This window comes from Bacteroides sp. D1 (genome assembly GCF_000157095.2).
Lineage (GTDB): Bacteria > Bacteroidota > Bacteroidia > Bacteroidales > Bacteroidaceae > Bacteroides > Bacteroides xylanisolvens.
Genome location: NZ_JH114339.1, coordinates 404,929 through 462,599, shown reverse-complemented (window position 1 = coordinate 462,599; position 57,671 = coordinate 404,929). Strand labels below are relative to the sequence as shown.

The 57,671-nt window shown below is 40.7% G+C and carries 47 protein-coding genes (1 of these 47 running past the window's edge); 20 read left to right on the top strand and 27 right to left on the bottom strand.

The window, feature by feature from the left end:
* From BSAG_RS12475 to nfo, 10 genes are all read left to right on the top strand, one after another.
* Window positions 1-555, top strand: partial view of a SusC/RagA family TonB-linked outer membrane protein gene (locus BSAG_RS12475; protein ID WP_004316597.1) — the final stretch only. Its footprint begins 2,598 nt before the window's first position; only the last 555 of its 3,153 coding nucleotides appear in the window; the start codon falls outside the window, past its left edge; its stop codon occupies window positions 553-555.
* Window positions 556-571: 16 nt separating this feature from the next.
* Window positions 572-2,245 (top strand): RagB/SusD family nutrient uptake outer membrane protein, encoded by a 1,674-nt coding sequence (locus BSAG_RS12480; protein WP_004316598.1) that lies wholly within the window; start codon window positions 572-574, stop codon window positions 2,243-2,245.
* A gap of 180 nt (window positions 2,246-2,425) precedes the next feature.
* A complete protein-coding gene (locus BSAG_RS12485; protein ID WP_004316600.1) occupies window positions 2,426-3,730 on the top strand; it encodes a DUF4995 domain-containing protein in 1,305 nt (434 codons plus the stop codon).
* Between the two features lie 59 nt (window positions 3,731-3,789).
* Window positions 3,790-5,790, top strand: coding sequence for a heparin-sulfate lyase HepC (gene hepC / locus BSAG_RS12490; RefSeq protein ID WP_004316601.1), 2,001 nt, complete (start codon window positions 3,790-3,792; stop codon window positions 5,788-5,790).
* Window positions 5,791-5,891: 101 nt separating this feature from the next.
* Window positions 5,892-7,508 (top strand): sulfatase, encoded by a 1,617-nt coding sequence (locus BSAG_RS12495; RefSeq protein ID WP_008770823.1) that lies wholly within the window; start codon window positions 5,892-5,894, stop codon window positions 7,506-7,508.
* Between the two features lie 290 nt (window positions 7,509-7,798).
* Window positions 7,799-9,427 (top strand): Tat pathway signal sequence, encoded by a 1,629-nt coding sequence (locus BSAG_RS12500; RefSeq protein ID WP_004312967.1) that lies wholly within the window; start codon window positions 7,799-7,801, stop codon window positions 9,425-9,427.
* A gap of 41 nt (window positions 9,428-9,468) precedes the next feature.
* Window positions 9,469-10,440: an ROK family protein gene (locus BSAG_RS12505; RefSeq protein WP_004312968.1), complete on the top strand. Its 972-nt coding sequence runs from the start codon at window positions 9,469-9,471 to the stop codon at window positions 10,438-10,440.
* Window positions 10,437-11,705: a sugar MFS transporter gene (locus BSAG_RS12510; RefSeq protein ID WP_004312969.1), complete on the top strand. Its 1,269-nt coding sequence runs from the start codon at window positions 10,437-10,439 to the stop codon at window positions 11,703-11,705. Before BSAG_RS12505 ends, BSAG_RS12510 begins: the two co-directional genes overlap by 4 nt.
* A 41-nt stretch (window positions 11,706-11,746) precedes the next feature.
* The gene (locus BSAG_RS12515) at window positions 11,747-14,368 is read left to right on the top strand and encodes a DUF4962 domain-containing protein (RefSeq protein ID WP_008019203.1); all 2,622 of its coding nucleotides are present in this window, start codon (window positions 11,747-11,749) and stop codon (window positions 14,366-14,368) included.
* Between the two features lie 82 nt (window positions 14,369-14,450).
* Window positions 14,451-15,284 (top strand): deoxyribonuclease IV, encoded by an 834-nt coding sequence (nfo, locus tag BSAG_RS12520; protein ID WP_004312971.1) that lies wholly within the window; start codon window positions 14,451-14,453, stop codon window positions 15,282-15,284.
* A 655-nt stretch (window positions 15,285-15,939) separates the two neighbouring features.
* Here nfo and BSAG_RS12525 read toward each other — a convergent pair.
* The 10 genes from BSAG_RS12525 to BSAG_RS12570 form a co-directional block, all read right to left on the bottom strand.
* On the bottom strand, window positions 15,940-17,511 hold the full coding sequence (locus BSAG_RS12525) for a ClC family H(+)/Cl(-) exchange transporter (protein WP_004316884.1): 1,572 nt from the start codon (window positions 17,509-17,511) through the stop codon (window positions 15,940-15,942).
* Window positions 17,512-17,600: 89 nt separating this feature from the next.
* Window positions 17,601-20,354, bottom strand: a complete 2,754-nt coding sequence (locus BSAG_RS12530; protein WP_008019890.1) for a TonB-dependent receptor — start codon at window positions 20,352-20,354, stop codon at window positions 17,601-17,603.
* A gap of 48 nt (window positions 20,355-20,402) precedes the next feature.
* Window positions 20,403-20,966 carry a hypothetical protein gene (locus tag BSAG_RS12535; RefSeq protein WP_008770819.1) on the bottom strand — a complete coding sequence of 188 codons (564 nt, stop codon included), beginning with the start codon at window positions 20,964-20,966 and terminating at the stop codon, window positions 20,403-20,405.
* A gap of 33 nt (window positions 20,967-20,999) precedes the next feature.
* Window positions 21,000-21,344, bottom strand: a complete 345-nt coding sequence (locus BSAG_RS12540) for a hypothetical protein (protein ID WP_004316888.1) — start codon at window positions 21,342-21,344, stop codon at window positions 21,000-21,002.
* Window positions 21,345-21,348: 4 nt separating this feature from the next.
* Window positions 21,349-21,888, bottom strand: coding sequence for an RNA polymerase sigma factor (locus BSAG_RS12545; protein ID WP_004316889.1), 540 nt, complete (start codon window positions 21,886-21,888; stop codon window positions 21,349-21,351).
* A gap of 304 nt (window positions 21,889-22,192) precedes the next feature.
* Window positions 22,193-22,369, bottom strand: coding sequence for a DUF4250 domain-containing protein (locus BSAG_RS12550; protein ID WP_004316890.1), 177 nt, complete (start codon window positions 22,367-22,369; stop codon window positions 22,193-22,195).
* A 61-nt stretch (window positions 22,370-22,430) separates the two neighbouring features.
* Window positions 22,431-23,975: a carboxypeptidase-like regulatory domain-containing protein gene (locus BSAG_RS12555; protein ID WP_008019885.1), complete on the bottom strand. Its 1,545-nt coding sequence runs from the start codon at window positions 23,973-23,975 to the stop codon at window positions 22,431-22,433.
* A 21-nt stretch (window positions 23,976-23,996) separates the two neighbouring features.
* Entirely contained in the window at window positions 23,997-24,851 is an 855-nt protein-coding gene (locus tag BSAG_RS12560) for a FecR family protein (RefSeq protein WP_004316892.1), read from the bottom strand.
* Window positions 24,851-25,402, bottom strand: a complete 552-nt coding sequence (locus tag BSAG_RS12565; RefSeq protein WP_004316893.1) for an RNA polymerase sigma-70 factor — start codon at window positions 25,400-25,402, stop codon at window positions 24,851-24,853. The genes BSAG_RS12560 and BSAG_RS12565 overlap by 1 nt, the downstream gene beginning before the upstream one ends.
* Window positions 25,403-25,452: 50 nt before the next feature.
* Window positions 25,453-26,712 carry a carboxypeptidase-like regulatory domain-containing protein gene (locus tag BSAG_RS12570; RefSeq protein WP_008019882.1) on the bottom strand — a complete coding sequence of 420 codons (1,260 nt, stop codon included), beginning with the start codon at window positions 26,710-26,712 and terminating at the stop codon, window positions 25,453-25,455.
* A gap of 167 nt (window positions 26,713-26,879) precedes the next feature.
* On the opposite strand from BSAG_RS12570, the gene BSAG_RS12575 reads away from it, so the two are divergent.
* The 6 genes from BSAG_RS12575 (at window position 26,880) to BSAG_RS12600 (ending at window position 33,147) form a co-directional block, all read left to right on the top strand.
* Window positions 26,880-27,701 (top strand): GNAT family N-acetyltransferase, encoded by an 822-nt coding sequence (locus BSAG_RS12575; RefSeq protein ID WP_004316896.1) that lies wholly within the window; start codon window positions 26,880-26,882, stop codon window positions 27,699-27,701.
* Between the two features lie 99 nt (window positions 27,702-27,800).
* Window positions 27,801-28,232 carry a hypothetical protein gene (locus tag BSAG_RS12580; protein WP_004316897.1) on the top strand — a complete coding sequence of 144 codons (432 nt, stop codon included), beginning with the start codon at window positions 27,801-27,803 and terminating at the stop codon, window positions 28,230-28,232.
* Window positions 28,233-28,380: 148 nt separating this feature from the next.
* Window positions 28,381-29,016, top strand: coding sequence for a DedA family protein (locus tag BSAG_RS12585; RefSeq protein ID WP_004316898.1), 636 nt, complete (start codon window positions 28,381-28,383; stop codon window positions 29,014-29,016).
* Window positions 29,017-29,093: 77 nt separating this feature from the next.
* A complete protein-coding gene (locus BSAG_RS12590; protein ID WP_004316899.1) occupies window positions 29,094-29,741 on the top strand; it encodes a DUF47 domain-containing protein in 648 nt (215 codons plus the stop codon).
* Between the two features lie 15 nt (window positions 29,742-29,756).
* The gene (locus BSAG_RS12595; protein ID WP_008019880.1) at window positions 29,757-30,773 is read left to right on the top strand and encodes an inorganic phosphate transporter; all 1,017 of its coding nucleotides are present in this window, start codon (window positions 29,757-29,759) and stop codon (window positions 30,771-30,773) included.
* Between the two features lie 127 nt (window positions 30,774-30,900).
* Window positions 30,901-33,147 (top strand): cation:proton antiporter, encoded by a 2,247-nt coding sequence (locus BSAG_RS12600; protein WP_004316793.1) that lies wholly within the window; start codon window positions 30,901-30,903, stop codon window positions 33,145-33,147.
* 208 nt (window positions 33,148-33,355) lie between these two features.
* Here BSAG_RS12600 and BSAG_RS12605 read toward each other — a convergent pair whose 3' ends face one another.
* The 17 genes from BSAG_RS12605 to BSAG_RS12685 all read right to left on the bottom strand — a co-directional run bounded on the left by BSAG_RS12605 (window position 33,356) and on the right by BSAG_RS12685 (window position 53,362).
* On the bottom strand, window positions 33,356-34,606 hold the full coding sequence (locus tag BSAG_RS12605; protein WP_008770817.1) for a YhcG family protein: 1,251 nt from the start codon (window positions 34,604-34,606) through the stop codon (window positions 33,356-33,358).
* A 24-nt stretch (window positions 34,607-34,630) separates the two neighbouring features.
* Window positions 34,631-35,029, bottom strand: coding sequence for a hypothetical protein (locus tag BSAG_RS12610; protein WP_008770816.1), 399 nt, complete (start codon window positions 35,027-35,029; stop codon window positions 34,631-34,633).
* Window positions 35,026-39,033, bottom strand: coding sequence for a DEAD/DEAH box helicase (locus tag BSAG_RS12615; protein WP_232287660.1), 4,008 nt, complete (start codon window positions 39,031-39,033; stop codon window positions 35,026-35,028). The genes BSAG_RS12610 and BSAG_RS12615 overlap by 4 nt, the downstream gene beginning before the upstream one ends.
* Before the next feature lie 107 nt (window positions 39,034-39,140).
* On the bottom strand, window positions 39,141-40,211 hold the full coding sequence (locus tag BSAG_RS12620) for a DUF1848 domain-containing protein (RefSeq protein ID WP_008997498.1): 1,071 nt from the start codon (window positions 40,209-40,211) through the stop codon (window positions 39,141-39,143).
* A 12-nt stretch (window positions 40,212-40,223) separates the two neighbouring features.
* Complete coding sequence (locus BSAG_RS12625) at window positions 40,224-41,444, bottom strand: hypothetical protein (protein WP_008770813.1); 1,221 nt, start codon at window positions 41,442-41,444, stop codon at window positions 40,224-40,226.
* Between the two features lie 382 nt (window positions 41,445-41,826).
* Window positions 41,827-42,774 carry a hypothetical protein gene (locus tag BSAG_RS12630; protein ID WP_232286463.1) on the bottom strand — a complete coding sequence of 316 codons (948 nt, stop codon included), beginning with the start codon at window positions 42,772-42,774 and terminating at the stop codon, window positions 41,827-41,829.
* Complete coding sequence (locus BSAG_RS12635; RefSeq protein WP_008770811.1) at window positions 42,710-43,891, bottom strand: relaxase/mobilization nuclease domain-containing protein; 1,182 nt, start codon at window positions 43,889-43,891, stop codon at window positions 42,710-42,712. Before BSAG_RS12635 ends, BSAG_RS12630 begins: the two co-directional genes overlap by 65 nt.
* Window positions 43,892-43,911: 20 nt before the next feature.
* Window positions 43,912-44,307 (bottom strand): plasmid mobilization protein, encoded by a 396-nt coding sequence (locus BSAG_RS12640; protein WP_008770810.1) that lies wholly within the window; start codon window positions 44,305-44,307, stop codon window positions 43,912-43,914.
* Window positions 44,308-44,515: 208 nt separating this feature from the next.
* Entirely contained in the window at window positions 44,516-45,382 is an 867-nt protein-coding gene (locus BSAG_RS12645; RefSeq protein WP_008997497.1) for a toprim domain-containing protein, read from the bottom strand.
* Window positions 45,383-45,532: 150 nt separating this feature from the next.
* Window positions 45,533-46,735, bottom strand: coding sequence for a primase-helicase family protein (locus BSAG_RS12650; protein ID WP_008770808.1), 1,203 nt, complete (start codon window positions 46,733-46,735; stop codon window positions 45,533-45,535).
* Window positions 46,722-47,081: a helix-turn-helix domain-containing protein gene (locus BSAG_RS12655; RefSeq protein WP_008997496.1), complete on the bottom strand. Its 360-nt coding sequence runs from the start codon at window positions 47,079-47,081 to the stop codon at window positions 46,722-46,724. The genes BSAG_RS12650 and BSAG_RS12655 overlap by 14 nt, the downstream gene beginning before the upstream one ends.
* Window positions 47,082-47,266: 185 nt before the next feature.
* The gene (locus BSAG_RS12660) at window positions 47,267-47,665 is read right to left on the bottom strand and encodes a hypothetical protein (RefSeq protein WP_008997495.1); all 399 of its coding nucleotides are present in this window, start codon (window positions 47,663-47,665) and stop codon (window positions 47,267-47,269) included.
* A gap of 2 nt (window positions 47,666-47,667) precedes the next feature.
* Window positions 47,668-48,294 (bottom strand): hypothetical protein, encoded by a 627-nt coding sequence (locus BSAG_RS12665; protein WP_008770806.1) that lies wholly within the window; start codon window positions 48,292-48,294, stop codon window positions 47,668-47,670.
* A gap of 20 nt (window positions 48,295-48,314) precedes the next feature.
* Window positions 48,315-49,574, bottom strand: a complete 1,260-nt coding sequence (locus tag BSAG_RS12670; RefSeq protein WP_008770805.1) for a site-specific integrase — start codon at window positions 49,572-49,574, stop codon at window positions 48,315-48,317.
* 8 nt (window positions 49,575-49,582) lie between these two features.
* Window positions 49,583-50,134, bottom strand: a complete 552-nt coding sequence (locus tag BSAG_RS12675; protein WP_008770804.1) for a helix-turn-helix domain-containing protein — start codon at window positions 50,132-50,134, stop codon at window positions 49,583-49,585.
* Between the two features lie 199 nt (window positions 50,135-50,333).
* Window positions 50,334-52,247: a molecular chaperone DnaK gene (gene dnaK, locus BSAG_RS12680; RefSeq protein ID WP_004313949.1), complete on the bottom strand. Its 1,914-nt coding sequence runs from the start codon at window positions 52,245-52,247 to the stop codon at window positions 50,334-50,336.
* Window positions 52,248-52,573: 326 nt separating this feature from the next.
* A complete protein-coding gene (locus BSAG_RS12685) occupies window positions 52,574-53,362 on the bottom strand; it encodes an META domain-containing protein (protein WP_004313951.1) in 789 nt (262 codons plus the stop codon).
* Window positions 53,363-53,507: 145 nt separating this feature from the next.
* On the opposite strand from BSAG_RS12685, the gene BSAG_RS12690 reads away from it, so the two are divergent.
* The 4 genes from BSAG_RS12690 (at window position 53,508) to recA (ending at window position 57,620) form a co-directional block, all read left to right on the top strand.
* Entirely contained in the window at window positions 53,508-54,791 is a 1,284-nt protein-coding gene (locus BSAG_RS12690; protein ID WP_004313953.1) for a hypothetical protein, read from the top strand.
* A gap of 90 nt (window positions 54,792-54,881) precedes the next feature.
* A complete protein-coding gene (locus BSAG_RS12695) occupies window positions 54,882-56,075 on the top strand; it encodes a saccharopine dehydrogenase family protein (protein ID WP_004312514.1) in 1,194 nt (397 codons plus the stop codon).
* A gap of 28 nt (window positions 56,076-56,103) precedes the next feature.
* Window positions 56,104-56,559: a thioredoxin-dependent thiol peroxidase gene (gene bcp, locus BSAG_RS12700; protein WP_004312515.1), complete on the top strand. Its 456-nt coding sequence runs from the start codon at window positions 56,104-56,106 to the stop codon at window positions 56,557-56,559.
* A gap of 26 nt (window positions 56,560-56,585) precedes the next feature.
* Entirely contained in the window at window positions 56,586-57,620 is a 1,035-nt protein-coding gene (recA, locus tag BSAG_RS12705; protein ID WP_004312516.1) for a recombinase RecA, read from the top strand.
* Window positions 57,621-57,671: the final 51 nt, after the last annotated feature.

The following is a 57,671-nucleotide window of genomic DNA, read 5'->3' as shown; positions in this document are numbered from 1 at the left end:
GATCAAGACGGAGATGGTAAAATTACAACCAAAGACCGTACTGTCATCGGTTCTGCAATCCCCAAATGGTATGGAGGTATCACCAATACACTAAATTATAAAGGGATTGACTTCAGTTTCATGCTACAATTCAATTACGGCAATGACGTTTATAATGCAACCCGTCTATATTCAACTCAATCAAGAAGCGGACGTAGAAATATGCTGGCTGAAGTAGCGGATCGCTGGAGTCCGACCAATGCATCCAATAAAGTACCTTTATATAATGGATACATTACCAATGATGTCTATTCACGTTTTGTAGAAGACGGTTCATTCCTTCGTTTGAAAAATATAACATTAGGTTATACTTTACCTAAAAAATGGACAAGTAAATTCTATGTATCCAGACTTCGTGTTTATGCTACAGGACAAAACTTATTCTGTGTTACAGGATATAGTGGTTATGATCCGGAAGTAAGTACAGCAGGGAGCAATCCGATGACTCCTGGACTAGATTGGGGTGCATATCCAAAGAGTAAAGTATTTACTTTTGGGCTTGATATTCAATTTTAATAATAAATTAAGTACAATGAAAAAGATTCTATACTATATAGCAATATCAGTAATATGTGCATTACCTTTTAATTCTTGCACATTAGACGAAGAAACCAGCACCGATGTAGAAAAGAAAAACTTTATGCGAGATGCTAAAGAGGCAGAGATTGTATTACAAGGTGTTTATCGTTCAACCATAGAAGATGGACAATATGGCTATCATTTATCTATATTGTTTAATTTAGGAACAGATATGGAGCAGGCAGAAGGAAATAGTACGGAGAACTATCGTATCATACCAGCCAATGCATTTCCTACCACTCAATCGGAAGTACAAACTACTTGGTCATCTTTGTATGCCGGTGTCTATAATGCGAATGATTTTCTAGAAAGAATCTCAAGCAAAATAAATACATACTCAGATACCGACCGTCAATTGGCCACTTTATATATAGCTGAAGCAAGAGCTTTAAGAGCTATGTTTTACTTTGAATTAGTGCGCAGATATGGTAATATTGCTCTTATGACCAATACAGAAATGTCGAAACAAGATCCAAGAACATTTGTTCAAGTAAAACCGGAAAAAGTGTATGAATTCATCGAAGATGACCTGCTTTACGCTAGTAGAATACTGCCCTATGCACAAGATGACCAATACCGCATCGATAACAGCTATCGTTTTTCCAGGGGGGCTGCTCTAGGCTTATTATCAAAAGTTTACGCCACATGGGCAGGATATCCTGTATATGATGAGTCAAAATGGGAAGAAGCCGCTAAAACCGCGCGTACTTTAATAGAATCCGGCAAACATGCTCTTCTATCTGATTACGAACAATTATGGAAAAACACTTGTAACGGGGTTTGGGACCCAACAGAAAGCTTGATCGAAATATCATTTTACTCCCCTACCGTTTCAGGAAACAGTGACCCTGTAGGCCGTATTGGAAAATGGAATGGAGTTAAAACCACATCAATCGCAGGACAGCGTGGAAGTTGCGCAGGAAATGTGAAAGTGGTGCATACTTTCGTAACAGAATGGCGTGAACATCCTCAAGACTTACGCTGCGCTCTTTCCGTTGCCAATTATAAATACGATGATGATAAAGTACTTTGGACAAAAGGAAAAAATGATACCGATTATTCTGCTAAAGAAAAAGACAAAGACCCCACTAAAGGACAAAAAGAAAAACAAAATTATACACCTGCTAAATGGGACATTGAAAAATATGTAACCACCAGTAAATTAATCAATAACGATAAATCAAATGTTAATTGGTATTTCCTACGTTATGCAGATGTACTTTTACTTTACGCAGAGGCTTTGAATGAATGGAAACATGGACCTACTGATGAAGCTTATGAAGCGATCAATATGGTGCGCCGTCGTGGATTTGGTAATCCTAGTAAGACGAGTATTTGTGATTTAAAAGATTTAAATGAAGAAGATTTTCGTAAAGCAGTCTATCAAGAAAGAGCTTATGAGCTGGCTTTTGAAGGACACCGCCGCATGGATTTAATCCGCTGGGGAATATATTATGAAACTATTCAAAAAACATACAATGATTTGCTTAACTGGTGGACTGCGGAAACTGAATTTAATTATGTTGTTTACAGACATACTGTAAAAGGTAAGCATGAACTATTTCCCATTCCACAAAGAGACATGGACTTGATGATTAAATTTAATCAAAATCCGAATTGGGAATAGTCCTCATTCTCTCCAATATGCCTTAATTAGGGCATATTGGAGAAATTTAAAACCTTTTTCAACAAAATCAAAACTTAAAAAGCAGAGTTCAAACACCTTTTGGACAATCCTGCAACGGAAAGTTTTGCCTTTCGGTTACTTTTGTATCAGTTACAAAACTTCTAAAAACAATCACTTAAAATGAATAACATGAAAAAGAAACTTGTTCTCTTTGCTTCGGTTAGTATTGCACTTGCATCGTGCCAGACAACCCCAAAGGAAGACTACAGTTGGATAAAAAAAGGACTGGATGTAGCTTCTGCCCAATTACAACTTTCTGCAGAAGAGGTTAGTGGTACGGGAATGTTGCCACGCTCCATCCGTACCGGTTATGACATGGATTTCCTTTGCCGTCAGTTGGAAAGAGATTCATCAACATTCAAAGATTCACTACGCGCACAACCCACTGCTGACCAACTAGGAAAACGTCGCCTCTGCAACGTTTATGACTGGACGAGTGGTTTCTTCCCCGGCTCATTGTGGTACGCATACGAACTGACAGGAAACGATACACTGAAAACTCAAGCCATCCAATATACAAATCTGCTGAATCCGGTACGCTATTATAAAGGTACGCATGATTTGGGATTCATGGTCAACTGTAGCTATGGCAACGCAGAACGTCTTTCACCCAACGACACCATTGCTGCTGTAATGAGAGAAACTGCCGATAACCTCTGCGGCCGTTTCAACGATTCTATCGGCGCTATACGTTCATGGGATTTCGGAACATGGAATTTCCCGGTTATTATCGACAATATGATGAACCTTGATCTTCTGTTTAATGTAGCAAAAGCGACAGGCGACAATAAATACAAAGACATTGCTATCAAGCATGCTATGACTACCATGCATAATCACTTCCGTCCGGATTATACCTGCTGGCATGTAATAAGCTATAACAACGACGGTACAGTGGAAAGCAAACAAACTTTCCAAGGAAAGAACGATGATTCTTCATGGGCACGCGGACAAGCGTGGGCTATATATGGATATACCGCTTGCTTCCGTGAAACCAATGACAGCATTTTCCTAAACTTTGCAAAGGATATAGCCGATATGATTATGGACCGCGTAAAAACGGAGGATGCCATTCCCTACTGGGATTATGATGCTCCTGTAACTAAAGAAACTCCACGCGATGTATCTGCTGCCTCTGTCACTGCTTCTGCCATGATCGAACTAAGCACCATGGTTCCCGACGGGCAGAAATACCTGGATTATGCGGAAAAGATTCTGAAGAGTTTGTCAAGCGACGCATATCTTGCAAAAGTGGGTGACAATCAAGGTTTCATTCTGATGCACTCTGTCGGTTCACTGCCCAACGGTTCTGAAATCGACACTCCACTAAACTATGCTGACTATTACTATCTGGAAGCATTGAAGAGATTCATGGAGTTGAAGAAGTTGAGAGTTGAGAATGGAGAGTTGAGAGTAATCCAATAATACAAAAGCAAGAGTGTTCTCAATCGTAAATTGTAAATCGTAAAATCGTAAATTATATCATGAATAAAACTTTAAAGTATATCGTTCTGCTGGCAATCGCTTGTTTTGTAGGCAAAGCTAGTGCCCAAGAACTGAAAAGCGAAGTCTTTTCAATTCTTAACCTGGACTATCCGGGATTGGAGAAAGTGAAAGCTTTGCATCAGGAAGGTAAAGATGAGGATGCTGCCAAAGCATTACTAGACTATTACCGTGCACGTACCAACGTAAAAACTCCGGATATCAATCTGAACAAAGTGACTATCAGCAAAGAAGAGCAACAATGGGCAGACGACGGATTGAAACATACATTCTTCGTACATAAAGGTTATCAGCCTTCTTACAACTATGGAGAAGACATCAACTGGCAATACTGGCCGGTGAAAGACAATGAACTCCGTTGGCAGTTGCACCGTCACAAATGGTTCACTCCGATGGGAAAGGCTTATCGCATATCCGGTGACGAGAAATATGCTAAAGAATGGGCACATCAGTATATCGACTGGATTAAAAAGAATCCGTTGGTAAAGATGAACAAGAAAGAATATGAGCTGATAAGTGATGGAAAAATCAAAGGTGAAGTAGAAAATGTACGTTTCGCATGGCGTCCGCTGGAAGTTAGTAATCGTCTGCAGGACCAAACCTCACAATTCCAGCTATTCCTCCCTTCTCCTTCTTTCACTCCGGACTTCCTGACAGAATTCCTGGTGAACTATCACAAACATGCTATACATATCCTTGCTAATTACTCCGATCAAGGTAACCACTTGCTGTTTGAAGCTCAACGTATGATCTACGCCGGTGCTTTCTTCCCTGAATTCAAAGATGCTCCGGCATGGAGAAAAAGCGGTATCGATATTCTGAACCGTGAAATTCATGTACAGGTATACGAAGACGGCGGACAGTTCGAACTCGACCCACATTATCATCTGGCAGCCATCAACATTTTCTGCAAGGCATTAGGTATCGCGGATGCAAACGGATTCCGTAAAGAATTCCCACAGGATTATCTGGATACAATCGAAAGCATGATTATGTTCTACGCAAACATTTCTTTCCCTGATTATACCAATCCATGTTTCAGCGATGCTAAGTTGACAACAAAGAAAGAAATGGTGAAAAACTACAAAGCATGGAGTAAACTGTTCCCGAAAAACCAGGCTATCAAATACTTCGCAACCGAAGGTAAAGAAGGTGCATTGCCGGATTATATGTCTAAAGGATTTTTGAAATCAGGTTTCTTTGTATTCCGTAACTCATGGGGAATGGATGCTACGCAAATGGTAGTAAAAGCAGGTCCGAAAGCATTCTGGCATTGTCAGCCGGATAACGGAACGTTTGAACTTTGGTTTAACGGCAAGAATTTGTTCCCGGATTCTGGTTCGTATGTCTATGCCGGTGAAGGCGAAGTGATGGAACAACGCAACTGGCACCGTCAGACTTGTGTTCACAACACAGTAACGCTGAACAACAAGAACTTGGATACGACAGAATCTGTGACTAAATTGTGGCAACCAGAAGGTGCTATCCAAACTTTAGTGACCGAAAATCCTAGCTACAAGAACCTGAAACACCGTCGTTCTGTTTTCTTTGTTGACAACACTTACTTTGTCATTGTAGACGAAATGACCGGTAGCGCCAAAGGTTCCATCAATCTTCACTATCAAATGCCAAAAGGAGAAATTGCCAACAGCCGCGAAGACATGACGTTCCTGACACAATTTGAAGACGGAAGCAACATGAAACTGCAATGTTTCGGTCCCGACGGTATGTCGATGAAGAAAGAACCAGGATGGTGCTCAACTGCTTATCGCAAACGTTACAAACGTATGAATGTATCTTTCAACGTGAAGAAAGACGGCGAAGAAGCTGTACGTTACATCACAGTTATCTACCCAGTTAAGAAGAGCGCAGATGCCCCTAAATTTGCAGCTAAGTTCAAGAACAAAGCGTTCGATGAAAACGGACTGGAAGTAGAAGTGAAAGTAAACGGAAAGAAACAGTCATTAAAATACAAACTATAATAAAGCTGACTAAAAAGTCGGTCGCATCTCAATTTCTCCTCCTTCCGGAAGGAAGGGAATTGGAGATGCAACCGACTTTTTAGTCACTCCCCTTCATCATTATGGAAAACTATTACACCCCCTCTGCCCTACTCCTCCCACTAGCTGCACTAAGTCTCACTTCCTGCGGCAATCAAAAGAAAGAAGAGACCAGACAACCGAACATCATCTTCATGATGACGGATGACCATACCACTCAAGCAATGTCCTGTTACGGAGGAAATTTGATTCAGACTCCTAACATGGACCGGATTGCCAACGAAGGTATCCGTTTTGACAACTGCTACGCTGTCAACGCTCTTTCAGGACCTTCACGCGCCTGTATCCTCACCGGTAAGTTCAGCCACGAGAATGGTTTTACCGATAACGCAAGTACGTTCAACGGAGATCAGCAGACATTCCCCAAACTGCTTCAACAAGCCGGATATCAGACTGCAATAATTGGTAAATGGCATCTTATCAGTGAACCACAAGGATTCGATCATTGGAGCATCCTTAGCGGCCAACACGAACAAGGTGACTATTATGACCCTGATTTTTGGGAAAACGGGAAGCATATTGTAGAAAAAGGATACGCTACGGATATTATTACTGATAAAGCCATTGAATTCCTCGAAGGTCGCGACAAAAACAAGCCTTTCTGCATGATGTATCATCAGAAAGCTCCGCACCGCAACTGGATGCCTGCTCCCCGTCATCTGGGTATATTCAACAATACCACTTTCCCAGAACCGGCTAATCTGTTCGACGACTATGAAGGCCGCGGAAGAGCAGCCCGTGAACAGGACATGTCTATCGAACATACACTGACAAACGACTGGGACCTCAAATTGCTGACTCGTGAAGAGATGCTGAAAGATACCACCAACCGTCTTTACAGTGTATATAAACGTATGCCTGTTGAAGTTCAGGATAAATGGGACTCTGTATATGCCGGACGCATTGCCGAATACCGCAAAGGTGACCTGAAAGGCAAATCATTAATCAGCTGGAAATATCAGCAATATATGCGTGATTATCTGGCGACAGTTCTGGCAGTAGACGAAAATATCGGCCGACTGCTGAATTATCTCGAAAAAATTGGTGAGCTGGACAATACAATTATTGTCTACACCTCCGACCAAGGTTTCTTCCTTGGCGAACATGGCTGGTTTGACAAACGCTTTATGTATGAAGAATGTCAACGCATGCCGCTTATTATCCGTTATCCGAAAGCAATTAAAGCAGGAAGTACCAGTAATGCCATCAGCATGAATGTGGACTTTGCTCCTACATTCCTCGACTTTGCCGGAATAGAGATCCCATCAGATATCCAAGGAGCCTCCCTGAAACCCGTATTGGTGAATGAAGGCAAAACTCCTGCCGATTGGCGCAAAGCTGCTTATTATCATTACTACGAATACCCTGCAGAACATTCTGTGAAGCGTCATTATGGTATACGCACGCAAGACTTCAAATTGATTCATTTCTACAACGACATCGACGAATGGGAAATGTATGACATGAAAGCCGACCCAAGAGAAATGAACAATGTCTTCGGCAAACCGGAATATGCTGAAAAACAAAAAGAACTGATGCAACTGCTTCAGGAAACTCAAAAACAGTATAAAGATACAGACCCGGATGAAAAGGAAAAGGTTCTTTTCAAAGGTGACAGAAGACTGATGAAAAATCGCTAAATGATAATTTTGCGGAGTGCCCTGAAAGGGCTTAATTATATAGCGTAGGGCAACGCCCTACGTAAAAACGACAATCTGAATTTGCGCCCTGAAAGGGCATAATTGTATACAGTTCCGCCCTTTCAGGGCTTGTGGCTGGTGTGCTTTTTTCGTAGGGCGTTGCCCTACGCTATATAATTAAGCCCTTTCAGGGCACCCCAATAAATATATAATTTAAGAACCGATAAATTCTCATTTAACCGATAAATTCCCATTTATATAAATAAAGATTAACCAAAAACAATTATATCATGGATAGAAGAAAGTTTTTAAAAAACACAGGCTGGTCTTTCCTCGGACTGGCAGCTTCGGGCAGCTTGCTCGGTTCTTGCGCAGCAGGAAGCAAAGAGGCTAAGAAAATTATGCCATCAGCCAGCAACCTCAAAATGTATTGGGGCGACTTACACAACCACTGTAACATCACATACGGACACGGCGACATGCGCGATGCTTTTGAAGCAGCGAAAGGACAATTGGATTTTGTTAGTGTTACTCCTCATGCTATGTGGCCGGATATTCCCGGAGCAGATGATCCCCGCCTGAAATGGGTAATCGATTACCACACGGGAGCTTTCAAGCGTTTGCGTGAAGGCGGTTATGAGAAGTACGTAAAAATGACAAATGAGTATAACAAGGAAGGTGAATTCCTGACTTTTGTAGGATACGAAGCTCATAGTATGGAACATGGAGACCATGTTGCGTTGAACTATGATTTGGACGCACCACTTGTAGAATGTACTTCAATCGAGGACTGGAAAGAAAAAGCAAAAGGACATAAGGTATTCGTTACCCCGCACCACATGGGTTATCAGGGTGGCTATCGCGGTTACAACTGGAAATGCTTTACCGAAGGAGATATTACTCCATTCGTAGAAATGTATTCCCGTCACGGTCTGGCAGAAAGCGATCAGGGAGACTACCCCTATTTGCATGATATGGGACCACGCCAATGGGAAGGAACCATTCAATATGGTCTTGAATTGGGCAATAAGTTTGGTATCATGGCTTCCACCGACCAACATTCCGGTTATCCGGGAAGCTATGGCGACGGCCGTATCGGTGTTTTGGCTCCGTCACTGACTCGCGATGCCATTTGGGAAGCTCTACGTACCCGTCACGTATGTGCTGCAACCGGTGATAAGATTATTATCGACTTCCGCCTCAACGATGCTTTCATGGGTGATGTAGTTCGCGGTAACAGCCGTCGTATCTATCTGAATGTCACAGGTGAAAGCTGTATTGACTACGTAGATATTGTAAAGAACGGGCAGATTTTGGCTCGCATGAACGGTCCGTTGACTCCCGTTGCTCCGGAAGGTGATACGGTACGTTGCAAAGTTAAAGTTGATTTTGGTTGGAATCGTGAAGAGAAATACGTACATTGGCAGGGCAAACTGTCGGTAGACAAAGGCCAGATTCATAGTGTAACTCCTTGTTTCCGTGGCGCAGCATTCACTTCTCCGCAAGAAGGTGAAACTGAATTCCACACACATGTCAACCGTATTGTATCCGTTGGCGACAAGGAAACCGAACTGGATATGTACAGCAGCAAGAATCCGAATACGACTACAGCAGCCATGCAAGCTGTAATCCTTGATGTGGAAATGCCAAAAGACGGTAAGGTCATTGCCGAATTCAATGGCAAGAAGTTTGAACATACGTTGGGCGAGTTGCTCGAAGGTTCACGTTCACACTTCATGATCGGTTGGTTGAGCGAGGCTATTCTCTTCAATCGTGCCATGCCGGAAAGCTGTTTCACTCTGGAACATTACATGGAAGATAAAGAGCCGCAGCGAGATACGGATTACTACTATGTGCGCGTTCGCCAACGTGACGGACAATGGGCTTGGAGTTCACCGATTTGGGCGGAAAGAGTGTAGTTTTTAAGTATTAAGTATCAAGTATTAAGTATTAACGTGGTATGGAGAAAGAATACGCTATAGGAATTGACCTTGGCGGAACTTCTGTAAAATACGCCCTTATTGATAATGAAGGCGTATTTTACTTTCAAGGGAAGTTACCGTCGAAAGCCGATGTATCAGCAGAAGCTGTCATCGGACAGTTGGTTACTGCTATCAATGAAGTGAAAGCCTTTGCACAGGAAAAAGGCTACAAAATTGATGGTATAGGAATTGGAACACCGGGCATTGTGGATGGTACGAACCGTATTGTTTTAGGAGGTGCGGAAAATATCAACGGCTGGGAAAACATTCACTTGGCAGACCGCATTGAAACGGAAACCGGACTTCCTGCTTTATTGGGAAATGATGCCAATCTGATGGGACTGGGAGAAACAATGTACGGAGCCGGTCAGGGAGCCACTCATGTTGTTTTCTTGACGGTAGGAACGGGTATTGGCGGTGCAGTAGTCATCGACGGCAAATTGTTCAACGGTTATGCCAACCGGGGAACGGAGCTGGGACACGTGCCTCTCATTGCCAATGGCGAACCGTGTGCTTGCGGTTCCGTCGGCTGTCTGGAACACTATGCTTCCACTTCTGCTTTGGTACGCCGCTTCAGTCAACGAATAATAGACGCAGGTATCTCCTACCCGAATGAAGAAATTAACGGAGAATTGATTGTCCGTCTTTATAAACAAGGGGATCCGATTGCAAAAATATCACTGGAAGAACACTGTGACTTTTTGGGACACGGAATTGCAGGCTTTATCAATATCTTCAGTCCGCAAAAGATTGTGATTGGTGGAGGGCTCTCCGAAGCAGGAGACTTTTACATTCAGAAAGTAAGCGAAAAAGCGCGTAGTTATGCCATCCCCGACTGTGCTGTGAATACTCAAATCATAGCTGCCGCTCTTGGAAACAAGGCCGGAAGTATTGGAGCTGCGTCACTTGTATTTACTCAATTATCTGCTCCAAACCTGATTAAATTATGAGAAAGAATTTAGGAATGTTGGCGCTGATTATGGCGTTCTGGTTCACCATCTCGTTCATTACTAATATTCTGGGACCACTCATTCCGGATATTATCCACAACTTCAATCTAAGTGACCTGGCGATGGCGGGATTTATCCCGACCTCTTTCTTCCTGGCATACGCCATCATGTCTATCCCTGCCGGATTACTTATTGACCGTTTCGGTGAAAAACCGGTATTATTCGGTGGCTTCCTGATGCCGTTCATCGGCACCATCCTGTTTGCCTGTATGCATACGTATCCGATGTTATTAGCTTCTTCTTTCATCATCGGATTAGGAATGGCCATGTTGCAAACTGTATTGAATCCGCTCCAGCGTACTGTAGGAGGAGAAGAAAACTATGCATTTATAGCCGAACTGGCACAATTCATGTTTGGCATCGCTTCTTTCCTAAGTCCTCTGGTATATACTTATCTGATTCGTGAACTTGACCCGGCAACCTATACAGCCGGGAAAGGTTTCTTTATCGACTTGTTGGCCGATATCACCCCACGGGAAATGCCATGGGTATCTCTTTACTGGGTATTTACCATCCTGTTGTTAGTAATGCTGATTGCTGTCGGTGTCTCCCGCTTTCCCAAGATTGAATTGAAAGAAGATGAGAAAAGCGGGTCTAAAGATTCATATCTGGCTTTATTCAAACAGAAATATGTATGGCTGTTTTTCCTGGGGATTTTCTGCTACGTAAGCACGGAACAGGGAACTTCTATCTTTATGAGTACCTTTCTGGAACAATACCACGGAGTCAATCCGCAAACTGACGGTGCGCAAGCCGTAAGCTATTTCTGGGGATTGATGACAGCCGGCTGTCTCGTAGGTATGATTCTACTCAAGTTGATTGACAGCAAGCGATTGCTGCAAATCTCCGGAATCCTGACCATCATCCTATTATTATCGGCATTGTTCGGAAGCAAGGAAGTATCTATGATCGCTTTTCCTGCTGTCGGATTCAGTATTTCCATGATGTATTCCATCGTATTCTCATTGGCTTTGAACTCTGCTTCACAGCATCACGGTTCATTTGCCGGTATTTTATGTTCGGCAATCGTCGGTGGTGCCGGTGGTCCGATGATTGTGAGTACGCTGGCAGATGCAACATCACTCCGCACAGGTATGCTGTTTATCCTTGTTTTCGTAGGATACATCACCTTTATCGGTTTTTGGGCACGCCCACTGATTAATAACAAGACCGTTCGTCTGAAAGACTTGTTCAAACAACGTTGAACGCTGAACAACAAACGACGAATAAAAAAATGCAAAGTTATATGATGAAACAACGAATATCTATTTTTCTCTTGTTCACCATTCTGCTATCCGCCAACGGGTATGCGCAAAAAGGAATCATGCGCCTGACTCAACAGACTTTGATGCACGAGGTACGCGAAACGCCTTCACCACTGGACGGACAGCATATCACTGTCAATCCTCCTCGTTTCATGTGGCCGGACAAATTTCCTCACTTGGGTGCCGTATTGGACGGAGTGGAAGAAGAAGACTACAAACCGGAAGTAACTTACCGCATCCGGATCGCACGCGACCCAGAATTCAAATCGGAAGTGATAACCGCTGAAAGGAAATGGGCCTTTTTCAACCCATTCAAACTGTTTGAAAAAGGAAAATGGTATTGGCAATATGCCTACGTTGACAAGGATGGAAAAGAAGAATGGTCGCCCGTTTCTCATTTTTATATAGACGAGCATATACGTACATTCAACCCGCCTTCTCTACAAGAGGTGTTAGCTAAATTACCCAAGACGCATCCCCGTATCTTGCTTGATGCCGAAGATTGGGACAATATCATCGAACGGAATAAAAACAATCCGGAAGCACAGGCTTACATCCGGAAAGCCGATAAATGTCTGAATCACCCGCTGAAACATTTGGAAGAAGAAATTGATACGACCCAGGTTGTCAAGCTGACAAACATCGTTCAATATCGTTCCGCTCTGATTCGGGAAAGTCGTAAGATTGTAGACCGTGAAGAAGCGAATATCGAAGCCATGTTACGTGCTTACTTGCTAACGAAAAACAAGGTATACTACAAAGAAGGTATAAAGCGTCTTTCCGAAATTCTTTCATGGAAGAATAGTAAGTACTTTGCGGGAGATTTCAACCGTTCCACCATTCTGTCTATGAGTACTTCCGCGTATGACGCATGGTATAACCTGCTGACTCCGGATGAAAAGAAACTACTCTTAAGAACGATTCGTGAAAATGGAAAGAAATTCTATCATGAATATGTCAATCACTTAGAAAACCGTATTGCTGATAACCATGTTTGGCAAATGACTTTCCGTATCCTGAATATGGCTGCGTTTGCTACGTATGGCGAACTGCCGATGGCTTCCACCTGGGTGGATTATTGCTACAATGAGTGGGTATCCCGTCTGCCGGGCCTCAACACGGATGGAGGATGGCACAATGGCGATTCTTATTTTCAGGTCAATCTCCGCACATTGATTGAAGTTCCTGCTTTTTATTCCCGTATCAGCGGATTCGATTTCTTTGCTGATCCCTGGTATAACAACAATGCGTTTTACGTCATCTATCAACAACCTCCATTCTCAAAATCCGCCGGGCAAGGAAACTCACATGAAAGTAAGCTGAAGCCAAACGGTACACGAGTAGGGTATGCAGATGCCTTGGCACGCGAATGTAACAATCCATGGGCAGCCGCTTATGTACGCACTATTTTGCAGAAAGAACCGGATATTATGGAAAAGACTTTCCTCGGAAAATCCGGAGACCTGACCTGGTATCGCTGTATAACAAAGAAAGCACTTCCCAAAGAAGGCCCTACTCTTGCAGAATTACCGATGGCAAAAGTATTCAATGAAACGGGAATCGGTACGATGAATACTTCTTTGGGAGACATAGATAAGAATGCAATGCTGTCGTTCCGTTCCAGTTCCTACGGTTCCACTTCCCATGCACTAGCCAATCAAAATGCTTTCAATACATTCTACGGAGGTAAAGCCATTTTTTACAGTAGCGGACATCGTACTGGTTTTACAGACGATCATTGTATGTATTCTTACCGTAATACTCGTGCGCACAACAGTATTTTGGTGAATGGAATGACGCAGAAGATCGGGACAGAAGGATATGGCTGGATTCCACGGTGGTATGAAGGAGAGAAAATCGCTTACATGGCAGGAGACGCTTCCAATGCTTATGGTAAAGTGACTTCTCCCCTATGGTTGAAACGTGGCGAATTATCCGGTACGCAATATACGCCCGAAAAAGGATGGGATGAGAACAAGCTGGATATGTTCCGCCGTCATATCATCCAATTGGGAACTACCGGAGTTTTTGTGATTTATGATGAATTGGAAGGAAAAGAAGCCGTAACATGGAGTTATCTTTTACATACCGTAGAACTGCCTATGGAAATACAGGAACTGACGGATGAAGTGAAAGTTATTGGTAAGAATAAAGCCGGAGGTGTTTCTGTTGCCCATCTTTTCAGTTCGGCAAAAACGGAACAAGCGATGGTAGATACTTTCTTCTGTGCGCCAACCAACTGGAAAAATGTGACGAACGCACAAGGGAAAGCGTTGAAATATCCTAATCACTGGCATTTCTCTTCTACAACGGTTCCGTGTAAAACCGCCCGTTTCCTGACAGTGATGGATACACATGGGAAGAACCGCCCGGATATGCAGGTAGTTCGCAAAGGTAATACCATTCAGGTAGGCGACTGGACTATTACTTGTAACCTGACAGAAAAAGGGAAAGCTGCCATCTATGTAAGCAATAAAACGGAAAAGGTTTCTTTAAACTATGATGCCGGTAAAAAGGAAGGTGCAACGATAGTCACAGATCAGGTAAAAGGCAAACAGGTTACTAAAGTCCTGATAGACTATTTACCGGATTTTGAGATTTAATTTCTCCCCGCTTTAGATGAAGAAACATATACTCCTATAAAAACGTTATATTTGCAGAGTAATATTAAATAAAGAAGTAACCATGAAATATATCGGAGCACATGTAAGCGCGTCCGGGGGCGTAGAGTTCGCCCCCGTTAATGCACACGAAATAGGAGCAAATGCTTTTGCGTTATTCACCAAGAATCAACGCCAATGGGTAAGCAAACCTTTAACAGAAGAAAGTATCAGCCTCTTTAAAGAGAGTTGCGAGAAATACGGTTTTCAGCCGGAATATATCCTGCCACATGACAGTTATCTTATCAACCTGGGACACCCGGAAGAAGAGGGACTTCAAAAAAGCCGTGCCGCTTTTCTGGATGAAATGCAACGTTGCGAACTGCTTGGATTGAAACTTTTAAATTTCCATCCAGGCAGTTCTCTCAACAAAATTTCAATAGAAGATTGCTTGTCGCTCATCGCAGAAAGCATTAATATCGCTTTAGAAAAAACAAAAGGCGTAACAGCCGTTATTGAGAACACTGCCGGACAAGGAAGTAATCTAGGTAGCGAATTCTGGCAACTGAAATATATCATCGACCGGGTAAACGACAAGAGCCGGGTGGGTGTTTGCCTCGACACCTGCCATACTTATACGGCTGGTTATGATATTGTCAATGAATACGATAAGGTATTTGATGAGTTTGACAAGGAAGTGGGATTCAATTACCTTCGAGGTATGCACTTGAATGATTCAAAAAAAGCACTAGGCACCCATGTAGACCGTCACGATAGTATTGGTGAAGGATTGATCGGAAAAGCATTTTTTGAAAGATTGATGCAAGATTCGAGATTCGATAATATGCCGTTGATACTCGAAACACCGGATGAAAGTAAATGGAAAGAAGAAATTGCATGGCTAAAGAGCATGGAATAATGTTTTCACCACAGAGGACACGGAGGACACAGAGGTGAATTTAGTTTATGACTTACGCTTGTGACCCTAATTTTGATGCATAATCCTCCTCTATAAAGTTGAAAAAACATGAAAACATCTGCCACCTGCAACCAAACGCGTGTAATGCACTAGTTGATAGATAGTTGGAGCGTGGCAGATACTGTTGCAGATAGGTTGCAGATAAAGTATCTGCAACACAGTATAAGCCTTGCATAAGCCAATTCTCCAGGAGGGCAAAAGTTTATTGTATACATTAACTTCCCGTTTCCAGGCGGGAAACTGTCGTTTCCGGCATTAGAAATTACAGTTTCTACGTAAGGATACTGTCGTTTCCCCGTAGAGACACCACAATTTCTCCATAGAGTGATCCCAATTATCCCATAGCTTTGCATCAAGGAATCAAGGCTTTTTCTTTGATTATATAACGTGTTGCAGATACTTTATCTGCAACCTATCTGCCGCAGGTATCTGCCACGTTCCAACTACTTATTAACTAGTGTATTACACGCGTTTCGTTGCAGGTGGCAGATGTTTTTATGTTTTTCAACTTTATAGTAGGAAAAAATTTCGTTCATTTCTGCACTGTTTCATTCTTTTTTATACTGTTATGAATTTATACTGCCAACACCTATACTCAATAAATATTCGCCATACTCACTAAAGGTTCATACAATTTCTCTATATCCTGTGAGTCCATCTCTATTTGAACTTGATCTCCAGGCATTAATTTCTGTCCTTTGGGAGGCCAATTCTTACGGTCACGATGCACATTTATAATTATGCAACGTTCCGGTAAACGAAGTTCATCCACAATCTTGCCATCTAAATAAGACCCGCTCATTACTTCTACAGACAATGTATAACGGGGCTCTTCCTTAAAGGCAGGTGAATGAATCATATCATCATATAAAATTACATTGAACGGTTTTATCTGAAGCATTTCCGTAAAGTAATAGGTTAATCCACCTACAACAATGGAAGGATAAAAGACTTCCAAATGTCCCGTAATCTCGGTTATTAAGACAATAGCCGTCAGAGGTGTACGAATGACTGCTACAAGAAATGCCGACATACAAATCAACATGATATAACTGATATTCTCATAAGCAATCACACCCTGTTGAACCATAATCAATCCCACTATTTGCCCCAAAAGTCCTCCTGTCACCAGTGTAGGGATAAAACTTCCTCCCGGTAAACCCGAAGAAAAAGAAAAGGTACTAAAAACGAAATGCAACAACATCATGCCAACAATCCAAAGAATATGTGTATCCGGATGCATGGCCTGTGATAGCAAGAACTGTTCACCTCCTCCCGTCAGATTAAACTCGGCCATAGAAATCAGAAAAGCAATAAAAAGCAAATACAGCATTTTCACGTATTCAGGATGCTTAATAGCGGGATAAATACGTTTCATCTGAAGAGTAGTGACAGAAAAGAATTTTCCAAAAACAGAAACTACTGCCGCCAACAAAAGAAACAGTTTCACCTGCCCCCAAAAAGTCATTCCAGGCACAATGGCATCTATATGAAAATAAGGATTGATGGGAAAAATCCAACTGGCAACCCCGCCTGCCACGACTCCTGCCAAAAGCGTGGTAATGGCTGTTTTAGGTGCATCGAACCGCTCGATAGATTCGATAACCAACAATGAGGAAGCTAATGGGGCAGCAAAAGCAGCCGCCAATCCGGCACCTGCACCGGCAGACAATAATTGTTTCCGTTCACCACTAAGCACCCTCCCCCATTTTGATACCAAATATCCGACATACGAACCTATCTGTACGGAAGGTCCTTCACGCCCCAAAGACAATCCGGTACTTAATGCAAGTATCCCACCCACAAACTTCGCAACCAATTCCAGAAAAGGATGCTTATAATCAACCCTCCCATTAATAACTCCACGTGTTTGCGGAATCCCCCCGCCGGTAATAAGCGGCATTTTCTTCACCAGCCAGGATACGAATACAAGTATTCCCCACATCAACAGGAAAAGAGGGATATACCAATACCACTTGGGATGAGAATCAAAGAAATCATGGCGGAGATTAAAGAAGAACTGTAACAGGTAATGATAAGGCACGGCAACAAGCCCCGTCAGTAATCCTACGAAGATACTGACAAAGTAAAGTCGTGCATCAATCAACTTCAGTTTAAAAATGCGCCAACGACCATTATCTTTTATCTTTTTTATCAGTCGAAACATTCAGCCAGCCTTACATTGTTTTATACGTAGGACATACAACAATCAAAACCTAGCTGTGGTTTTCAAACTCATGAAGATTTAATTTCTAATTATCTTCCCATCATATTCAGACGAAGTATAGCGTGTACCATAAAGTAAGACCCCAGTGCATTATAATCCGTGTCACGAATGGCGGTGGCGGTAATTGTGCGTATCAAAGAAATATCCTGATGGAGAATATCATAGATCTTGAAACGGATTAATAACTGTTTCTTTTTTAGAAAGGCTTTTGACAGTTGGCAGTTCCACATGAAATTCTCTTTGGCATAACCTTCATAACCATAACCGGTGCGGAGAGAATAAGTCAGGTCATTATATAGTTCCATCCCCCAAGGCAGATAAAGTTGCAGTTGGGTTCCTGCCTGATAATCAAAAGTTTCAGTACGTTTCTCCCGCACATCATTATAAGAATTGTTATAAGTCAGGCCGACAAGCCCCGTAAGTTCCATTTGACGGGTACGATAAGTAAGCCGTAGACGCTCACGTCCCGTTAAATGCTGTACGGAGGTTTTCACCGGTTCTTCTTTATTCAGAGTTGTATAGCCATTCTGATTCCGGTATTGCAGATAGGAGTAAGTGCGAAATATCCAGCTACGATTCTTAAAAGGAGTATTGAGAGAAAAAGACCCCATGGCGCGCCAATTACCATTCATATTGACCGGAGACGTCGTTCGCACACCGGTTTCGCTGTCATAAGTCACCTGATTGGTTACATTATTAATGGTATTCTCGAACAAAGCGGTAGCTACCATATTTCGCTGATGTTTGGTATTGTAGGAATTAAAATTCAATGTAAACGTATTCGTATATGAAGGCTTCAACGAAGGGTTACCGACACGGATATTTAAAGGATTGGTACGGTCGGTCACAGGTTGGAGGTCGCGTACGCTTGGCTGTTTTCCTTTTCCTCTATACACAATTTGCAAACGGGTACGTTTTGAAAACTTGTAACGGAAATTGACTGTGGGTGAGAAATTCATGACTGATCTTTCCAACTGATCCTCGGGAGCGTCGCTCAACAAAGAATGGCTGACAGACTTTTGTGGTTCAAAATCAACTCCAATATTATAATTATACTTTTTCTGTGAAGTACGTATGGCAAGGTTCACCAAGTGATTACTGTATTGATTTTCAAAACGGTTACTGGAGTCTTCATCAAAGTCGGGAGCAAACTCTTCCAGTTCCTTATCCCAGTCATAGACAAAACGATCCGAATTGTTCACTCTATACTGATAGCTGTAACGGAGTTGCAGGAAATGCCGCCACGGCAACGGTTCTACATATACCAGTTGCACCCGGTAATTATACCCGTCCACATCATCCTCTATTTTCTGATTCTGAATCTTCTTCGTATTATTTTTGAAGTACCGGGTGGTGGAAAGGCTCTTCCGGTCGGTAGCTGAAGCATTAGTACCATAGTCAACTTTCAAAGCGACATTTCTCCCCAAACGACTTAATTTCCGGCTAAGTTGCAACATCATCGTCAGGTTATACCGGGAATTATGGTTGGTGCCGGAGGACTCTCTCTCATTCAACAACACATCATTTCCCCACCCTTCCTGAAAGCCACTATTCTCTCTGTCATTGGCCGAGAAACGATATTGAGGACGGAAAATCAACGTAGTAACAGAATCCATTTTCCATTCAAGAAAAGCATTGGCCACCAGCTCATGATTCTGCAACCGGCTATTGTTCGTGCCCAGATTGATTGACCGATCCTCGCGAAGAAAGTTGTCGACCGTTGTACGGCTGTCTTCCAAACGGTCTGTACCCACGTATTGAAGATTGGAGCGTAATTTAATCCGCTTCCAGTCATGAGTCGCGTTTAGTCCCAATGAACGGGAAGTAGTCAGCCCCATCCGATTACGGATATTACCTGTAGCATTTGAAGATTCATTCTGCAATTCCGAGAATCCCTGATTATTGGTATTATTCAGATTCCCGATAATCGTTAATTGAGAGTTTTCACGAAAGCGGTTCAAGGTATTGGCTAATTCATAACGGTCTTTACTCCCGTATCCTCCCATGAAATTCTCCATCCAACCCAATTTCATGTCCTTTTTCACAGACAGATCCAGAATCATCTCTTCCTCTCCGTCATCTATCCCAGTGAGACGCGCCAAATCTGATTGGCGTTCATAGGCTTTCAACTTCTCCACCATCTCCACGGGAAGGTTTTTAAGGGCGGCTTTCGGGTCATCAGAGAAAAACTCTTTACCGTCTACTAAAATCTTCTTTACCTCCTTACCATGTATCAATAACTTACCGTCCGCATCTATTTCGCTTCCCGGAAGTTGTTTCACCAACTCTTCAAGCATTGAACCTTCGGGAGTACGATAGGCGGAAGCATTGAAGACTGTTGTATCTCCTTCCGTCACCGCCATCGGGGCTTGACCTACTACTACGGCCTCATCCAAAGCATAACTTTCCGGAGTCAGATTGATATTTCCCAATTCATAGGAGGTGCTTTTGCGGGAAATGGAAATGAGATGAAAAACAGGTTTATATCCGATATATGAAACTTGCAATAATAAAGACTTCGCCTTAGTCGCAGTAGGAACGGAAACGGAAAGTTGAAATTTACCGATAGCATCCGTAGCACCGCCGCCCAACAATGTACTATCCGGTAAAGCCAAAAGCCGGACCGTAGCAAACGGTACCGGCTGATTGGTTTCAGTATCAATCACACGACCGGAAAAACGCTCTTTGCCGGACTGAGCAAAAACAGTCAAACTAATCAGTAACAAGACATAACAAGTAATCAAACGGTACTGAAAAGAATAAATATGGCTGCCTATGTTCAAATTGTGTTGATTTAGTAAAATAAAACTATAATAAAATAAACCTAATCTTTATTTCTGGCCTTGACGCGGAGCACGAGGTCTTTGTCCCTGGTGGTGTCCCTGTCCCGGTTTCTGACCTTTTCTGCGGTCAAATTCCTTTCTGAATTTATTAGCATTCATCTTTTCCTGCTGATAAATCTTCAAAATCTGCTTCTGCGAAAGTATCTTGCTGAATTCATTGTAATACTTTTCACGAATATCCAGCATTTTACGGCTTTGAGTAAACTGGTTCCGCAACATGGTTGCAATCTCGTCGTCAGTCATGGACGGACGTTCTTTCTTAGCATTAGCGTCTGTGCCTTGTGCTTTAGTTTTCTCTGTTCTCGCCTTATGAGTCATCATACGACATTCACGCAATTCTTTCAGATACTTCTCGTATACCGGAGTAAACTTAGCTGCCGTTGCATCATCCAACATCAATGTATTTACTATTTGTTTAGCCTGCATCTGCACCATTTGTTCCGGTGTAGGACGCTGTTTTTTTTGTTTGTTATCTGTATTCTGTGCAGACAAAGTCATCTGGCTTCCCATCAGGAGAACGGCCAAAATTACATAAATAAATTTAGTCTTCATAATCTTCACGTTTAAAATAATTAATTGAGTTACTTAATTCAAAAATATATCATTTTCAGAGAAGCTGACGAGCTCTTCCAACTCCTCATCTGATAGTTCTTTAATCCATTTATCTACCGGTTCCGTACCATTGGCTAATACTTTCGAAGAAGATGTTGTCACCTCATCTGCCTGTCGCAAAGACGGAACAAACAGAAATCCGACCCATACGGCTGCTATGGTAATCACCGTAGAAATAATCAGCTTCGTATGAGACTTCCGCTGTTGCTTCACTCCGGCACGTTCCATCACCTTTCGTTGCACGTCCTCGAAGAATCCATCGGGGGTACGGTAAGGTGTCCGTTTTCCAATATCATCAAAATCAAAATCCTTTTTCATCGTTCTATCTGTTTAATATATATTCCTTTATCTTCTCTTTCGCATAGTGGTAATTCACTTTTAGTGTATCCACTTTACTATCCAGTACACGGGCGATCTCTTCATATTCAAGTTCATCATAATAACGCAAGTTGAATACCAGCCGTTGCTTTTCCGGCAGACTTAAAATAGCTTCCTGAAACTTTACTGCCAACTCATTCTCATAATCAATGTAATCGGAAGCCTTCAACTTGCCCATCAACTCTTCCTGAACATCTTCTGCGGAAACAACTCCCTCATCTTTACGTCCGTTAAGCAAGCGTAAACTCTCATTCGTTGCAATCCGGTAAATCCAGGTTGACAGCGAACTTTCTTCGCGAAACTGATCGATATGCCGGAATACCCGGATAAAGACTTCCTGAAGCACATCTTCCGCATCTTCATGAGATACAACCAGTCTACGAATATAATTATATATCGGCATCTGAAAAGAGTCCATCAGCATCTTGAATCCCCGTTCGCGATTCGAGGCACAAGCTTCACGAATTTTATTCTCGTTTATCATCAATTCTTTTTCTGAACTTTATTAGTTAGAACGCGGAAGATTGCCGAAGTTAAATATGGGATTTGGTATTTTGCTTTTATTAACAAGAGAGGGAGAACTGGCGGAAATCATTGTCGGTATATACGATAGGAATAAACGCATGATTCCTGATGACGTTCTGATGAAGGTAGAAAATTATAGTGACGGTATATGCTCGGGATAGTGACGGTATCGTTGTCTCATACCGTCACTATCTTTGCCGGATAGCGTCACTATGTTTTTTTAGTAGAAATACTCTATTTATAAGCTGTAAACAAGGAGATAATTACCAGAACTTATTGTGTTCCGCACTATATTCAAAGCCTGCGGCTTTCAACTGATTCACTAATTCATCCTTGTTCACATTCATATCTTCACAAAGTTCGTCAAGTGAAGAATAGCAATCGCGCAACTTCATATTGATGACGCTGAACAACATCATCGGATCTTTCGGTAATTCCATAACATACAATCTTTTAAACCGGGTGCAAAGGTACAGCAATCCCGTTGAATGGCAAAACAAATCAATCACCTATTTCTTCTATCTTCAAAGAGATTTTTTCTATTAGTTTGCTGATTTCTTCTTCCAATGGGATCACATTGAAGTCTTTCCAAAAGTTCTCATCGTATTTGAAATATGTGTCGGAGAAGATTGTACGAGTAGGCAATCTTTCTGTACGGGGAAACGCGACTACCTGTCCGGTTTCCACCTTGCAAGTAATCATCTCAAACCAGATATGAAGATCACGACTGCCAAACAGCATTTTTGTACGTTTCACTTTGAAATGAAGATCGCCCCGGATATGATGTATGTAATAAGTTCCTTGCCACGGTTTATAAGAAATGGTATATACCACTTTTTGAGGAATCATGCGTATGTTGCGTGCGCGCCTTTCGACGAACATACCCGCCGCATTTTTCACATATACAGGATGAACTTCCAGACGGGCTTGCAATAAGGCGCTCGTTTCAGAATCAAGGAATAGTTCTCCGCAAAAAAGAGGTTCACTGATTCCTTTTTTCTGTTCAAAATGCACCACATTTACAAACCGGTCTTCTAAAAATGTCACGCCCTCCGAAGTATAGGTATAAATGCTATTCTCTATATTGGGAATCAGGAATTCGGGCATATCTTTTATAATATCCATCTGGATACAAGCCTGAATACCCGACTTTACTTTTACCAATAAGCTATCTTTCGCTTCCACATTGCTTAGTCGACTCATTTTCAACAGCTTCACTTGATCTGGCACTGCTGAATGTGAGGATGTCTTATAAACCTTGAACACTGCTTCCGACAAGTTTTGAAATTTGTTTTTCAACTGAACTCCTTCACGATAAAAGGTAGTCAGATACACGGGAGTATGCGAATAGTTCTGTTCCCTCCGTTCAATCATTTCGCGCAAAAGTTTCTTTGGTTCACTTCGACGAATCACTACTTCCTGCAAAGAAACCACTTTAGGTTCGAGACTAAGTATATTGTGCCGTCCAATCAACAAAGCAAACTCTATATCTTGTGAAAGATAACCTATATGAGAAAAGGTAATCGAATCGTTTTTTAAAGAATCGGGTAAGGACAATTTAAAATCTCCATTCTGATTTGTTATGCTGCCGATAGATGCCCCCCTTACTCCAACAGTAGCTGAAGAGATGGGCACACCCGTCTCCTTATCCAGCAAAGTGCCGGTAATAGAAAAATTCATAGGCTGCTTCGGAATGGAATCCTGTTGTATATAAATCTTTTTCTCCGAAGGGAGAGTAATCAGAATATGAGTACCAATCACCTGAAACTCCAAACCGGTATCTCCCACTATATCATACACCGCTTGGCGAATAGACCGTTCTCCTCCCTTTATCTTCACAACAACATCATTATCAATAACTTTACTGTCATAAATAAACATATATCCCGACTGTTGGGAGACATTACCTAATAATGAATAAACAGTGCCTTTTGTCTTGGGAAGCCGAACTATCCGTTCCAATACATCGCCCCCATCCGCTCTCATCGTATCGACTACGAAAAAGAGTGTGAATAGAATGGATAGATAGCGATAAGCCTGTTTCATTTTCTCAAGTTTAAATGAGTTTTATTCTGATAACAAAAGAATATCCCCTTGCCGGACACATTGCAGACCGAGTGCGCTAGCTATCAGAGTAGCTACGACTTCAGAAGACTCGTCAGAAAATTCAACCGTCAGCCTGCGTTCCTCCAATGCAGGTGAAGCTACTTGAATCTGCAAACTATCCGAATTCAGATTCATCACTTTCAGAATGTTCGCCAAAGATTCATCTTTAAAACGTATGTGTTTAAAGAAGCTCCCCCACTCTTCATTCTCTTTATCCGCATCAAGAACGACTAATCGTTGCGATTGTACCACTACTGCCTCTCCCGCTTTTACATAACATTCCTGATTTCCTTTTTTTAGAGTAACTTTCACAATCCCTCTTTGTACAGATAAACGGAACGGAGCATGTTCATCGCTCTGTACACTGAAAGCGGTTCCCAAAACTTCAATTTTAGCTTGTTCCGTATCAATCCAAAAGGGTTGTCCCTGCTTCTTTGCTACGTCGAAGAAAGCATTTCCCTGCAAACTCACTTCCCGTTTATCAGCAATAAAATGCTTCGGATATAATAAGGAGGTTTCCTTTGCCAAAAGTATCACAGAACCGTCTTCAAGAGTCGTTGCCAAAGTGGAAATGCCTTGATTTTCCTGTGTAAGAAAATTCTGTGCCGGTTCTCTTTCAGAACCGGTCATCCAATACAAAGCTCCCCAGACGACGCCTATCAAAACGGCGGCAACTGCTCCGTATCTGATCCATTGTGAATGTTTGCGTATAGAACGGCCTTCATCAACTTTCGCAAGTAAACGGTCATTGTCCAGGCGATTATACAATCGGTTCCATGCCTGATCTGTCTTTATTTTATAAATTTCTGTTTTCATCACTTCATGTGAATATAAGTTTCAACTTCTTCTCGTAATGTCCGGAGGGCTTTTGTCATTTCAGCTTCTACTGTTTTTACTGAAAGAGAAAGCTGTGTCGCTATCTCCACATATTTCCGCCCCTCCAAACGGTGCATCTCAAAAATCTGTCGTCTGCGGACTGGCAGCTTTTCAAGAGTGTTATTTATGAATTTCTGTAATTCCTCATACTCCATCTGTTGATGAGGATCTGTCGACTGCTCCGGATTGGAAGTGTTCAATACTGCTTCACGGTATCTATTCCTAACTTCTTCGTGTTCACAATACTGCAAAGATTGATTGCGAGTCGCCCTGTACAGATAGCTCTTAACGGACTGGAAAATCTGTAAGCGCTCCCTTTCTTTCCAAAGTACATAGAAAAGCTCTTCTACAATCTCTTCCGCTACCGCCATCTGCCCGGTAATGCCTGCCGCATAACAACAAAGAGGAAAATAGTAACGGCGAAAGAGTTCCTCAAACGCTTTTATGTCACCTTCCTTTATCTTTTTTAGTATGAGCAGTTCATCCAGCATACTTGCTTTTCTTTATGATTGACCTCAAATATAAGAAAACTATCCCTGTTTCAATTCGATTGCTTTTTCAATTTATCCACTGCGTGCTCTAAAGATTCCGTAGGTTCGATGATATTGTAGTTTCCCCAAAAATCCGGATTCCAGTATTCGTCTACCTTATCATAAAATATTTGATTCAGGCTGAAAGCTTCTTTGTTGGGTATATTCTCCAATACTCCTTCTTTTCTATCGGTCACTACCATTTCGGAAGCTACCGTATAGCTTGTGGAAAATAACTTCCGCTTCCAGTCACATTTAAAACGGATCGTATTACGAATATAGTTCAGATACGTTTTTCCATCTACATCTTTATAAGTGACCAGGTAAGAGAGTTCTTGCGGTTTGAATCTTAAACCGAGAGGTTTCTTATACAGAATTGCGGTGGTCGCCTTCGATTTATTCTGCATATCCAGACTCATTTCTATACGGGTGAATGACAACCGTTCACGATCGATATACAATTTACCGTATAATAAAGCGTACATAAGAATGACTTTCGGACGGAAATTAATAACATACTGCATACGATTATCTATAAGCATGGATTCTGCCATCCAGAATTCGTAATTATTCAATTCTTCAAAATCGAGTAACGCTCCCTTGTTCTTCACGACATCCAAAGTGACGCCCAGATTAGGACCACCCACAACTTTGACAGCTAATGTGTCACTCGCTTTCTGACTAAGCAGGCGACGTCCCTTCTCCACCCGCACTTTGTCATAGTTTATATTTCTATTGGTATAGGCTGTTTTGGATACATCGAGCACTGCCTCCGATATACCGATATATCGACGCCCTTTCTGTACGGTTTCCCGGTAAAATCCTGTCAGCATATCACGCTTATCACTATAATTTAAAGGGATCTTATTGATTGCTTTCTCTACAATTATACGTGGATTTTCGGCAAATACCACCACTTCATTCAACAGATTGGAATGAGGCGTCAGCCAAACTGTCAACATAGCGGCTGTTTCTTTCTCCAAAGAGATATGAGTATTTACATAACCGATATGTGAAATGTCCAGTTCACGCGGGGTTTCCGTTTTTTTAATCTTCAAAGCAAATTCTCCTTCCGCATTGGTCACAGTACCGATATTGCTACCATGCACCGATACATTTACGTTCTCCAGAGCTTTTTTATTTTGCTTGTCTTTCACCATACCAACAATCGTAAGATAATCTCCGGCATCTCCTTGCGCCCACACTGGAAAGCTACAAAGCAGTAACCAAACTGATAGCCATCCAACCAAGTGTTTTTCTACATTCTTCATACTGATGCTTTTTAAAGGTAAATAAATTGCGTTTCTACTAATAAGAGCGCTCAAACCGGAAATACCCTACAGCTTTTACAAAAAAAAGAAAAAGAAATCAGATTTCAATACCATATCCGGAAATTAATAGTAATTTTCCCGGCAAATTAATGATAAAAGCAATCACTATGATACGCAAATTAGACAAGACCGAATACGCCCTGGCTGCATCGTTAGCATTGGAGGTATATATACAATGCGGAGCGGAAGACTTCGATGAAGAAGGTTTGAATTCATTCAAAAGCTTTATCTCCAGCGAGCAACTGATGAATGAATTAGTGATTTACGGTGCTTTTGAGGATAAGAATCTGGTTGGCATCATGGGGACAAAGCATGAAGGGAAACATCTTTCTTTATTCTTTATCCGAAAAAAGTACCAATGCAAAGGTATCGGCAAACAGTTATTCTGTTTCGCTATCAATGATTGTCCGGTAGATGAAATGACTGTTAATTCATCCACGTACGCTATCCGTTTTTATCAAAGTCTAGGATTTGAAAAGACTAAAGAGAAGCTATGTACTAACGGGATAACTTATACGCCAATGATATTCAAGAGGACAGTCAGAATCAGTTCCATCGCACCTTGTGGAATGGACTGCGCATTATGTTATGCTTTTCAAGATGTAAAAAAGCCTTGCCCCGGTTGTAGAACCCAAACAGGAAAAATTCGGGAAAGTTGCCAAAACTGTATCATTTTCTCATGTGATAAGAAAAAGTATTATTGTTTTGAATGCACAAATTTCCCTTGTAAACGATTAAAAGCACTAGATGCAAGATACCAAAACAAATACAAAATGAGTATGATTATGAATCTTACATTCATAAAAGAACAGGGAGAAGAAAACTTCTTAATATGGCAAAATCATAAATACACCTGCCCCAAGTGCGGAAAACTGCGAACTGTGCATTACGACTACTGTATTCACTGTAAACAACAGAAGTTAACATAACTATAATGAATCCCTCCCGATAGAGCTACAATTATATTTGTTAATTATGCTTGTGAATATGTATTTCATATAAAAATAGTTTCTACCTTTGCGACCGTTATGATGAAGTACATATTCTGTATACTATTAGGCGTATTTCTGAATTGGGGATTCCATCTGATTTCCGATGAAGCACAGGAGGCATACCGGTTAGAAACCGGTAGTACCAGTATACAAACCTATACCAATTCATACACCTCCAAAACCAGCATCATACAACTGGATAAAGAACAGAAACTAGTCAAAACAAAAGAATACACCGGAAAGCAAGATTACAATAACGATAATGGTGTTTTAAATCCATTTTCTTTCCGACACCTCTCTCCTTTAAAGATACTACGATTCAATATTCCTTCTGTCACTATCCGTATACTAAGCTCTCTGAAGATTCAGCTTCCTCAAAACCAATGGACAGGTTTTTCATATTATACCAATCTTTTTAAATATTCTGATAGATATCATATCTATTCATTAGGTCACATACTCATTTAGCCATTTTATATTTTTTCCGGCATAAGACTATTCCAGTCTTTGATGCCTCACTTTCTGTTTGCGTCCTCCATTTAAGTGAAAAGAGTATTCACTATGGTCCGGAAGCCAATAACATTCTTTTTTTACCATAACAACCAAAGTATATAAAATGGACTTTTTATTGGATTTCATCCTTCATATCGATCAATATATGGTTATGATTGTGCGTGATTATCATGCCTGGACGTATGCCATTTTGTTTTTTATAATCTTCTGTGAAACCGGATTAGTGGTCACTCCTTTTCTTCCCGGTGATTCTCTACTCTTCGTTGCAGGAGCTATTTCTGCCTTACCTGACATGCCTATCAGTGTGCATATACTCGTTATCATTTTATTTGCCGCTGCCGTATTAGGCGATTCCTGCAATTACATGATCGGACATTTCTTCGGTCGAAAGCTTTTTAATAATCCCAATTCCAAGATATTCAAACAAAGCCATCTGGAGAAGACACACGAGTTTTATAAGAAATATGGTGGGAAAACAATTATTCTTGCCAGATTCGTCCCGATAGTACGCACGTTTGCCCCCTTCGTAGCAGGAATGGGAAAGATGAACTATTACTATTTTATGATGTATAATTTAGCGGGTGGTGCGGCTTGGGTTGGCATATTCTGCTACGCCGGTTATTTCTTCGGAGACCTTCCGTTTGTACAAGAGAACTTGAAACTGCTGATCGTTGCCATCATATTCATCTCTATATTGCCTGCAATCATAGAGGTAGTACGAGCCAAACTAAAGTCTTAAAACACCAAACTATAATCTGTATTCATTTGTTACTAATATAAATAGAGAAGAAAAAACAATTTAAAGTTTTTACACTTATGAAAAATTCTTTTTTTAGCCGGTTTACTCCAAAGGAGCCCAAATTTTTCCCATTGCTGAAACAACTTTCAGAAGTGCTTTGTGAAGCATCCGTTGTTTTAACAGAAAGCTTGCAACATGACTCACCAACAGAACGTGCAGACTACTACAAGAAAATCAAAGAGCTGGAACGTGAAGGGGACAAACTGACGCATCGGATTTTTGATGAATTGGGCACTACATTCATCACTCCTTTCGACCGTGAAGATATTCATGACTTAGCTTCCTGCATGGATGATGTCATCGATGGAATAAATAGTTGTGCCAAACGAATCTCTATTTACAATCCCCGTCCTATCTCGGAGAACGGCAAAGAATTGAGCCGTTTGATTCAGGAAGAAGCGACCTACATCTGTAAAGCCATGGACGAACTTGAAATATTCCGTAAGAAACCGACTCTTCTCCGGGAATATTGCTCAAGATTACATGAAATCGAGAATCAGGCAGATGACGTATATGAATTCTTTATCACCAGGCTATTTGAAGAAGAAAAGGATTGCATTGAACTTATCAAAATTAAAGAAATCATGCATGAACTGGAGAAAACGACCGATGCCGCAGAGCACGTAGGCAAGATTCTGAAAAACCTGATTGTAAAATACGCATAAAGTAAGCCGGAACACATGGAATTATTAGTGACTATCATTATTCTGGCTCTGATATTCGATTATATCAACGGCTTTCACGATGCAGCAAACTCAATAGCTACAATCGTATCTACCAGGGTGCTTACACCCTTTCAAGCTGTACTATGGGCTGCTTTCTTCAATTTCGTTGCTTTTTTCATTGCCAAATACATCATAGGCGGATTCGGTATTGCCAATACAGTATCCAAAACGGTGGTAGAACAATATATCACTTTACCTATTATATTGGCAGGAGTCATAGCAGCCATCACCTGGAACCTGGTAACATGGTGGAAAGGCATCCCGTCTTCATCCTCACATACGCTTATCGGAGGATTTGCAGGAGCTGCCATTATGGCAAACGGTTTTGAAGCAATTCAACTTAATATCATTCTTAAAATTGCAGCTTTCATCTTTCTGGCTCCTTTTATCGGAATGGTGATTGCTTTCGTTTTCACTCTGTTTGTGCTTTATATCTGCCGGCGCGCACATCCTCATACAGCTGAAGTCTGGTTTAAGAGGTTGCAGCTCGTTTCTTCCGCCCTCTTCAGTGTCGGACATGGATTGAATGATTCACAAAAAGTAATGGGTATTATTGCCGCTGCCATGATAGCCGCTCATTCTATGGGATTGGGCATGGGTATCAACAGCATCAATGACCTTCCCGACTGGGTTGCTTTTTCGTGCTTCACCGCTATCTCACTCGGCACCATGTCCGGAGGTTGGAAAATAGTAAAGACAATGGGAACCAAAATCACCAAAGTAACCCCATTGGAAGGAGTAATTGCCGAAACAGCCGGTGCTTTCACTCTCTACATTACGGAAATGCTGAAAATCCCCGTTAGTACAACACATACTATCACAGGTGCAATCATCGGAGTAGGTGCAACCAAACGACTATCTGCCGTTCGCTGGGGAATAACAAAAAGCCTCATGACTGCCTGGATTCTTACAATTCCGGTCAGTGGACTCTTGGCAGCAGCTATCTATTATATTGTTTCCCTCTTTTTGTAGAGGAAAACAATATAATGAATAATTGACTGCCGCCACTCTCGAAAAAGAAAAGAGCTAAACATCCATGTTCCCTGGCTCTTTTCTGTCTAACTATCAGGAATATAAAAATGAATAAATCCATCACTAAATGTCACATTTGCCAACTTTGATTGCCGACCTTGCGCTGATATTAATATCGGCCAGTGTAATAACCTTGCTGTTCAAATGGATGAAACAACCTTTAGTCTTAGGTTACATCATTGCCGGATTACTAGCAGGGCCTTATATAAATATTTTCCCCACAGTGGGAGATATCGAAAATATCAATATATGGGCGGAAATAGGTGTTATATTCCTGCTCTTTGCACTTGGACTGGAGTTTAGTTTTAAAAAGCTCATGAATGTAGGTTCCACAGCTTTTATTACGGCCACCACCGAAGTCGTCAGTATGTTGCTCATAGGTTTTCTGGTAGGACAATTGTTAGGATGGGGCACAATGAATTCCATCTTTCTTGGGGGAATGTTGTCTATGTCGTCTACCACAATTATCATCAAGGCCTTTGATGATTTGGGGTTACGCAACCAGCGTTTCACGGGCATCGTATTCGGTACTCTGGTAGTGGAAGACCTGATTGCCATTTTAATGATGGTACTTCTTTCTACAATGGCGGTAAGTCAGGACTTTGTGGGTGAAGACTTATTGATTAGTGTTCTCAAAGTCGTTTTCTTTTTAATCCTGTGGTTTCTCATCGGTATTTTCGTTATTCCGGCTTTTCTTAAAAAAGCAAAGAAGCTGATGAATAATGAGACGCTTTTGATTGTTTCAATCGGTCTTTGTCTGGGAATGGTGGTATTGGCCACCTATACAGGCTTTTCAACGGCGTTAGGTGCATTTATCATGGGATCTATTCTTGCCGAAACCATCGAAGCCGAGCACATCGAACATATCATACAACCGGTAAAAGACCTCTTCGGAGCTATTTTTTTCGTATCAGTCGGTATGCTGGTGAATCCGGCGGTATTGGTAGAATATGCCTGGCCTGTTATCATCATTACTCTGGTTACCATTATCGGTAAAGCCATTTTCTCTTCATTTGGCGTACTCTTATCCGGAGAGCCACTGAACACTTCTATCAAATCCGGATTCAGCCTGGCACAAATTGGAGAGTTTGCTTTCATCATTGCCGGACTGGGTGTTTCGCTCAAAGTGCTCGATCCGTTTATTTCACCTATTATTGTGGCTGTATCTGTTATCACCACTTTCACGACTCCTTATTTTATCCGTTTAGCCAACCCTTTTGCCGAATGGCTTTACAAAATATTGCCTACTAAAGTACAGGAGACATTAGATCGTTATGCTTCCGGCAAGAAAACCATGAACCACGATAGTGACTGGAAGAAATTACTAAAAAACATGATTGGCAGGGTTATTATTTATAGCGTATTGCTCACTGCTATCTGGCTGCTGTCTATACAAATCATTTATCCCGCCATCAGTGAAATGTTTGCTCCTGTTACCCTATGGATTAATCTGGTGATGTGTCTGGGTACCCTTTTGCTTATGACTCCTTTTTTGTGGGCACTCATCTCCAACAAATACAACTCTTCCGAATTATTCCTGAAGCTATGGAGAGATGAGAATTACAATCACGGACGACTGGTTTCTCTCGTTCTAGGCCGGGTATCTGTTGCTCTTTTCTTTATCACTAGCGTAGTTATCAGCTATTTCAAGCTGAACTGGGGAATAAGTGTGATTATTGCCATAGCTGTTGTGGCATTGATTCTTATTCTTAGGGAAGACCTCACGCAATATTCACGATTGGAAACGAGATTCCTAGCCAATCTTAACCGACGGGAAGAGGCTGCTAAAAAACGACACCCGCTAAAAACAAGTTTCAATAGCGAGTTCAATGACAAGGACCTTGATTTGACGTCTGTCGTAGTATCGCCTTATTCCGATTACATCGGCAAGTCTTTAGGAGAACTTTCATTCAGCCAAAATTTTGGAGTGAATGTGGTTGCAATCACGCGTGGTGATTTGAATATATACATTCCGAAAAGTTCTGAACCTATTTATCCGCAGGATAAACTGATTGTAGTCGGTACGGATATGCAATTGCAGGAGTTCAGAAATAGAATAGAAGATGTAAAAAATACAAAAGATACGGACGCAGTAGATAAAAAGATGACTCTCCACTCTTTCACTGTAGATGACGAATTCCGTTTCTTAAATAAAACCATTGCACAGTCTCATTTGGGAGAAAAGTACGACGGTATCGTTGTGGCTATTGAACGGAATAATGAATTGATCCCTCTGGATAAAGATACGGCTTTCCAATTAGGAGATCTCGTTTGGATTGTGGGTAACCGCGAGAAGATTAGAGAAATACTGTAATAAAGTCCGGGTTCAAATAAATCACATTACATATAAAACAAAAGAGAGCTGTAAACATTTAATCTACAGCTCTCTTATTTTGATTTATTGTATATTCAGCGATCTTTACTTCACTTCCTCGAAAATAAACCGTGCTGATAATCAGTAGCTTATAACACTTTGGTACAAATATGAGTTATCTAAAGCATAGAAATACAAGATAACACAGCTATTTTGTTTCTTGATTGGATGTGTAATTTCCGTCCTTTGCAGAAGCCTCCTCATTTTCTTTATATTCTCTGAGCTCCTGCTCCACCATGTCAAGGCGTTTTTTCAGATCTTCTACTGAAGGTAGTTTGTCTTTTATTTTAATTCCTTCGTAAGTAGCCACACCCATAGGATTCTGTATGCTATCAAAAGCCCATTCAACTTTAGTTTGATCTCTTGACTTACAAAGCAGAAGGCCTATGGTAGGGTTATCTTCTGGTTGACGAAGAAGTTTGTTGCATGCCGTCACATAGAAATTCAACTTGCCAGCAAACTCGGGTTTAAAATCAACAACCTTTAATTCAATAACCACATAGCAACGAAGCCGAATATGGTAAAACAGCAAGTCTGGGAAATAGCCCTCGTTGCCAACGACAAATTCAGGCTGTCTTCCGACATAAGTAAACCCACTTCCAAGTTCAAGCAGGAATCGTGTAATGTCTTTTGCAATGGCTGATTCCAAATCATGCTCGTCGTATCCTCTCTCTAATGTAACGAAATCAAGGCGATATGGATCCTTCAACACATTCATAGCCAACAGACTTTGGCTTGTTGATAGCTGTGATGAAAAGTTGGTTAAAGCATTCCCATACTTGGAAAAGTCATCATTATCTATAACATCTTCCAATTCTCGTTTGCTAAGTCCCTCATCAATAACACGCGCCATATAATAGAATGCTTCTTTGATGGATTTGCATTTAGAAATCAGCGTTAAATGGTGCTTCCATGGCACAATTCCAAACACTGGCAGCATTCCTCCTTCTGCTAAGATGGCGGAAATTTTGTCTGCCGAAACAATTTCTGCACCTAGTTGGTGCAATTTTATAGGATTCTGATTTTCAGCCTCTTGTAATTTTGCACCTACCTGGTGCAAAATTTCCTTATGCTCTTCATCAGCCATATAAAACTCATACCACTCCTTCATGTAGTAGAGGTTTCTCACAGAGAATCCTTTCACGTCAGGGTAAGCAGCTTTAAGGTCAAGGCACAGTTGGTTTACGGTGCCAGAACCCCATCTCGACTCCGCCCTTTTCTGTACGATGTCACGTCCTAAAAGCCAGTTGAATTCCAAAGCTCCATAATTGCTTTGCATCACTACACGATTGCGGATAGCTTGATAGCGACTCTTTATCTCTTTCAGCCATTCCACATAATCGTTGTCACCATGAAAATTTTTGGAGGTGACGAAATATGGTTTGTTGTTATCTGCCATATCGTTTCTTTATTATGCCTTATTTTAATTGGAAGTCAGAAATACTATTATTCCCAAAATAACAAAAAGGGTAATATTTACGATTAAACTATACTTCAATTTATTCTCAACATTGTTTAAAGAATTTTTGAAGGTTTCTGTTGAATTGGAAAGTTCATGTATTGCAGAATTTGCCGAATCAACAATTACCTTTCGATCTTTATCGAAAGCTGTAGCTTTCTGATTGTAATCTGTTCCTATAGCTGTAACAAGTTCTTTGACTTTTGTAGTCAAGTTTCCCAGTTGAGCCACATATTCGGATGTTGAAATGTGTAATCCATCATACGAATTTATAGTCATTTCTACTTGCTTTCGAGCTGAGTCGATATTTTTAAGACCTTGCTCCAACTCCTTCAGGGAGTCATTGATTCTTTGGTCAATCATTTTTCTGTATATTTATTTTTGATGTTACTAAATGCTTTTACATGTTCTTCCAATTGGATTGCCAACTGGATTTTGTTTATGTATTCTTCATCTTTTAGAGCAGCATGCTTGATAAGAAGTTGCGTAAATTCATCTATCAGGGCAGACTTACCTTCATCCATATACTGTTCATACACAGCTTTATAATCATTGTAGAGTTCATCTTCCAGCATTTCGTTTGCCTCTTGTCCAAGATATAGGATGCAGAATACATTGAGAAGGTTTAATACAGGATTCATTTCCGCAATGGCACGACGTATCAATCGAACAGCACCTTGAAGATGTTTTATATTATCCATTTGCGAGTCGTTGTTTACGATTTCTGCATCCACGACTCTCATATACTTTCTCACAAGTTCAAAACTTGTAATCTTATCTTCTGAATAAATATCGTGGCTTGTGTCATCTTTCAATGAGAAAGGCACATCCTGTTGTAAGTTGGAATCGTATGTAACAAATCCCTCACGCGCATATTTAGAATTGAAGTAATAATAAATGAAGTCTTTGAGCTCCTCATTTGTTTCCTTCCAATCCTTTTTTGAGCTAATGGCCATATTGCAGAACTGCTCCATATCAAGGATTCCTCGTGCTCGCTTATCGGCAATACTCTTATAAATAAAAGAAGTAAGGTGCTTCAAGCAAGCCATGATTACTCCTTCGGTATTGGCAAGCTTCCTAACCTCTCCCATCATACTTTCAACCCTTTCGGTAGAATAGTATTTACGATAGTATAACCTGAGATGTTCGAAATATTCTGATTCATCTTGGCAAATCGTCGTGATACGGAAAGTTCGTTTTGAATAGTCTTCTGTGAAATCATCAATTAGGCCTATAACGCACATTCTATAAATAGCTTTCTGTATGGCATCCTTATAAACAGCAGAACCATAATCACGGATATAGCTATATCCACGACTATTTTTTAAATTTCTGGCATTATATGTATTGAATACAGGCATATTCTTTGTAGAAAGATACTGATTATATCCATCAAGGACTTTCTCATCTTCTTCGTATGATATATAATAAGTTAATATATGCCCCTTTTCATATCGCTTTATAAACTTGACAATGCCTTGTGAATTTGCAATACACGGCTTGTCTACGTCATAAAACTCCTCATTACTAATCTTTACTTGTAGGTTATTCATAAGTAGTTCCATGACAAACAATTCAAACTCTTCACCAAGAAAGTTGCTATCATAGAAGAATTTGTTATTCGTGTAATCTGCAGAAAATTCTTGCCATTTATCAGTCTTTACATTTTTCACCCAAAATTTCTTCGGAGAATACATTATTGTAGCTAATGCCATCTTCTTGTCACGCCCTGCACGTCCAGCCTCCTGCACAAAAGACTCCAAAGACCCTGGGTAGTTCAAGTGGAATGTCATTCGCACATTAGACTTGTCGATACCCATACCAAAAGCCTTTGTCGCAACCATTATGTTAGTCCTACCTTTAAGAAAAGAATCTTGACAGGCTGTATCATCACCACCTTTATATGTTGAAATGCTTCTTAACCCATGATTACGAAGACTAGCTTCTACTGTTGGAACGCTAAGATTTGCTCTATCTGATGCTCGTGTACAAAATACGATACCAGCAGTGTTGGTATTAGTATGGTTGTACCACTCATTCTCTACATCAACACCAAGGTTTGTATGGTGTATTTTATCTATAATTGTAGAATCTATCAAATTCTCACGTTCGACAAATCGCTCTTTGATGTATTTTACAGCACTATTATTTTGTATATCGACTATCTTTTGCGTAGCATCACTTATCACTTCGAGAAGTTTTTCTTCCTTTATATCTCCAACAGCCCACGCATTCGGTGCATCTTTTGCATCAACCTCATATACATTATATTGAAGCTCAAGACGATTTGTATTTTCATACCTAACAGTTGCATCATCCTCTAAAGAATATGCATTCGGACCAGACAATTCACGTTCTACATCGGCAAGGACATCGAATGATGCCGTTGCTGTAAGACCAAACAATGATATATGATTATCTTCTCCTTCCACTTCTTTTGGAAGTACATAATTGAATAAGTTTCTGCCAAGATGAAGATATGCAAGACGGAAATCATGTCCCCACTCAGATACACAATGAACCTCGTCTATTACACCATAAGAGAAATATACACTTGATTCACGCATAGAGCGTAAAACATCACGAAATCTGTGAATACTTAAACGTTCTGGTGATAAGAACATTATTTGAACTTGCGAACCCGTCAATGCAAGTTCACGTTTTCTGCCTTCCTCATAATTCTTAGTGATGTCACTGTTGATGTATGATATACAGTCTATACCAATATTTAACAACCCATCATATTGGTCTTTCATCAAACCTTTCAATGGGTCCACAACAAGTGTAACCGATGGTTGTAACATAGCCGCAAGCTGATAAGTCAAAGACTTACCACCTCCTGTTGGAAGCAAACCAATTACGCTTTTTAATTGGAGGGCTCTATTTAATATAGGTAACTGTCCTGGTCTGAAATCTTCTTTTCTAAAGATGAGATTTAAGAAATACCTGAGTCTTGAGCAATTATCTTCAATCTTATGATATATTCCGTAACTGTCTTTTTCTACAAATGGCTTATAGTTAATACGCTCAGTTGTATAAAGAATTCGGTCTTCATACACTTTTTCTGATGAACGCACAATGAAATAGCAATCATTTAAAACCTTAAATCTAGAGAAAGTAACCTCTTTTGCATTGCATAGTTGATCTATTGAAATGTCAATAATTGCATCATATTCTATTCCCGAAGAAGCATTATCTTTGATGCAAACAGACAATTTGGGCAATACCATATCATCATAATCTTTAGTCATAGCTATGAGATTATGGTAAGTCTCTGAAAAATCCTCTAAAGAAATCTTTGCTACAGAAGTGTTGTCCTCTATGATGAGAATTTTCCATTCCAGCTTGTTTGTATCCAGTCGTTCAGAAATTATTGCTTCAATAAATGTCTTCTGGATACGTGCAATGGCGTTAAGACTCTTTGCTTTTTGAGTATCAGGCATATTAGACACATAATCCAGTATTTTTTTACTTGCCAAAGTTGGACAACCTCGTGAAATCAGATTGCTCATTAATGCATAGACTGGACATAAATTCTTATGAGCAGTTATATCAAAAGGAGCTAATATTTCAAACGCACTCTCTTTAAGGGACGATTTTGTTATCGTGTCTGTAAAGGATGCAAAATACTGAATAGGTGCAAAATATTTGTATTCATGCAGAATCTCAGACGTTTGTGAAAGACTATAACTGAAACTATTAATCAAGCAACCATATGCTTTACGGTTAGGATGGAGACCGAAATTAGTCTCTCTAAATTTAGTAAAGATATGAATATGATTTTCTACGAAATAGTTGCGAAAAGATAATATTCGGCTTTCGTTAAGATTGGCAGGTCCAATACAAAGTACAATATGCTTTTGACCTGAAGAGGTTATCATTTTTGAAACGCCCTTCAAGCTCACTGCTTCAATATCAAGTATGTTAGAAAATATGTGGATAGCGGTTGGCTGTTCTACATTTATAGAAGTGATACAATTGCTATTGTCTCCATTGTCCGATGGTAGATACTTTGAGACTGCAATAACATCAGCATTATAATCTTCCAATGCTTTTTTTACATGTATGACAGCTCTATCTCTTGCAACATTAGAAGGCTCTTCAAGGACAACTTTACAGAGTTTTCTGAGCATATTGTGTTGACGGAGCTTTTCTATTACAGTCATTGTTCCTATACCCTGACCACATCCCCAATCGTAAATTTCAATGCCGCCAGTTAAATCTGAATAAGGAAACTCCTTTTCATCCAAAGCACGCATAAGCTTATGACGATGCATAGGTCCATATGCAGACATGTAAGCACAACACTGCTCTTCTGTTTCTAAGACTGCAGTGCCATGCTCCAACGTACGTCCTTGACCATCCATGTACCTCCATGGTTCTAATTTATATCGATTAGGTACGTACTTGTTGGAAATCCGAATAATCTCATTGATTGTCAGATTGTCTATTCTATGAATGTCGTCTATATAGCTCATTTTCCAGTAATTGTTTCACTCCAAGGATTTTCTTTGTGACATTTATAATTCATTACCGCAGCCTGCTTGCTCGCATTTGCATAGCAATATTCGCAACCATGCACACAAGTATTGTATTCACCTATGTCCTTGCTTTTTATACAACCACAAAATGCTCTTTGGCCTTTGTCCTTGTTGTCTCCATGAAGTGCATACATTCCATTAGGAAGTATGATAGCACTATCTGGTAAAGGCTCAGAGTCTCCAAATAGGCTTTTTTGTGGCATGGGATAGAATTTGACTTTTAGATAATCCATTAATTTTTTGTCATCATAGGCTAACTTAATGATAAGTTCATCATCAACACAATGATTCTTTTTAACTCCAAACTCTGTCAGGTCTATTTTTTCTCCACATGTTGCCAGCTCATATCCCCATTTTTGGTTAAGTACAGATAATCGACGAGCGAACTCTCGCATTTGATTTTCTTGCCAATCTATATAATTTATATTGGCTTTTTGAAGATTGGCTTGCACCTTGCGATAGGAAAGTATATCGGCAAAACTAAACACAAGTTTCTCCGTATATCCCAGTAGCTGGTTACCAATATTTTCAACTTTATCAAGCAACTTATCGATATTTATGTTATCTGTAAGAACTAAAGGGTCAAAACGCCAAATCACATGCCCCTTACCAAGAGCATTGGTAAGTTGTTTGAATGTTTCTATACGTTGTTCTATAGGTGGTACATTCTTTTCCACCCCCTCTTCCTCATAATCATTCAATGAGTATTGAATATAACACCCGATTCCACGTTGTTTGAGGATTGGCAGATGACGCAACAATGGCTTAGGGTTCTTCGACCAAAACACAATAAACCGTGTGTCCTTGTAAGACACATAACTTTTCACCCCATTAAAAGGGTTTGTCCATGCAGAATAGCCAGCTTTATCAAGACGGTAAAAGAACCAATCTGCATAGAAAGCAGGTATGTCCGTGCTTCTACTTGCAGAAACAAGAATAGGAACTTGCATATCTACAAGTTCCCCATTCTCACGTGGAAGTTTTTGTTTAGCCCATGTTGCCATATTCGATATTTGCTAAAAATCTATATCACCTTCATCTAGTACTTTGTGTTCCAGGTAGGTAAGAACTTGTTCATGCAAACTTTTGCCTGATGATATTATAGATTCATTTGTACTCTCTTTTCCAAAAAATCCAGAATTAATCTTAGTTTGCAAATCTTGGTATTTTGAAGCCAATATATCTATGCTCAATAATGCTCTGTTAAAAGACAAGTCTGCATATTCCATTTTAAACATTGCATCTCTTGCCTGAAAAGGCATCAAATTCATAGAAAAGAAATCCTGATCTTTATTAACAACAGACGATACAGTATATTCAAAAGCCTCATGATTTGTTATCATAAGAAGTAAACGATTTTTGAACAAATTAGCATTGGCACTATTTTGCTTAATCGCTTTACTAATAAACAAATATGCAAGACTTGCTAGTTGTTGTCTATCATCAATATCAGAAATTGTTCCATAAGAAAGGAATATCATTAATCCCATTCCGTAATGTCCAAAATCTTTTATATTTTTTAATTGTTCTGGATTATCCTTATATGAACGCCATGATTTATAAAGGGGATGATATGTTTCATCGCCATTATTTCCAATAGAAAGTTGTTTTAGTGCTTCAACGACCAAACTTTCTGTTTCTACCATTCTACAGGCAGTATTATTTGCGGAATTTTCCGTAGTTTTACTTCCTACCATATATTCAAGTTTAACATTTCTGTCATACAAGAAGAGGATACACTTTTTTACAACATTCTTCTCAAGGATAATCGAAAAACCATAATCCGACAAATCAATCTCTTGCCATCCAAAAGGTGTTTGTGCAGAGACACAATATCCCTTAAGCAAAATCTCAGAATCCGAGAATTTTACTACACGCATTGGTTTGGGGGCGAACTGTGGTTGTCCTGTATCTCCATTTGTTGCAGTCAAGATATACCCATCTCCAGGTGTAAGCTGATACCCAGAACATCCATTGATGTTCTTTTTGATTTTTATATATCTCGGACAGACTTGTAATCCTCTTACAGGTTGACCATTTTCATAACGCTGATGACAGGTAGAATCAAATTCGAAATTAGACAAGAACGATTCTTCACGCCTTTGTTGCTCTTCTTGCTTACGACGCTCTGCCAATCGTCGTTGTTCTTCTGCACGACGCTTTTCTTCTTGAAGACGCAATTGTTCTTGTCGTGCTTTCTCTTTCTTTTTATTGTTTAAAAAATCGAATATTCCCATATCAAAAAGTTAGTCCATCAGTAGCCTATAGGACATATTAGTTAAACGAAAAGCGTGGCACTGCTATAACCACGTCTTAAAGTGCAGGCCCTGAGAAAACCTTAATCAACAGATATGGTAAAGCAGCCCACGCTATAACGTGGGAACTGCCATGCCAATTCTTGTTGATTTTGTGTTTCAGTTTCTCAGGCTTTGCACTTACAAGAGTAGCATAACGCTCCTAATATTTCTTAATGTCTGGAAATGGTTGTACCAAATCCAATAGCAAAAATACAGAAAATATCTGTAAGTCATGAAGAATATTCTGAAAATCAACGAAAACATTACGTAATACTTCATTTTTAGATTTTAAAACAGAATATTATGGGTGAACGCTCGTACTTTAATTATTCAATCCCCAGTATGTTTTGAAGAATGAATCGGAATGGATAAGTGAATCCAACTCTTGATAATTCCTCTTTCTCTTTTCATCCATGATAACCTTCTTGTAGAAAATGCGGTTGGTCCTGTCAAGATCCATAACCCTACTTTGATAGAGAGATGAAAAGAGAACATAGGCGATAATGCCGAGAATGACAAGATACCATTGGAGTAATCCCCATTTGTCAGTCCTTTGTTTGAAACTGTTCCATCTGTAGAGCCACCACGATTTCAATGTAGGTGGAGGAGATGACTTGGGACTTGTTATGGTTTGCAGGGCATCGCCCCATATCTTCAAAATCGCATGTGCTTTTTCTACAGATTCATTCTCATCAATGATTTTCATGCCGATGTAACGGATTGTCCGTTGAATCTCAAGAGAATATTGTGGCGCCCATTCTGCTACTTGCTCAATGGTCATTAAGCCTTGCGCTTTTCGCTTTTGCAGATACACGTTGCGTTTGCACTCTATTTCTTTTTCGTCTTTTTCCAAGTATTTTTCTATTTCTTCAACATACAGTTCAATGAAGATAGTCCCCAGGCGTTTGAGGGTCTTATCCGATAGAAGTTCTGCAGAATCAGACATAGCGTTAAAGTAACTATCCATTTCTTCATGAACAGCATTTTTTATCTCGTCATACGGAATAGAAGTTGCTGAGGTGCTTGCAACAGGCGTTATTGGTACGTCTTCCTCTTTCGTTGCTAACTTCGCCAATAGATTTTCGATATTACTAAGTCTTTGTTCTGTTGCGGCATTATTGTTTTTGATGACAGACAAGCCATCAAGTATATCCTCTAACTGCTCGTTTGATTTAGCCATATTATAGTGATATTTTAAATTTTTATTATCTTCTGCCTCTTCCGAAGCTGCGACTTCTACTGCTATATTTTTTCTTGTATTTATCATCATCACCCCAACCAAGTTTGGAAGACGAATTTCCACCACCAGCAGATATGGCAGGTTGATATGGAGGAAAGAGAATGGCTCCGAGAGAAGCAAGTCCTACTTGAATTACTCCTTTACCTATATCAGAAACATCATCTGCTGCTTGGTACAATTCAATAAAGAAGTCTTGTCCCAAAGTCTGTTCGTTGCCACACATCTGCGGGGCATCATACATTCTTGCTTGGGCTTGCCAGGGGAAACGTAAATCGAAATCAGGGAACACTCTGTCTATATCTCTTACCTCGTAGGCATTATGGGTGTCGTACCATTCTTGCCGAGCATCATCATACATGTCTCTTGCCTGTTCATGTACGATAGCTATAGGGTTGCCAAGCTTCTTGCAGATACATGCAAGAGTGAGCGATGAATCCAATTGCTTGCCACTATAAGAGATGTCATGTTTCATCTTGCTGCTGATATTTTCCTTGGCAAGAGTGAACGATATTCCTTCTATACCGTTTGTCTTAGTATTATATCGGAAGCGCAAACGGATTCCAGCTTTTGACAATTCATTTTCAAATTCTTTCCAATTTCGAGAGACTTGCAACGATTCGCTTACTCGATGCAACATCTGATAACGGATGGCATCCATTGAGCGAAGTCTTCTTTCTTTGATAGCCTCTTTTCCTCTTGCGATATATAAGCCATATTGCTCAGTCAATTCTTTACACACTTTTATGTTCTTGTCTTTCTCATGTGAGTCTTTGGTGCATTTGCCTTTAAAGTTTACTCGATTTACCATGATATGAACATGTGGGTGCTCTTTGTCGAAATGACGGAATGCGACAAATTGATTGTCGTCATATCCCATGTGTTTCAAGTAATCGTTGACTATTTGCTCTAACATCCTGTCATTGATGCGTAGCTCATCATGGGGTGAAAACGATAAGATAAAGTGTCCTACAGGTTTCTTGGTTCGAGCACTCAAACCTGCCTGCATCACGAAACTATCTGTTATAGTTTGGTTATTCGTGAGATTGACTCCGTCGCTTGAAGCAACCAGTGTCGCATTTTTGCGTGGGTCGTTGATATAGTTGATGAGCCCACCGAATGATGCTCCATGAAGAATTTTACCATACATATGCTGTCGTGTTTTGTAGTTTAACTTTGATTTTCTGATTCGTCATTGTCTTCTTTCTCTTTGATTTTGAGACGAGCTTGATGGAGAATCGCATTGACTCCATCAAGGGCTTCGTTGGCTTTGTCTGCAATGGTCATAAGCCCTGCTTGGTGAGCAAGCTTAACCAAGGTATTGATATTCGTTCCAAGATTATTCAAGTCTCTTATCTCTTTCATCAACTCCTTCGAAACAGGTTGGCGCACAATGGCATGAAGTGCGCCTTCACGAATGTAGGTACTTATGGGCATCTCTCCAGCCTTGCGTTTGATACGGACAAACTGTTTTGGTGTGAAACGAACTGGTATAGGCTTGCCATACTTTTCCTCTTCAGGGAGAGGCTTGCGCCCTCCTGGATTGTTGATAACATGTTTTGCCATTTATCTCTTATTCTTTTTGATTTCAGTTCTTGAGGGGGACAATTTTCTCAATAGGTATTGACCTTTGCCATATGCTTGATAGGCAAAGACAATAGCACAATCGGATATACCGATTGCTACTGTTTTCGTATATCGAAAACACAAACTTGCTCCAGAAAGAACTTCCCTAAATGATTACACTTGTTTTTGACTATTGTAGGAACCTAATTTACCGCTTGAAACCACAACTCAGAACCTGCCCTTGACTATTCATCCTTTTACAAAGGAACTCGTTCAAGTCTTTAGCTTCTCCATATTCCTCAGAAGCATCTATCACATTGCCCTTGCACAAAATTCTGATTTGTTCTGTGGCATCGTGTCCAGCTTTGTCGTTGTCCAAATGACAATAGACGGTGTCATATCTGTTCAAGTAGTCTATTGACTTGGGAACATTGATAACTGAATTAAGGACAATGGCATCGCAGTCTCCATGTAAAACCACATAGGATAAGAAGTCGATGAATCCTTCAAACACATGACAATCTTTGTTGCCTTTGGATATGACCGAAATGTCTTTTGGTGAGATGCACCCCTTGAAGTAAGCATTGCGAATCTCGTAACCTCCAGAGCGGTTAGGAAAACCTACGGCAAAGTAGCTCTTATCGCGGTTTTGGTAATGCACCTCTTTGCAATATTGGCTTGCCACTTGCTGAGCAATACCACGTTTTCCGAGGTATTTTAACAGGGCAGAATTAGCCAAACTCTTTACTTCAACATTGCTGAAAGTTTCAGAGCCTTCCCTTGTCGTTTTGGGAGTTGAGGGAAACGAAGTCCTAATACCGCTAAGATGATGAAGATAATCCTGAAAGTTATTTGGATGGTACAGTAAATTGACCAAAGTAGCAAGTCCACCACCTTTACCCAAACCAAAATCATACCACACATTTTTATCCACATTGACCTTGAAGGATGCTGTATTCTCATTATGCAATGGTGACAGATACCACCAATTAGCCCCTTTCTTTGAAATCGGCAGATAACCTTTTTCTGCAAGGAAATCTGCTATCTGTATATTCTTATTGTCGAGTGAATTCATTATTTTTATATTGTTGAACTGTTGAATTGTTGAGAATATATAATGAAAAGAGAAAGACGTTGAGCCTTTGTTGAACTTTTGTTGAAGCATAAGTGTCTATGCCTCTGTACCTAACTTTTTCTTTTCATCATTTCAACAAATCAACAGAGATTATATGTTTAATGATTCTATGAACTCCTTAGTCACAGTATAATAACGTCCCACCCGACTCACTGCACCAAATTTTGTTGGCTTAGAGTAGTCGTATTGGTATGTCGTATATGAAAGTGCATTTGGAGCCGGCTTCAAACGCCATAACTCCTTCACTACTTTGCGAATATGCCACAATTCCACCTTTACCCCATTAATCGAAAGCAATGGCAGCAGGTCTTGCGGAATAAATGACACCTTGTCCACTTTCTGACATTCCATAATGCTGCGCAATAACTCTACGAGATCAATCTCCGTATGGTTGCGGTTGCATTGCATGATGCGTTCCAAGGCATCCGTATGAATAAGCGTAGGATTGAACCACATACGACTCTCTTTAGTGCTATATAGCACCCGATGTTGCAAGTAATACAAGAAAGCTGGAATTTGCGCTTTCAACTTCTGCAAGAAGTTCGTGTCATCGCTTTCCAACGGCATTATCTTGCGCACCCAATAACGTGTCTCTCCGGTATCAATGATAACTGGGAAAAGCTCATTATTGGAGCACAAGACGAACTTAGCAAAGAAATTCACTTCTTGTCTGTCCTTTCCTTTTGCTTCCACCTTATATGTTTGGGCTGTGCTAAGATTCTTCAATCTTTCAGAGTCTTCTCGTCTGCATAGCAACACCTCATCTACGACAATGAGCAGTTTGCCTGCCCAATCTGCATTGAACTGACTTCGGAAGTCCTCATTAGTATTGAAAGTTACATTGTCTTCAAACACCGCCTTGAGAAAATTCAAGAAAGTAGTCTTGCCAGTATTGCGCTCTTCTGATACCAATAGTAATATTGGTAACTTCTGCGTAGGTTTGGCATAGAGCAACTGCATGTAATCCATCCCCAATTCATACTGTTCACCAAAGATATGGTGTATCAGCTTCATAATGTCTGGAAACTCTCCTTCTGATGGTATGTGGTCAATGGGCTCATACAAATTGTAGAAACCGCCAATCTCCTTATGATAATTGGTATGGCTGGGAACAGTACAAAAACCGTCATATTTCCGAATAGGTGGCGTATTGTTCTTACCATAATCCTGTCGGATAGTGCCAAAACTCCATGGGATGCGACGCAATGTGCAAGTACCATTAGCTAAAGGTTGTTGGGCAATCTTGTACAGACAAGTACCCACTCTGATATATTCTTCCTTATTTCCTTCCATAACGCTTGTTATTTATAAAAGCCATGGCTTCGTTCTCCAAATCTGCTTCCGATTTTCGATAAGTACCGCTTTTCAGCCATTCTTCTATTTCAGCCTTGTTAAAAATGATATTCTTTCCTTTCTTATGGAATGGTATTTTTCTTGCACTCGTCCAACCATAAATGGTCTGCTCTGCCGGGTGAGTAGGCAAAAACTCTATTAGATCAGCTACATTGAACCATTGCTGTTCTTCACTCTTCTTTGGTGGTATCAGTTTGTCCACCTTATCGCCCAACTCATTAAGTTTGGCATACATGACAGCCAACATCTGAGGCATGTCATTAAACGTGATGTTTTCTTGTTGCATATTTATCAATATTTGTTTCTGTGTGCAAAGGTACATCTACGTTTGTGTGGCAATACGTGGGGCTTTGTGGGGATATAAAAATGACATATGCGCTATTCGCTTGATTATAAGCGAATAACGCATCTGCCAATAGTTAAACAATGTAAGTTTTGTGGAAAAGCGTGGAATGGTGGGGATATCCACACTTAGTAACTCCTTTTTATGGATTCATCTATTATTTCTTTGTATTCTTTGTTCTTTTCCGAAACTCCAACACTAAGGAAATCTTTATGATGCTTGTCGTAATATTCCATAGAAATATCGCATAGTTCCAACATACTTTCAATCCAATGTTTTGGGGAATCTGACAAAGCTATGGTGTGTGAAACAGCAAACAACATATAGCAAATACGTTGTTTTTGTCGAGGCAGTGGATGGACTTTGGCTTTATCTAATTTGAGATTCAAAAAATTGATGAAGTCGCTTGCGGGCATGTGCTTGAACTGCTTGCCATTACAGGTCTGATAAACCCCTACACAAACGCCAAGGTTGACAATATCCCTCAACTGAGCTATTTCTTTCAGTATTAAAGAATTATCAATCATGTCTATACCTCCTTCTCCAAGTGTTCTCCATTTTTTAGGATGACATCAACCAACTTTGATATTTTACGAATCAGCAACTCCAGAAATTGCATCTCAAAGTAATGCACCTGTCCACACTTCAATTGTTCCTGCCGATATATGCTATATAGTATTTCTCCTTGCTTATGTGCTTCGTCGTATGCCAATTTCGTATTATCGCACTGTGCATTCAATGTATTGAAGTCCTCTGAATTGAAATCCATCATATCAAGTCTGTTGCTTTCTGTTTGGTACTCTCTCCACAGATTCGTTGCTTTATCTTTGGCTGCATCCCATCTCTCTTTATATTCTTTCAAGTGAGACTGCTCCATATTTATGAAGTCCAATGCGTTCCAAGCACTCAAATCAAGAGAGACAAACTTATCCACCTCCTTCTTTAAGTCCGTAGCACATTCATAGAGAGTTCTTCCGTCTTGGCGTACCAAATCTTCAACATCATCAATAATGGTGTTGGTGTTCTGATAATCGTGATAGAATTGTGCTATCACACAAGCATCGGCAAATGTAATGTCTGATACATTTGTTCGTGATGCTATGATATGGTTTACTCTTTGTAAACGCTTGATTATTTCTTCAATTATGTTTGCCATATATAATATAGGTGAATATGTTACTTGATAGCAGCCAAGTCTATCTTGATTGCATCGGCTGCATTCTCTTTCTTTTCATCTACCACTTTTGTGTATCTCTGCGTTGTACGAACATTGGTGTGTCCCAACATCTTACTCACCGTGAAAAGGTCGGTACCGTTGCTTAGTTGGAGCGTAGCATAAGTATGGCGGAAGCAATGGAAAGTGATATGCTTAGTGATTCCTGATGCTTCAATCCATCTTGCCAAGGGTTTGGAAATCCAGGATGGGGCAGGAAGACCTTCAAATACTAATTGGTCAGGATGCCCGGGTTCTCCACATAGATCATACGCTTGCTCAGAAATAGGCATGTACTCAACGCCCTTTGTTTTCTTTTGGTCGAAGTTGATGCGATAGTGAGTACCTTCCTTTGTCAACTCTTTCCATGTCATTTTCATAATGTCGCAATGTCGAAGACCTGTCAAAGCAGAGAAAAGGGCTGCACGTTTGATAGTGGCATTATCGCATGGTGTACAAACCAATCGGTTAAGTTCCTCTAAGGTAAGATGCTCCCTTCTTGCCTCTTTCTCTTTTATACCTTTTATCTTAGCTGCAATATCAGATACAAAATATCCATCAACAAACGCTTGCTTTAATCCAGCCTTGAATATTGCGAAATAAGTGGAAGCCGTATTTTGTGAGATTGTACCTTTCTTGTTGCCCCCTTGTGGAGCATCCAAAAGGAACAACCTAAAATCCTCAACCAGCTTTGTGTCTATGTTGGCAAAGATCATAGGCTGATTGTCGGTAAAGATGAGCATAAGTGCATATACACGATTCCAATTTACGATAATAGAGTCAGAACTATTCCTGTGCCGAATATCTATTATACTCTTGAAATATATAATAAAATCGCATTGCGATTTCTCTTTCTGTTCCAATAAGGAGGCTTCTGATTCAGAGTAAAGTCCTGCGGTATCGTATTCCTTTTGTCTAATAGCCCTGACCTTGTCTGCATAGATGCATGATTCTTGGTCAAGCTCCGACTTGCAAAGGATAACACCATTGACATCACGTTTCGGCTTATATGTTACACTTCCGTCGGAAGCTGTTCTTGCCGTTCTGCTTTTGTCCCATATCGGAGTGGTTATAGTACGGTTGACATACTCGCGCACTCGCTGTGGCTTGCCACCGTTTTTGGATATAACCGGATATGACTCTATGTAAAGATACCATTCCTTGCGAAACTCTGCCTTGCGAAGTTTCACGGAAACACGGGTGTGGGATAGAGATTTCTTCATAGGGATGCTTATTTATAGAGGTTGTCTATTTCCTTCTTGGGCACATATACGAAATTACCGATTTGCCGAGTCGGAATTGAAAACTTTCTGATTTGAAGATAGAGTGTACTATCATTCATATGATATTTCTCACACGCTTGCTGTATCGTATAGCAATCCTTTGGTTCCAAACTATACAGCTTGGGAATGGGCTTGGGCTGCTTCTTAAGCAAGCTCTTCCTTAGAGGGTACATCTCCATAAGCGTTTCTTTACTTACACGTGTTTGGCGTTGCCCTACGTTAACACTTGGAATAACGCCCTTTCGGATTTGGCGATAAAGGGTTTCCTTACTGATGCCAAACATAGAATAGGCTTCGGGAACGGTGATGTATTCTTGGTCTTTGGGAATAGCTTTGGCTATGGCATCCAAACGTTCATTTCTTTTCTTTTCATCTTTTCTGCGTTTAAATGCAACTTTAGAACATCTTGGTGAGCAATACCAAGACGTGATAGTCTTTGCGACGAATGGCTCACCGCAAATCTTGCATTTCCTAGTTATCTCAAACTTTGCTGCACCCATACAATTCTACTTAATTATTACTTATGTTTATTAAGTGTCACATTATCTACCAATAAGTGTTGGTACAAATATGGTGCAAAAATAAAGCAAATATCCGAAAAGAACGAAAGAAATACAAAGTTTAACTAAAAAGAAAATCCGCATAACTCATTGGGCTATGCGGATTTATCTATCTATACCTTTCGGTAGTTATCTATACTTACTTCACCTCCTCAAAGTCAGCATCCTGAACGTTATCTCCATGCTTGCTATTATCTTGCTGACCAGCATCACCGTTCATATCAGGACCAGCCTGTGCGCCACCTTGTGCACCACCCTGTGCGTACATTTCAGCACTTGCAGCCTGGAAGGCAGTATTGATTTCTGCCATAGCAGTATCGATAGCAGCCAAGTCCTGTGCTTTGTGAGCATCTTTCAATTTCTGCAAAGCAGCTTCAATCGGAGCTTTCTTATCAGCAGGCAACTTATCACCTAATTCCTTCAACTGATTTTCAGTCTGGAAGATTACGCTGTCAGCCTGGTTCAGTTTATCGATTTTTTCACGTTCTTTCTTATCTGCTTCAGCATTAGCTTCAGCTTCAGCCTTCATCTTTTCGATTTCTTCCTTGCTCAAACCGCTGGATGCTTCGATACGGATAGCTTGTTCTTTACCAGTAGCCTTATCTTTAGCAGATACTTTCAAGATACCGTTCGCATCGATATCGAATGTAACCTCAATTTGAGGAACACCACGACGAGCCGGAGCAATACCTGACAAATTGAACTGACCGATTGATTTATTCTGGGCAGCCATCGGACGTTCTCCCTGCAATACATGAATTGTAACTTCACTTTGATTATCAGCAGCAGTAGAGAATGTTTCACTCTTACGAGCCGGAATGGTAGTGTTAGCGTCGATCAACTTAGTCATTACACCACCCAGTGTTTCGATACCCATTGACAGCGGAGTAACATCCAACAATACTACACCTTTGATTTCGTCTGTCAAAACAGCACCCTGCACAGCAGCACCAATAGCTACCACTTCATCCGGATTCACACCTTTAGAAGGAGCCTTGCCGAAGAAATCTTCTACCAACTTCTGAACAGCCGGAATACGTGAAGAACCACCAACAAGGATTACTTCATCAATATCAGCATTGTTCAAACCTGCATCGCTCATTGCTTTCTTACATGGTTCAAGACAAGCCTGGATCAATTCGTGAGCCAGAGATTCGAATTTTGCACGAGTCAAAGTCTTCACCAAGTGCTTAGGCACACCACCTACCGGCATGATATACGGCAAGTTGATTTCTGTACTTGTAGAAGAAGAAAGCTCAATCTTAGCTTTTTCAGCAGCTTCTTTCAGACGTTGCAAAGCCATCGGATCCTGAGTCAAGTCAGCACCTTCATCGTTCTTGAATTCCTGTACCAACCAGTTGATGATTACCTGGTCGAAGTCGTCACCACCAAGGTGAGTATCACCGTTTGTAGAAAGTACTTCAAATACACCACCACCAAATTCGAGGATAGAGATATCGAATGTACCACCACCAAGGTCGAATACAGCAATCTTCATATCTTTGTGAGCCTTATCCAGACCGTAAGCAAGAGCTGCGGCTGTCGGTTCGTTTACAATACGTTTTACTTCCAGACCGGCAATCTGTCCGGCTTCTTTTGTAGCCTGACGTTGAGAGTCGGAGAAATAAGCAGGAACGGTGATGACTGCTTCTGTTACTTCCTGTCCAAGGTAGTCTTCGGCAGTCTTCTTCATTTTCTGAAGAATCATTGCAGAGATTTCCTGCGGAGTATACAGACGTCCGTCGATGTCAACACGCGGAGTGTTGTTGTCACCTTTCACTACTTTATAAGGAACACGAGTCACTTCTTTTTGTACCTGATCCCAATTTTCACCCATGAAACGTTTGATAGAGAAGATTGTACGTGTAGGGTTCGTAATAGCCTGACGTTTTGCAGGATCACCCACTTTACGTTCGCCACCATCAACGAAAGCGACAACAGAAGGAGTTGTACGCTTACCTTCACTGTTTGCAATTACTACAGGTTCGTTACCTTCGAATACGGCAACACAAGAGTTTGTAGTTCCTAAGTCAATACCAATAATTTTTCCCATGATCGTTATTTTTTTATTTATTATTTATTCAATGATTTCTTTTTGTCCGGTTGTTTCTCTGCTCTTATCAGGGAGCTTCGCCGCGAACGGACGCTTATTAAAAAGCAAACCGTGTGCCAAAAGGAAATTATACGAATGCATGACATAATATCTGCCAAAAAGACAGTTTTAATAAATAAACACTGCTGACATAGTCATATTCAAAGCCAATCAGCAACTGTTTCTTTAAACAAATACAGGCGGCTCTGGTTCGATAAAGGAAAAAAAATATGCCTGCATCGTCAAGTGCGACACAGGCATATCCTATTATATATAACTCTTCTTTATTACTTTTCCAGCACGATGACCAATGCACCGTTTGCGTCATACAAACCAATGCCACCACCGGACAACACATCGAATGATTTCACTTCATTGATAGCTTTCAGCACCTTACCTTCTGTTTCCATATCAGGACAAGCCATCATTGTGCTTGCTACTCCCGGGAAAGAAATAGATTTAGCATTACTTGTACTGGTTTCAAAACCACCATTAATCAAATTACATCCGGCATTGCCATGAATGGTCTTTTTCTTCACATCAAAAGCAATGAAAGGTTGTTTTTCCATACCGGAAGGAATTGCTTCACCATTCACTTCTTTAATTTTCCATTCTCCATTCAAAACTGAAAGTTTCACATCAGCCTCCTTCTTTTGTAGAACGACAACCGGACGGTTGGACGAATTGCAAAGATACATCTTATCTTTACCTGCCTTCTTGTATCCTTTTACTTGCGCAAAAGCATTCAATACATTATTTTCAGTAGTCATATCCGGACACATCATTCGGGTACTAGCCATCCCTGTAAGTTCAAGGCTTCCCGGCTTCGCATTTACATCGAAACTGCCCATCATACGATTACATCCGCTATTGCCGGACACACGACCGGTCGCTGTATCAAAAGCGATAAAAGGAAGGGTTCTACTTTCGCCCGGAGCAATTTTCGAGCCGTTGACTTCTATAATATTCCATTCACCATTGATAGATGACAGGGGGATTGCCTTCTCAACCGAACGGCACGAAGACATTGCAAGTGCTGCACCAGCAATGCAAATTGAAACAAATACTTTCTTCATATTGTTATAACGTTTAAGTTAAAATCGGGGGCAAAGATATCAAAAAGATTGGAAAATAACATCCAATACAACATAAAATATATACATTTGCCAATAGATATACAACAAACGAACAATTTACATAGTTCACTTAAAGTAAACAAATATGAGAATAATTGTCCTGTCTTTAATTCTATTCTGTTGTGGCACGTGTCCTATCACAGCTCAAAGTGATTACATTGTCACTACTCCTTCCACGCAGGAAATCCCTGTAGGTGAAGAAGAACAATTCATTAAGAATAACTTTCCACTGCAACCGCTGTGTAAATGGACACCCGGAATGAAGTTTATGTTTGTTCCTTCTACACGGAACATGTTCCTTCCTACTCTTTCCAGCTACGACACCGAAAAAGGAATAGACAACAGCCTGCTGAAGCACAAGATTCTCACTTTCACGGGAACAGAAGAGAAGGCTCAAAATATATCAACCGGGACCAACTATTCCACTCGCTTCGTATTCGAATGTGAGGGAGAAAAATATTATTATGACATAAAGAACATGAGGCTGGACGAGATTTGCGAAAAGGCTCCCCGTGCCGGTATCAATGGATTGGTTTATCTGAAAGATGTAGATACTGCCAAAGAGTTGTTAATAGGAAAAACAGTCTATATACAATCTGAAAGTGCCCGAGTAGACGATGCCAACAATTATTCCGGCTATCGGGATATAGCAATTCCTGTCAATACGGAAGCTACAATTACCGCTATTGGAGTCGGCAGTCAGGCATATCCAGTGAAAATCGTATTCAAAGATACACAGGGACATTCTTATTATCTGGAAGTCGCTCTCTCGCGAACGAACTCCGGCATGGACCTGAATGATTTTCAAGGCGAAAAGAGAATGAAATATTTTTCAAATGCATTCAGTTTCACTAACAAGAGTCTGGGTACTATTGAAAGCCTGAAAAATAAATACTTGGGAATGACCGTTTATCCTAAAAAGATGCTGCCGGCCAAAAGAATCGTATCTTTTGAAGATAAGCAGACCGAATCACGTGTTCACTTGCCCCGATATACGGTTCTGCAAATAAAAGAGATTAAATTATCTCCTCCCGGCAGCCTGGCTACTCTGTCATTAACGGACAGGGACGGGGCAATCTACGAATTGGAAACAGATCTGAAATATGACGTGATTGTCAAAAATGATAATTATATCGAGGACTTTTTCGGATTCGAGGATATACATAAAAAATATCCGGGCATTACAGAAAGCCGTTGGCAGATTATCTCCCGGGGAGATTTAGAGGCAGGGATGAGTACGGTAGAATGTCGTTTATCCATTGGTGATCCGATAGAAATCGAGCTGAAAAAAGACAGTCGTTTCGAAACCTGGTTCTACAATGGCAAAACGCTGGAATTCGAAAACGGAACCTTGCAACGTTACAAATAAAAAGGAGTAGCTGCGCAATGATTATCTGAAAATAATCACGTATATTTGCCAAACCAATAAATCATAAATTATAATTCATTAAATACAGAAATGGGTAGAGTTCTTATTATTGGTGCAGGCGGTGTTGGCACTGTCGTTGCACACAAAGTGGCACAAAATGCCGATGTATTTACAGATATCATGATTGCCAGTCGTACGAAAGAGAAATGCGATAAAATCGTCGAGGCAATAGGTAACCCCAATATAAAAACAGCAAAAGTTGACGCAGACAATGTAGAGGAGCTGGTAGCCTTATTCAACGATTTCAAACCCGAAATGGTGATTAATGTGGCTCTCCCTTATCAGGATCTGACGATTATGGAAGCTTGTCTGAAAGCCGGAGTGAACTATCTGGACACCGCCAACTATGAGCCGAAAGATGAAGCTCATTTTGAATACAGCTGGCAGTGGGCTTATCACGATCGTTTCAAAGAAGCAGGTCTGACAGCTATCCTCGGCTGCGGATTCGACCCGGGAGTAAGCGGTATCTATACTGCCTATGCAGCTAAACATTATTTTGATGAGATTCAATATCTGGACATTGTAGACTGCAATGCAGGTAACCATCATAAGGCTTTTGCTACAAACTTCAATCCGGAGATCAACATTCGCGAGATTACACAAAACGGACGCTATTATGAAAATGGCAAATGGGTAACTACCGGTCCGCTGGAAATCCATAAAGACCTGACATACCCGAACATCGGTCCGCGTGACTCTTATCTTCTTTATCACGAAGAACTGGAATCTTTGGTGAAACATTATCCGACTATCAAACGTGCACGTTTCTGGATGACTTTCGGACAGGAGTATTTAACTCATTTACGCGTTATCCAAAACATCGGTATGGCACGAATCGACGAGGTTGATTACAACGGAATGAAGATTGTACCATTGCAATTCTTGAAGGCTGTATTGCCTAACCCGCAGGATTTAGGAGAAAACTACGAAGGAGAAACTTCTATCGGTTGCCGTATCCGTGGTCTGAAAGACGGTAAGGAACGTACTTACTATGTATACAACAACTGTAGTCACCAGGAAGCTTATCAGGAAACCGGTATGCAGGGAGTAAGCTACACCACCGGAGTTCCGGCAATGATTGGAGCCATGATGTTCTTCAAAGGCGAATGGAATCGTCCGGGTGTAAACAATGTAGAAGAATTCAATCCGGATCCGTTCATGGAACAACTCAATAAGCAAGGTCTTCCCTGGCATGAAGAGTTCGACAAGGATTTGGAATTATAAGCGTACACCTATTCATTAAAAGAAAGTTATGATAAACGTAGGAGATAAAGCACCGGAAGTCTTGGGTATCAATGAGAAAGGCGAAGAAATCCGTTTAAGTGCTTATAAAGGAAAAAAAATTGTGTTGTACTTCTACCCAAAGGACAGTACATCAGGTTGCACCGCACAAGCGTGTAACCTGCGCGACAACTATTCCGAACTACGTAAAGCCGGCTATGAAGTAATCGGTGTCAGCGTAGACAATGAAAAGTCGCACCAGAAATTCATCGAAAAGAACAATCTTCCTTTCACTCTGATAGCTGACACTGACAAAAAGTTAGTAGAAGAATTTGGAGTATGGGGAGAAAAGAAACTGTACGGACGTGCTTACATGGGTACTTTCCGCACTACTTTCCTGATTAATGAAGAGGGAATCGTAGAACGGATTATCACTCCCAAAGAAGTGAAAACCAAAGAACATGCCTCACAGATTTTAAATCAATAACTCCATTAATTATATAAGAATAAGGTATGGCAAAAAAAGACGAACTTAATTTTGAAACAGATAATAAAATGGCATCAAGCGAAAAACTAAAAGCCTTACAGGCTGCCATGGAAAAGATAGAAAAGAGCTTCGGTAAAGGTTCTATCATGAAAATGGGTGATGATAGTGTTGAACAAGTAGAAGTGATCCCGACAGGCTCTATTGCCCTGAACGTGGCACTTGGCGTTGGAGGTTACCCTAGAGGTAGAATCATCGAAATCTATGGCCCGGAGTCTTCCGGTAAAACAACATTGGCTATCCACGCCATTGCTGAAGCACAAAAGGCCGGCGGTATCGCTGCTTTTATTGATGCCGAACACGCTTTCGACCGTTTCTACGCATCTAAACTGGGCGTAAATATCGATGATCTTTATATCTCTCAACCGGATAACGGCGAGCAAGCGTTGGAGATTGCGGAACAACTGATTCGTTCTTCTGCTATCGACATCATCGTTATTGACTCTGTAGCTGCACTGACTCCTAAAGCGGAAATCGAAGGCGACATGGGTGATAACAAAGTAGGCCTTCAAGCACGTTTGATGTCGCAGGCTCTTCGTAAGTTGACAGCTGCTGTGAGCAAGACACGTACTACTTGTATTTTCATCAACCAGTTGCGTGAGAAGATCGGTGTTATGTTCGGTAACCCGGAAACAACAACCGGTGGTAATGCTTTGAAGTTCTACGCTTCTGTACGTTTGGATATCCGTGGTAGCCAACCGATCAAAGATGGCGAAGAGATTCTCGGTAAACTGACTAAGGTGAAAGTGGTGAAGAATAAAGTAGCACCTCCTTTCCGCAAAGCAGAATTTGACATCATGTTCGGTGAGGGTATCTCCCATTCCGGAGAAATCATCGACTTGGGTGCTGACTTGGGAATCATCAAGAAGAGCGGTTCATGGTATAGCTACAACGATACTAAGTTAGGACAAGGACGTGATGCCGCCAAACAATGCATCATGGATAATCCTGAACTGGCTGAAGAACTGGAAGGATTAATCTTTGAAGAATTGAAGAAGAAATAATTTGCTTTAATTCTGCTTTATCCACAGACTAAAACTGAATAAACAAAGGTG

Excerpts from the sequence above, each read along its gene's own strand:
- BSAG_RS12480 (WP_004316598.1), top strand. The coding sequence starts at position 572 with ATGAAAAAGATTCTATACTATATAGCAATATCAGTAATATGTGCATTA.
- BSAG_RS12485 (WP_004316600.1), top strand. The coding sequence starts at position 2,426 with ATGAATAACATGAAAAAGAAACTTGTTCTCTTTGCTTCGGTTAGTATT.
- hepC (WP_004316601.1), top strand. The coding sequence starts at position 3,790 with ATGAATAAAACTTTAAAGTATATCGTTCTGCTGGCAATCGCTTGTTTT.
- BSAG_RS12495 (WP_008770823.1), top strand. The coding sequence starts at position 5,892 with ATGGAAAACTATTACACCCCCTCTGCCCTACTCCTCCCACTAGCTGCA.
- BSAG_RS12500 (WP_004312967.1), top strand. The coding sequence starts at position 7,799 with ATGGATAGAAGAAAGTTTTTAAAAAACACAGGCTGGTCTTTCCTCGGA.
- BSAG_RS12505 (WP_004312968.1), top strand. The coding sequence starts at position 9,469 with ATGGAGAAAGAATACGCTATAGGAATTGACCTTGGCGGAACTTCTGTA.
- BSAG_RS12510 (WP_004312969.1), top strand. The coding sequence starts at position 10,437 with ATGAGAAAGAATTTAGGAATGTTGGCGCTGATTATGGCGTTCTGGTTC.
- BSAG_RS12515 (WP_008019203.1), top strand. The coding sequence starts at position 11,747 with ATGATGAAACAACGAATATCTATTTTTCTCTTGTTCACCATTCTGCTA.
- nfo (WP_004312971.1), top strand. The coding sequence starts at position 14,451 with ATGAAATATATCGGAGCACATGTAAGCGCGTCCGGGGGCGTAGAGTTC.
- BSAG_RS12525 (WP_004316884.1), bottom strand. The coding sequence starts at position 17,511 with ATGTTTCGACTGATAAAAAAGATAAAAGATAATGGTCGTTGGCGCATT.
- BSAG_RS12535 (WP_008770819.1), bottom strand. The coding sequence starts at position 20,966 with ATGAAGACTAAATTTATTTATGTAATTTTGGCCGTTCTCCTGATGGGA.
- BSAG_RS12540 (WP_004316888.1), bottom strand. The coding sequence starts at position 21,344 with ATGAAAAAGGATTTTGATTTTGATGATATTGGAAAACGGACACCTTAC.
- BSAG_RS12545 (WP_004316889.1), bottom strand. The coding sequence starts at position 21,888 with ATGATAAACGAGAATAAAATTCGTGAAGCTTGTGCCTCGAATCGCGAA.
- BSAG_RS12550 (WP_004316890.1), bottom strand. The coding sequence starts at position 22,369 with ATGGAATTACCGAAAGATCCGATGATGTTGTTCAGCGTCATCAATATG.
- BSAG_RS12555 (WP_008019885.1), bottom strand. The coding sequence starts at position 23,975 with ATGAAACAGGCTTATCGCTATCTATCCATTCTATTCACACTCTTTTTC.
- BSAG_RS12560 (WP_004316892.1), bottom strand. The coding sequence starts at position 24,851 with ATGAAAACAGAAATTTATAAAATAAAGACAGATCAGGCATGGAACCGA.
- BSAG_RS12565 (WP_004316893.1), bottom strand. The coding sequence starts at position 25,402 with ATGCTGGATGAACTGCTCATACTAAAAAAGATAAAGGAAGGTGACATA.
- BSAG_RS12570 (WP_008019882.1), bottom strand. The coding sequence starts at position 26,712 with ATGAAGAATGTAGAAAAACACTTGGTTGGATGGCTATCAGTTTGGTTA.
- BSAG_RS12575 (WP_004316896.1), top strand. The coding sequence starts at position 26,880 with ATGATACGCAAATTAGACAAGACCGAATACGCCCTGGCTGCATCGTTA.
- BSAG_RS12580 (WP_004316897.1), top strand. The coding sequence starts at position 27,801 with ATGATGAAGTACATATTCTGTATACTATTAGGCGTATTTCTGAATTGG.
- BSAG_RS12585 (WP_004316898.1), top strand. The coding sequence starts at position 28,381 with ATGGACTTTTTATTGGATTTCATCCTTCATATCGATCAATATATGGTT.
- BSAG_RS12590 (WP_004316899.1), top strand. The coding sequence starts at position 29,094 with ATGAAAAATTCTTTTTTTAGCCGGTTTACTCCAAAGGAGCCCAAATTT.
- BSAG_RS12595 (WP_008019880.1), top strand. The coding sequence starts at position 29,757 with ATGGAATTATTAGTGACTATCATTATTCTGGCTCTGATATTCGATTAT.
- BSAG_RS12600 (WP_004316793.1), top strand. The coding sequence starts at position 30,901 with ATGTCACATTTGCCAACTTTGATTGCCGACCTTGCGCTGATATTAATA.
- BSAG_RS12605 (WP_008770817.1), bottom strand. The coding sequence starts at position 34,606 with ATGGCAGATAACAACAAACCATATTTCGTCACCTCCAAAAATTTTCAT.
- BSAG_RS12610 (WP_008770816.1), bottom strand. The coding sequence starts at position 35,029 with ATGATTGACCAAAGAATCAATGACTCCCTGAAGGAGTTGGAGCAAGGT.
- BSAG_RS12615 (WP_232287660.1), bottom strand. The coding sequence starts at position 39,033 with ATGGATGGTCAAGGACGTACGTTGGAGCATGGCACTGCAGTCTTAGAA.
- BSAG_RS12620 (WP_008997498.1), bottom strand. The coding sequence starts at position 40,211 with ATGGCAACATGGGCTAAACAAAAACTTCCACGTGAGAATGGGGAACTT.
- BSAG_RS12625 (WP_008770813.1), bottom strand. The coding sequence starts at position 41,444 with ATGGGAATATTCGATTTTTTAAACAATAAAAAGAAAGAGAAAGCACGA.
- BSAG_RS12630 (WP_232286463.1), bottom strand. The coding sequence starts at position 42,774 with ATGATGATAAATACAAGAAAAAATATAGCAGTAGAAGTCGCAGCTTCG.
- BSAG_RS12635 (WP_008770811.1), bottom strand. The coding sequence starts at position 43,891 with ATGTATGGTAAAATTCTTCATGGAGCATCATTCGGTGGGCTCATCAAC.
- BSAG_RS12640 (WP_008770810.1), bottom strand. The coding sequence starts at position 44,307 with ATGGCAAAACATGTTATCAACAATCCAGGAGGGCGCAAGCCTCTCCCT.
- BSAG_RS12645 (WP_008997497.1), bottom strand. The coding sequence starts at position 45,382 with ATGAATTCACTCGACAATAAGAATATACAGATAGCAGATTTCCTTGCA.
- BSAG_RS12650 (WP_008770808.1), bottom strand. The coding sequence starts at position 46,735 with ATGGAAGGAAATAAGGAAGAATATATCAGAGTGGGTACTTGTCTGTAC.
- BSAG_RS12655 (WP_008997496.1), bottom strand. The coding sequence starts at position 47,081 with ATGCAACAAGAAAACATCACGTTTAATGACATGCCTCAGATGTTGGCT.
- BSAG_RS12660 (WP_008997495.1), bottom strand. The coding sequence starts at position 47,665 with ATGATTGATAATTCTTTAATACTGAAAGAAATAGCTCAGTTGAGGGAT.
- BSAG_RS12665 (WP_008770806.1), bottom strand. The coding sequence starts at position 48,294 with ATGGCAAACATAATTGAAGAAATAATCAAGCGTTTACAAAGAGTAAAC.
- BSAG_RS12670 (WP_008770805.1), bottom strand. The coding sequence starts at position 49,574 with ATGAAGAAATCTCTATCCCACACCCGTGTTTCCGTGAAACTTCGCAAG.
- BSAG_RS12675 (WP_008770804.1), bottom strand. The coding sequence starts at position 50,134 with ATGGGTGCAGCAAAGTTTGAGATAACTAGGAAATGCAAGATTTGCGGT.
- dnaK (WP_004313949.1), bottom strand. The coding sequence starts at position 52,247 with ATGGGAAAAATTATTGGTATTGACTTAGGAACTACAAACTCTTGTGTT.
- BSAG_RS12685 (WP_004313951.1), bottom strand. The coding sequence starts at position 53,362 with ATGAAGAAAGTATTTGTTTCAATTTGCATTGCTGGTGCAGCACTTGCA.
- BSAG_RS12690 (WP_004313953.1), top strand. The coding sequence starts at position 53,508 with ATGAGAATAATTGTCCTGTCTTTAATTCTATTCTGTTGTGGCACGTGT.
- BSAG_RS12695 (WP_004312514.1), top strand. The coding sequence starts at position 54,882 with ATGGGTAGAGTTCTTATTATTGGTGCAGGCGGTGTTGGCACTGTCGTT.
- bcp (WP_004312515.1), top strand. The coding sequence starts at position 56,104 with ATGATAAACGTAGGAGATAAAGCACCGGAAGTCTTGGGTATCAATGAG.
- recA (WP_004312516.1), top strand. The coding sequence starts at position 56,586 with ATGGCAAAAAAAGACGAACTTAATTTTGAAACAGATAATAAAATGGCA.